At 63.1% G+C, this 52,961-nt stretch carries 62 protein-coding genes (1 of these 62 running past the window's edge); 33 read left to right on the top strand and 29 right to left on the bottom strand.

What is annotated here, in order from left to right; genetic code table 11:
* Window positions 1-342, top strand: the 3' portion of a protein-coding gene (locus tag AC2FM5_RS05515) for a hypothetical protein (RefSeq protein WP_480728405.1). Its footprint begins 291 nt before the window's first position; only the last 342 of its 633 coding nucleotides appear in the window; its start codon lies beyond the left edge, outside the window; the stop codon is at window positions 340-342.
* Here the strand turns inward: AC2FM5_RS05515 and AC2FM5_RS05510 are convergent.
* Both AC2FM5_RS05510 and AC2FM5_RS05505 read right to left on the bottom strand, forming a co-directional pair.
* On the bottom strand, window positions 331-663 hold the full coding sequence (locus AC2FM5_RS05510; RefSeq protein ID WP_170342269.1) for an AzlD domain-containing protein: 333 nt from the start codon (window positions 661-663) through the stop codon (window positions 331-333). The two genes, AC2FM5_RS05515 and AC2FM5_RS05510, sit on opposite strands and share 12 nt — an antisense overlap.
* Window positions 660-1,376 (bottom strand): AzlC family ABC transporter permease, encoded by a 717-nt coding sequence (locus AC2FM5_RS05505; protein WP_496734306.1) that lies wholly within the window; start codon window positions 1,374-1,376, stop codon window positions 660-662. The genes AC2FM5_RS05510 and AC2FM5_RS05505 overlap by 4 nt, the downstream gene beginning before the upstream one ends.
* Between AC2FM5_RS05505 and AC2FM5_RS05500 the strand changes: the two genes are divergently transcribed.
* From AC2FM5_RS05500 to AC2FM5_RS05480, 5 genes are read left to right on the top strand one after another with little or no spacing between them, the layout of a single operon-like run.
* Window positions 1,375-2,319 (top strand): formate dehydrogenase accessory sulfurtransferase FdhD, encoded by a 945-nt coding sequence (locus AC2FM5_RS05500; RefSeq protein WP_480632381.1) that lies wholly within the window; start codon window positions 1,375-1,377, stop codon window positions 2,317-2,319. The two genes, AC2FM5_RS05505 and AC2FM5_RS05500, sit on opposite strands and share 2 nt — an antisense overlap.
* Window positions 2,309-2,965 carry a molybdenum cofactor guanylyltransferase MobA gene (mobA, locus tag AC2FM5_RS05495; RefSeq protein WP_496734303.1) on the top strand — a complete coding sequence of 219 codons (657 nt, stop codon included), beginning with the start codon at window positions 2,309-2,311 and terminating at the stop codon, window positions 2,963-2,965. Before AC2FM5_RS05500 ends, mobA begins: the two co-directional genes overlap by 11 nt.
* Window positions 2,962-3,471, top strand: coding sequence for a molybdopterin-guanine dinucleotide biosynthesis protein B (gene mobB / locus AC2FM5_RS05490; RefSeq protein WP_170461030.1), 510 nt, complete (start codon window positions 2,962-2,964; stop codon window positions 3,469-3,471). The genes mobA and mobB overlap by 4 nt, the downstream gene beginning before the upstream one ends.
* 20 nt (window positions 3,472-3,491) lie before the next feature.
* Window positions 3,492-4,751 carry a molybdopterin-binding protein gene (locus AC2FM5_RS05485; RefSeq protein ID WP_496734300.1) on the top strand — a complete coding sequence of 420 codons (1,260 nt, stop codon included), beginning with the start codon at window positions 3,492-3,494 and terminating at the stop codon, window positions 4,749-4,751.
* Window positions 4,748-5,344: a GNAT family N-acetyltransferase gene (locus AC2FM5_RS05480; RefSeq protein WP_496734298.1), complete on the top strand. Its 597-nt coding sequence runs from the start codon at window positions 4,748-4,750 to the stop codon at window positions 5,342-5,344. The genes AC2FM5_RS05485 and AC2FM5_RS05480 overlap by 4 nt, the downstream gene beginning before the upstream one ends.
* Here AC2FM5_RS05480 and AC2FM5_RS05475 read toward each other — a convergent pair.
* From AC2FM5_RS05475 to AC2FM5_RS05465, 3 genes are all read right to left on the bottom strand, one after another.
* Entirely contained in the window at window positions 5,341-6,333 is a 993-nt protein-coding gene (locus AC2FM5_RS05475) for a hypothetical protein (protein ID WP_170438503.1), read from the bottom strand. The genes AC2FM5_RS05480 and AC2FM5_RS05475 overlap by 4 nt on opposite strands.
* 12 nt (window positions 6,334-6,345) lie before the next feature.
* Window positions 6,346-6,816 (bottom strand): transcription elongation factor GreA, encoded by a 471-nt coding sequence (gene greA, locus AC2FM5_RS05470; RefSeq protein WP_005978981.1) that lies wholly within the window; start codon window positions 6,814-6,816, stop codon window positions 6,346-6,348.
* A 238-nt stretch (window positions 6,817-7,054) separates the two neighbouring features.
* On the bottom strand, window positions 7,055-7,435 hold the full coding sequence (locus tag AC2FM5_RS05465; protein ID WP_005978983.1) for a VOC family protein: 381 nt from the start codon (window positions 7,433-7,435) through the stop codon (window positions 7,055-7,057).
* Window positions 7,436-7,524: 89 nt separating this feature from the next.
* On the opposite strand from AC2FM5_RS05465, the gene soxR reads away from it, so the two are divergent.
* The 4 genes from soxR (at window position 7,525) to AC2FM5_RS05445 (ending at window position 12,392) form a co-directional block, all read left to right on the top strand.
* The gene (soxR, locus tag AC2FM5_RS05460) at window positions 7,525-7,980 is read left to right on the top strand and encodes a redox-sensitive transcriptional activator SoxR (protein WP_170342262.1); all 456 of its coding nucleotides are present in this window, start codon (window positions 7,525-7,527) and stop codon (window positions 7,978-7,980) included.
* Between the two features lie 136 nt (window positions 7,981-8,116).
* Window positions 8,117-9,763, top strand: a complete 1,647-nt coding sequence (locus AC2FM5_RS05455; RefSeq protein ID WP_496734294.1) for an electron transfer flavoprotein-ubiquinone oxidoreductase — start codon at window positions 8,117-8,119, stop codon at window positions 9,761-9,763.
* Between the two features lie 105 nt (window positions 9,764-9,868).
* Entirely contained in the window at window positions 9,869-11,581 is a 1,713-nt protein-coding gene (locus AC2FM5_RS05450) for a tetratricopeptide repeat protein (RefSeq protein ID WP_496734292.1), read from the top strand.
* Window positions 11,571-12,392, top strand: a complete 822-nt coding sequence (locus AC2FM5_RS05445) for a 4-(cytidine 5'-diphospho)-2-C-methyl-D-erythritol kinase (RefSeq protein ID WP_170406812.1) — start codon at window positions 11,571-11,573, stop codon at window positions 12,390-12,392. Before AC2FM5_RS05450 ends, AC2FM5_RS05445 begins: the two co-directional genes overlap by 11 nt.
* Here the strand turns inward: AC2FM5_RS05445 and AC2FM5_RS05440 are convergent.
* Window positions 12,385-13,383, bottom strand: a complete 999-nt coding sequence (locus AC2FM5_RS05440) for a polyprenyl synthetase family protein (RefSeq protein WP_170461019.1) — start codon at window positions 13,381-13,383, stop codon at window positions 12,385-12,387. The genes AC2FM5_RS05445 and AC2FM5_RS05440 overlap by 8 nt on opposite strands.
* A gap of 56 nt (window positions 13,384-13,439) precedes the next feature.
* Between AC2FM5_RS05440 and AC2FM5_RS05435 the strand changes: the two genes are divergently transcribed.
* From AC2FM5_RS05435 to AC2FM5_RS05425, 3 genes are all read left to right on the top strand, one after another.
* The gene (locus tag AC2FM5_RS05435) at window positions 13,440-13,655 is read left to right on the top strand and encodes a putative signal transducing protein (RefSeq protein WP_093963516.1); all 216 of its coding nucleotides are present in this window, start codon (window positions 13,440-13,442) and stop codon (window positions 13,653-13,655) included.
* The gene (locus AC2FM5_RS05430) at window positions 13,652-14,425 is read left to right on the top strand and encodes a tRNA1(Val) (adenine(37)-N6)-methyltransferase (protein WP_170367608.1); all 774 of its coding nucleotides are present in this window, start codon (window positions 13,652-13,654) and stop codon (window positions 14,423-14,425) included. The genes AC2FM5_RS05435 and AC2FM5_RS05430 overlap by 4 nt, the downstream gene beginning before the upstream one ends.
* A 120-nt stretch (window positions 14,426-14,545) precedes the next feature.
* A complete protein-coding gene (locus AC2FM5_RS05425) occupies window positions 14,546-14,710 on the top strand; it encodes a YdcH family protein (RefSeq protein WP_093963770.1) in 165 nt (54 codons plus the stop codon).
* Here the strand turns inward: AC2FM5_RS05425 and yddG are convergent.
* From yddG to AC2FM5_RS05375, 10 genes are all read right to left on the bottom strand, one after another.
* The gene (yddG, locus tag AC2FM5_RS05420) at window positions 14,707-15,573 is read right to left on the bottom strand and encodes an aromatic amino acid exporter YddG (protein ID WP_496734288.1); all 867 of its coding nucleotides are present in this window, start codon (window positions 15,571-15,573) and stop codon (window positions 14,707-14,709) included. The genes AC2FM5_RS05425 and yddG overlap by 4 nt on opposite strands.
* Window positions 15,570-16,517 carry a transcriptional regulator GcvA gene (locus AC2FM5_RS05415; RefSeq protein WP_496734286.1) on the bottom strand — a complete coding sequence of 316 codons (948 nt, stop codon included), beginning with the start codon at window positions 16,515-16,517 and terminating at the stop codon, window positions 15,570-15,572. The genes yddG and AC2FM5_RS05415 overlap by 4 nt, the downstream gene beginning before the upstream one ends.
* A gap of 298 nt (window positions 16,518-16,815) precedes the next feature.
* The gene (phbB, locus tag AC2FM5_RS05410; protein ID WP_496734284.1) at window positions 16,816-17,538 is read right to left on the bottom strand and encodes an acetoacetyl-CoA reductase; all 723 of its coding nucleotides are present in this window, start codon (window positions 17,536-17,538) and stop codon (window positions 16,816-16,818) included.
* A 186-nt stretch (window positions 17,539-17,724) separates the two neighbouring features.
* Window positions 17,725-18,900: an acetyl-CoA C-acetyltransferase gene (locus tag AC2FM5_RS05405; protein WP_093963511.1), complete on the bottom strand. Its 1,176-nt coding sequence runs from the start codon at window positions 18,898-18,900 to the stop codon at window positions 17,725-17,727.
* Window positions 18,901-19,096: 196 nt separating this feature from the next.
* Window positions 19,097-19,930, bottom strand: a complete 834-nt coding sequence (locus tag AC2FM5_RS05400; RefSeq protein ID WP_170360083.1) for an EAL domain-containing protein — start codon at window positions 19,928-19,930, stop codon at window positions 19,097-19,099.
* A 101-nt stretch (window positions 19,931-20,031) separates the two neighbouring features.
* Window positions 20,032-20,223 (bottom strand): hypothetical protein, encoded by a 192-nt coding sequence (locus AC2FM5_RS05395; protein WP_093963509.1) that lies wholly within the window; start codon window positions 20,221-20,223, stop codon window positions 20,032-20,034.
* A gap of 92 nt (window positions 20,224-20,315) precedes the next feature.
* Window positions 20,316-21,287 (bottom strand): sterol desaturase family protein, encoded by a 972-nt coding sequence (locus tag AC2FM5_RS05390; RefSeq protein ID WP_170360087.1) that lies wholly within the window; start codon window positions 21,285-21,287, stop codon window positions 20,316-20,318.
* A complete protein-coding gene (locus AC2FM5_RS05385) occupies window positions 21,284-21,670 on the bottom strand; it encodes a hypothetical protein (RefSeq protein ID WP_170391838.1) in 387 nt (128 codons plus the stop codon). Before AC2FM5_RS05385 ends, AC2FM5_RS05390 begins: the two co-directional genes overlap by 4 nt.
* A gap of 59 nt (window positions 21,671-21,729) precedes the next feature.
* Window positions 21,730-22,059 (bottom strand): hypothetical protein, encoded by a 330-nt coding sequence (locus AC2FM5_RS05380; RefSeq protein ID WP_170360091.1) that lies wholly within the window; start codon window positions 22,057-22,059, stop codon window positions 21,730-21,732.
* 80 nt (window positions 22,060-22,139) lie between these two features.
* On the bottom strand, window positions 22,140-22,706 hold the full coding sequence (locus AC2FM5_RS05375; protein ID WP_170360092.1) for a TlpA disulfide reductase family protein: 567 nt from the start codon (window positions 22,704-22,706) through the stop codon (window positions 22,140-22,142).
* A gap of 21 nt (window positions 22,707-22,727) precedes the next feature.
* Here AC2FM5_RS05375 and argH point away from each other — a divergent pair, with 21 nt between their 5' ends.
* Window positions 22,728-24,119, top strand: coding sequence for an argininosuccinate lyase (gene argH / locus AC2FM5_RS05370; RefSeq protein ID WP_496734279.1), 1,392 nt, complete (start codon window positions 22,728-22,730; stop codon window positions 24,117-24,119).
* Complete coding sequence (locus tag AC2FM5_RS05365; RefSeq protein ID WP_496734277.1) at window positions 24,116-24,298, top strand: hypothetical protein; 183 nt, start codon at window positions 24,116-24,118, stop codon at window positions 24,296-24,298. The genes argH and AC2FM5_RS05365 overlap by 4 nt, the downstream gene beginning before the upstream one ends.
* 242 nt (window positions 24,299-24,540) lie before the next feature.
* On the opposite strand, the gene AC2FM5_RS05360 is transcribed toward AC2FM5_RS05365, so the two are convergent.
* Together AC2FM5_RS05360 and AC2FM5_RS05355 are read right to left on the bottom strand one after the other, a co-directional pair.
* Window positions 24,541-24,927, bottom strand: coding sequence for a glycine zipper family protein (locus AC2FM5_RS05360; RefSeq protein ID WP_170360098.1), 387 nt, complete (start codon window positions 24,925-24,927; stop codon window positions 24,541-24,543).
* A 93-nt stretch (window positions 24,928-25,020) separates the two neighbouring features.
* The gene (locus AC2FM5_RS05355) at window positions 25,021-25,374 is read right to left on the bottom strand and encodes a DUF8051 family protein (protein WP_496734274.1); all 354 of its coding nucleotides are present in this window, start codon (window positions 25,372-25,374) and stop codon (window positions 25,021-25,023) included.
* 218 nt (window positions 25,375-25,592) lie between these two features.
* On the opposite strand from AC2FM5_RS05355, the gene AC2FM5_RS05350 reads away from it, so the two are divergent.
* The 3 genes from AC2FM5_RS05350 to AC2FM5_RS05340 all read left to right on the top strand — a co-directional run bounded on the left by AC2FM5_RS05350 (window position 25,593) and on the right by AC2FM5_RS05340 (window position 30,124).
* Window positions 25,593-26,180: a TetR/AcrR family transcriptional regulator gene (locus tag AC2FM5_RS05350; protein WP_496734272.1), complete on the top strand. Its 588-nt coding sequence runs from the start codon at window positions 25,593-25,595 to the stop codon at window positions 26,178-26,180.
* Window positions 26,181-26,278: 98 nt separating this feature from the next.
* Entirely contained in the window at window positions 26,279-27,544 is a 1,266-nt protein-coding gene (gene lysA / locus AC2FM5_RS05345) for a diaminopimelate decarboxylase (RefSeq protein ID WP_496734270.1), read from the top strand.
* Between the two features lie 36 nt (window positions 27,545-27,580).
* Complete coding sequence (locus AC2FM5_RS05340; protein WP_496734269.1) at window positions 27,581-30,124, top strand: TIGR02302 family protein; 2,544 nt, start codon at window positions 27,581-27,583, stop codon at window positions 30,122-30,124.
* Between the two features lie 9 nt (window positions 30,125-30,133).
* Here AC2FM5_RS05340 and AC2FM5_RS05335 read toward each other — a convergent pair whose 3' ends face one another.
* Window positions 30,134-30,907 carry a zinc-ribbon domain-containing protein gene (locus AC2FM5_RS05335; RefSeq protein ID WP_496734267.1) on the bottom strand — a complete coding sequence of 258 codons (774 nt, stop codon included), beginning with the start codon at window positions 30,905-30,907 and terminating at the stop codon, window positions 30,134-30,136.
* A 181-nt stretch (window positions 30,908-31,088) separates the two neighbouring features.
* Between AC2FM5_RS05335 and AC2FM5_RS05330 the strand changes: the two genes are divergently transcribed.
* From AC2FM5_RS05330 to AC2FM5_RS05315, 4 genes are read left to right on the top strand one after another with little or no spacing between them, the layout of a single operon-like run.
* Window positions 31,089-31,766: a cell division ATP-binding protein FtsE gene (locus AC2FM5_RS05330; protein ID WP_170342228.1), complete on the top strand. Its 678-nt coding sequence runs from the start codon at window positions 31,089-31,091 to the stop codon at window positions 31,764-31,766.
* Window positions 31,763-32,662, top strand: a complete 900-nt coding sequence (locus AC2FM5_RS05325; RefSeq protein WP_496734264.1) for a cell division protein FtsX — start codon at window positions 31,763-31,765, stop codon at window positions 32,660-32,662. Before AC2FM5_RS05330 ends, AC2FM5_RS05325 begins: the two co-directional genes overlap by 4 nt.
* A complete protein-coding gene (locus AC2FM5_RS05320; RefSeq protein ID WP_170360110.1) occupies window positions 32,662-33,405 on the top strand; it encodes a lysophospholipid acyltransferase family protein in 744 nt (247 codons plus the stop codon). Before AC2FM5_RS05325 ends, AC2FM5_RS05320 begins: the two co-directional genes overlap by 1 nt.
* Window positions 33,389-33,994 carry a pyridoxamine 5'-phosphate oxidase family protein gene (locus AC2FM5_RS05315; protein ID WP_170438486.1) on the top strand — a complete coding sequence of 202 codons (606 nt, stop codon included), beginning with the start codon at window positions 33,389-33,391 and terminating at the stop codon, window positions 33,992-33,994. Before AC2FM5_RS05320 ends, AC2FM5_RS05315 begins: the two co-directional genes overlap by 17 nt.
* On the opposite strand, the gene AC2FM5_RS05310 is transcribed toward AC2FM5_RS05315, so the two are convergent.
* On the bottom strand, window positions 33,995-34,588 hold the full coding sequence (locus AC2FM5_RS05310) for an NAD(P)H-dependent oxidoreductase (RefSeq protein ID WP_170445556.1): 594 nt from the start codon (window positions 34,586-34,588) through the stop codon (window positions 33,995-33,997).
* Between the two features lie 102 nt (window positions 34,589-34,690).
* On the opposite strand from AC2FM5_RS05310, the gene AC2FM5_RS05305 reads away from it, so the two are divergent.
* A complete protein-coding gene (locus tag AC2FM5_RS05305; protein ID WP_170342920.1) occupies window positions 34,691-35,269 on the top strand; it encodes a TetR/AcrR family transcriptional regulator in 579 nt (192 codons plus the stop codon).
* 18 nt (window positions 35,270-35,287) lie between these two features.
* On the opposite strand, the gene lpdA is transcribed toward AC2FM5_RS05305, so the two are convergent.
* The 7 genes from lpdA to sucC all read right to left on the bottom strand — a co-directional run bounded on the left by lpdA (window position 35,288) and on the right by sucC (window position 44,230).
* Window positions 35,288-36,676, bottom strand: a complete 1,389-nt coding sequence (gene lpdA, locus AC2FM5_RS05300; protein WP_170436055.1) for a dihydrolipoyl dehydrogenase — start codon at window positions 36,674-36,676, stop codon at window positions 35,288-35,290.
* A gap of 72 nt (window positions 36,677-36,748) precedes the next feature.
* Window positions 36,749-37,018 (bottom strand): hypothetical protein, encoded by a 270-nt coding sequence (locus tag AC2FM5_RS05295; RefSeq protein ID WP_170342212.1) that lies wholly within the window; start codon window positions 37,016-37,018, stop codon window positions 36,749-36,751.
* A gap of 2 nt (window positions 37,019-37,020) precedes the next feature.
* Complete coding sequence (odhB, locus tag AC2FM5_RS05290) at window positions 37,021-38,523, bottom strand: 2-oxoglutarate dehydrogenase complex dihydrolipoyllysine-residue succinyltransferase (protein WP_496734260.1); 1,503 nt, start codon at window positions 38,521-38,523, stop codon at window positions 37,021-37,023.
* Between the two features lie 6 nt (window positions 38,524-38,529).
* On the bottom strand, window positions 38,530-41,484 hold the full coding sequence (locus AC2FM5_RS05285) for a 2-oxoglutarate dehydrogenase E1 component (protein WP_496734258.1): 2,955 nt from the start codon (window positions 41,482-41,484) through the stop codon (window positions 38,530-38,532).
* Complete coding sequence (locus AC2FM5_RS05280) at window positions 41,481-42,023, bottom strand: DUF805 domain-containing protein (protein ID WP_170360119.1); 543 nt, start codon at window positions 42,021-42,023, stop codon at window positions 41,481-41,483. Before AC2FM5_RS05280 ends, AC2FM5_RS05285 begins: the two co-directional genes overlap by 4 nt.
* Before the next feature lie 44 nt (window positions 42,024-42,067).
* Window positions 42,068-42,952 carry a succinate--CoA ligase subunit alpha gene (sucD, locus tag AC2FM5_RS05275; RefSeq protein ID WP_170360120.1) on the bottom strand — a complete coding sequence of 295 codons (885 nt, stop codon included), beginning with the start codon at window positions 42,950-42,952 and terminating at the stop codon, window positions 42,068-42,070.
* A gap of 84 nt (window positions 42,953-43,036) precedes the next feature.
* A complete protein-coding gene (sucC, locus tag AC2FM5_RS05270) occupies window positions 43,037-44,230 on the bottom strand; it encodes an ADP-forming succinate--CoA ligase subunit beta (protein WP_093963486.1) in 1,194 nt (397 codons plus the stop codon).
* 405 nt (window positions 44,231-44,635) lie between these two features.
* On the opposite strand from sucC, the gene AC2FM5_RS05265 reads away from it, so the two are divergent.
* Complete coding sequence (locus tag AC2FM5_RS05265) at window positions 44,636-45,595, top strand: zinc transporter ZntB (RefSeq protein WP_496734255.1); 960 nt, start codon at window positions 44,636-44,638, stop codon at window positions 45,593-45,595.
* Window positions 45,596-45,699: 104 nt separating this feature from the next.
* Here AC2FM5_RS05265 and mdh read toward each other — a convergent pair whose 3' ends face one another.
* Window positions 45,700-46,662 (bottom strand): malate dehydrogenase, encoded by a 963-nt coding sequence (mdh, locus tag AC2FM5_RS05260; protein WP_170342201.1) that lies wholly within the window; start codon window positions 46,660-46,662, stop codon window positions 45,700-45,702.
* Window positions 46,663-46,822: 160 nt separating this feature from the next.
* Between mdh and AC2FM5_RS05255 the strand changes: the two genes are divergently transcribed.
* Window positions 46,823-47,578 (top strand): sulfite exporter TauE/SafE family protein, encoded by a 756-nt coding sequence (locus AC2FM5_RS05255; RefSeq protein WP_170342199.1) that lies wholly within the window; start codon window positions 46,823-46,825, stop codon window positions 47,576-47,578.
* A gap of 3 nt (window positions 47,579-47,581) precedes the next feature.
* Here the strand turns inward: AC2FM5_RS05255 and AC2FM5_RS05250 are convergent, their stop codons facing one another.
* Window positions 47,582-47,887: a hypothetical protein gene (locus AC2FM5_RS05250; protein WP_170420753.1), complete on the bottom strand. Its 306-nt coding sequence runs from the start codon at window positions 47,885-47,887 to the stop codon at window positions 47,582-47,584.
* Window positions 47,888-48,055: 168 nt separating this feature from the next.
* Here AC2FM5_RS05250 and AC2FM5_RS05245 point away from each other — a divergent pair, with 168 nt between their 5' ends.
* The 8 genes from AC2FM5_RS05245 to AC2FM5_RS05210 all read left to right on the top strand — a co-directional run.
* The gene (locus tag AC2FM5_RS05245) at window positions 48,056-48,904 is read left to right on the top strand and encodes an HpcH/HpaI aldolase/citrate lyase family protein (protein WP_170360125.1); all 849 of its coding nucleotides are present in this window, start codon (window positions 48,056-48,058) and stop codon (window positions 48,902-48,904) included.
* A gap of 15 nt (window positions 48,905-48,919) precedes the next feature.
* A complete protein-coding gene (locus tag AC2FM5_RS05240; protein WP_170343328.1) occupies window positions 48,920-49,474 on the top strand; it encodes an NnrU family protein in 555 nt (184 codons plus the stop codon).
* Window positions 49,475-49,486: 12 nt separating this feature from the next.
* Complete coding sequence (locus AC2FM5_RS05235; RefSeq protein WP_170343327.1) at window positions 49,487-49,693, top strand: DUF1737 domain-containing protein; 207 nt, start codon at window positions 49,487-49,489, stop codon at window positions 49,691-49,693.
* Window positions 49,693-50,721: a MaoC family dehydratase gene (locus AC2FM5_RS05230; protein WP_496734251.1), complete on the top strand. Its 1,029-nt coding sequence runs from the start codon at window positions 49,693-49,695 to the stop codon at window positions 50,719-50,721. Before AC2FM5_RS05235 ends, AC2FM5_RS05230 begins: the two co-directional genes overlap by 1 nt.
* Before the next feature lie 60 nt (window positions 50,722-50,781).
* A complete protein-coding gene (locus AC2FM5_RS05225) occupies window positions 50,782-51,444 on the top strand; it encodes a DUF1194 domain-containing protein (RefSeq protein ID WP_496734249.1) in 663 nt (220 codons plus the stop codon).
* 215 nt (window positions 51,445-51,659) lie between these two features.
* On the top strand, window positions 51,660-52,046 hold the full coding sequence (gene sdhC, locus AC2FM5_RS05220; protein ID WP_170343324.1) for a succinate dehydrogenase, cytochrome b556 subunit: 387 nt from the start codon (window positions 51,660-51,662) through the stop codon (window positions 52,044-52,046).
* Window positions 52,047-52,057: 11 nt separating this feature from the next.
* The gene (gene sdhD, locus AC2FM5_RS05215) at window positions 52,058-52,429 is read left to right on the top strand and encodes a succinate dehydrogenase, hydrophobic membrane anchor protein (protein ID WP_170406739.1); all 372 of its coding nucleotides are present in this window, start codon (window positions 52,058-52,060) and stop codon (window positions 52,427-52,429) included.
* A gap of 19 nt (window positions 52,430-52,448) precedes the next feature.
* Window positions 52,449-52,961: FAD-binding protein (locus AC2FM5_RS05210; RefSeq protein ID WP_496734246.1), on the top strand; the 513-nt coding region annotated here is incomplete at its 3' end.

Genomic DNA, 52,961 nt, shown 5'->3' with positions numbered 1-52,961 from the left:
CGTGCCTATCGCAGCTCGCACGCACGCGAAACGCATTATGCGCGCATCCAGACCGTCCAGGTGACCCCCCAGCAGGCCGAGATCGCCTATCAGCTGGCCAAACAGTCCGGACCGGTTCCGGGCGCCTACTGCGCCAACTCGACGGCTCGGCTGCTGCAGCAGGTTCCCGGGTTCGAGCAGATCCAGACCACCTTCTACCCGGTCAAGTTGTCCGATCAGTTCGGGCAGATTCCGGGGGTCGTCACGACCGAATATCGTGAAAACGACAGCGCCGATCTGCAGGCGGGGCTGGCGGCCAACAACGCCGCGCTCAACCAGCTGGAAGCGGCTTCAACCAACTAGGTACAGCAGACCATACAGCGTGCCGGCCCCGGCAAAGATGGCGGCCAGCACGTTCTTGGTGATCAACCCGACGCTCAGGGCAACCACGGCCGAGGCCATGCGCGGCAGGTCCGGCTGGCCCTCGGTGGCCGTGGGCCACATGACCAGAGGGGCAATCAGGGCCGGCAGGATGGCCACCGCCGTATAGCGTAGATGCCGCAGCAACCATGGCGGCAACGGACGGTCTCCGACAAAGCCGATGAACACGAAGCGCAGGGCATAGCTGCCGATCGCCAGCCCGACGATGATCGTCCAGACCGTTGTCTGATCGGGGGTGGTCATAACGCTACCTTTCTGCGTTCCAGCATCACTTCGGCCTGCGCACCGGCCATCATGCCTGCGCAGCCTGCGATCAGCAGGCCAAGATTGTAGGGGATTGCCACGCATAGCAGCGACACGACGATAGCGACCAGAGCCGCGACCACATGGGCCGGAGTGCGCATCATCGGGCCGATCATGGCCAGAAAGGTGATCGGCAGCGCGAAATCCAGTGCCCAGCTATCCGGGATCTGCGTTCCCAGGTAGGCCCCAATAAAGGTGGCCAGTACCCACATGGGCACCAGAGGCGAAACCGACCCCATGAAATAGGTCATGCGCTGCGGAACCGACATGTCCGGTTCCTTTTCGAACTGGACGATCGAGCAGGCATAGGACTGGTCGACCGTAAGATAGGCGGCAAAAGCCCGTTGCCACAGGGGCGCCGCGCCCAGATAAGGCGTCAAAGACGCTGAATACATGGCCATCCGCAGGTTCACGGCCAGTGCCGAAACCAGAATGATGGCCGTGGGTGTGCCGTCCTGCAGCAGCTGCAGCGATGCAAACTGCGCGGCGCCTGCAAATACGGCTGCGGTGAACACCATGGTCTGCAGAATGCTCAGGCCCGCCTCGGTCGCGAAGACGCCGAACAGGGTGCCGAAAGGCACCGCCACGAAGATGAACGGGGTCCCGTCGCGAAAACCCTTCCAATAGTATGACTTGGATGTGGAGGTTGCCATGGCTAGATCCTATGGTGGTCTGCGCAGCAGTAGCGGGTCAGCGAGAGGGTTGCAATTGGCCACCGAAACCGATCTGTCGGAATACATCATCGCCCCCGATCCCGGCGCGGCGCGGTTGACCCGCGCGGTCGAGGGGGTGGACCAGAACGGCGAGGTCAGCCGCATCTCGGTTGTCGAGGAGCGCCCGCTGACGATCTTCCTCAATTCGCAAGAGATCGTGACGGCCATGACTATCGGCGATTACCCGGAATATCTGGCGCTGGGCTTTTTGCGCAACCAGGGCATGTTGCGCCCCGATGACGAGATCACGCGGGTCGATTACGATGACGATCTGGAAACCGTCGTGGTGCGCACGACCCGCGAAACCTCGTACGAGGACAAGCTGAAGAAAAAGACCCGCACCAGCGGCTGCGCGGTGGGCACGGTGTTCGGCGACATGATGGAGGGGCTGGAGGGCGTGCGCCTGCCGCAGGTTCAGGTGCGCACCTCGTGGCTGTATGATGTGGCGGCCAAGATCAACCGCACGCCGTCGCTGTACCTGCAGGCCGGGGCGATCCATGGCACGGTTCTGTGCCGTGAGAGTCGCCCGCTGGTCTATATGGAGGACGTGGGCCGCCACAACGCGGTGGACAAGATCGCGGGCTGGATGTTGTCCGAAGGCGAGGCGTCCGGCGACAAGATCCTGTACACCACCGGGCGGCTGACCTCGGAAATGGTGATCAAGACGGCGATGATGGGCATCCCGGTTCTGGCCTCGCGGTCCGGCTTTACCGCGTGGGGCGTCGAAATCGCGCGCGAGGTCGGCCTGACCCTGATCGGCCGGATGCGCGGCCAACGTTTCGTCTGCCTGTCGGGCGAAGACCGGCTGCTGCGCGACGCGGACCCGGCCACCGTCCCGGTCGAGGACAGGAAGCATCGAAGGAAAAGCGCCGATGGAAGTTGAAGCATCACGCCCCCTCGGCGTCATACTGGCCGGAGGTCTGGCCACGCGGATGGGCGGCGGAGACAAAGGGTTTCTGCAACTGGGGGGGCAAAGCCTGTTGGCGCATGTGATCGACCGGTTGGCGCCGCAGGTGGCCGGGCTGGCGCTGAACGCCAATGGCGACCCTGCGCGCTTTGCCGATCTTGGCCTGCCGGTCCTGCCGGACAGCATCGCGGGTTACGCCGGGCCGTTAGCGGGCGTTCTGGCCGGGTTGGATTGGGCGGCGGGGCAGGGCGCTGATTGCATCGTCACCGCTGCCGCCGACACGCCGTTCTTTCCGCGCGATCTGGTCGAGCGGCTGACGCGGGCGGCGCAGGGGCAGGCTCATCCGCTGGCTCTGGCCACCACGCCGCGCACCGGTAACGAGGCGCTGAAATCGGGCGGTGGCCGCCGGGTGAACCGGCACCCGACCTTCGGCCTGTGGCCCGTCGCTCTGCGCGACGATCTGCGCGCGGCCCTGACGGACGGGTTGCGCAAGGTGGTCCTGTGGACCGACCGCCATGACGGGCGCGAGGCGCTGTTTCCGGCCGACCCGTTCGATCCGTTCTTCAACGTCAACACGCCCGAAGATCTGATCCGGGCGCAGCACCTGTTGGAGCGGGCATGAGGGTCTACGGCGTCACCGGCTGGAAGAATGCGGGAAAGACCGGACTGGTCGAGCGGCTGGTGGCCGAGATCACCGGGCGCGGGTTCAGTGTCTCGACCGTCAAACACGCTCACCACGCGGTTGACGTGGACCAGCCGGGCACCGACAGCCACCGCCACCGAACAGCCGGGGCGTCCGAGGTTCTGCTTGCATCCAGCCGCCGCATCGCCGTGATGCAAGAGCTGCGCGGCGCGCCCGAGCCGCTGTTGGACGACCTTCTGGCGCGTCTGTCCCCGGTCGATCTGGTGCTGGTCGAGGGATACAAGCGCGCGCCGCACCCCAAGGTCGAAGCCTTTCGCGCCCAGCCCAGAAACCCGCTGATCGCCGCCGACGATCCGACGATCCGCGCGGTGGCCAGCGACACGCCGCTGGATCTGGACCGTCCGGTTTTTGACTTGAACGACACGCCTGCAATTGCCGATTTCATCCTGGCCGAGGTCGGCTTGGGGCCGCGGCCCAGCCCCTGACCATGCCCGAGGACCGGACCATGCCAAAGATTGCGCCTCCACCGCTGAAAAACGACTGTTTCGCCCTGCCGCCGGGGGTCGAATGGACCCCGGTCGATGACGCGCTGGCCCTGCTGCGCGACCGGTTGCACCCGGTTGCCGGCGTCGAGACCCTGCCCGTTGGTCAAGCCTGCGGGCGCGTTCTGGCGCAGGACGTGATCGCGCAACGGTCGAATCCGCCGCTGCCCAACACGGCAGTGGACGGGTACGGTTTTGCCGGTGGTCGGCCCGAGGGCCCGCATGTTCTGCCGCTGGCCGAGGGACGCGCGGCGGCGGGCGTGCCGTTTGCGGGGGCCGTGCCGGAGGGGCAGGCGCTGCGCGTTCTGACCGGCGCGCCGCTGCCCGAGGGGGTGGATACCGTCATTCTGGAAGAGGACGTGACCTTGCAGGACGGCCACATCGCCTTCAACGGGCCTTTGAAGGCCGGCGCCAACACGCGCAAGGCGGGCGAAGACGTGCAGGCCGGGGCCTTGGCTCTGCCTGGCGGGCGACGCCTGACGCCTGCCGATCTGGCGCTGCTGTCGGCGGTGGGCGTGGCCGAGGTCCCGGTCCGCGCCCCCTTGCGCGTGGGGGTTCTGTCCACCGGCGATGAATTGCGTGATCCGGGTCAGGCCGCGGGGCCGGGTCAGATCTATGATGCGAACCGCCCGATGCTGTTGGCGATGCTGCAACGGATGGGTTTTGTGCCGGTCGATCTGGGCCGCGTGGGCGACGACCGGGCCGCGCTGCGGGACCGGTTGGACCAAGCTGCGCAACAGACCGACGCGATCCTGACCAGCGGCGGCGCTTCGGCGGGGGACGAGGATCATGTCTCGGCCCTGCTGCGCGCGGCGGGGGCCTTGCAAGAATGGCGCATCGCGCTGAAGCCGGGCCGCCCGCTGGCGCTGGGCCTGTGGCAGGGCACGCCGGTGTTCGGCCTGCCGGGCAACCCGGTTGCGGCGATGGTCTGCACGCTGATCTTTGCCCGGCCCGCGCTGGGCCTGATGGCGGGCGCGGGGTGGCGGCAACCGCAGGGCTTTGACCTGCCCGCCGGGTTCGCCAAGCGCAAGAAACCGGGCCGCCACGAATACCTGCGCGCCCGGGTCCGCGAAGGCCGGGTCGAGGTGTTTCATTCGGAAGGGTCGGGTCGCATCAGCGGGCTCAGCTGGGCCGAAGGGCTGGTCGAGCTGCCGGACGGCGCACAAGACATCCAGCCCGGAGACCCTGTGCGTTTCATACCCTATGGCAGTTTCGGCCTGTGACGGTTTCGGTCTCGTGCGGGTTTTCCCCTGATGAGCGGACCCGGGCGGCCGCGCTGTTCTGGCAGGCGTTCTCGGGCAAACTGTCGCGCGTGATGGGTCCGGACGCGCGCGGGTTGGCCTTTTTTGAACGGGTGCTGAACCCCGATTTCGCCCTGGTGGCGCGGGATGCGGATGGGCGGATGCTGGGGCTGGCCGGGTACAAGACCCGCGACGGCGGGCTGACGCAGGGCGGGCTGGCGGATCTGGCCCGGGTCTATGGCTGGTTCGGCGCCCTGTGGCGGGGCCTTGTCCTGAGCGTTCTGGAGCGCGACCTGAAGCCGGGCGTGTTCCAGATGGATGGCATATGCGTGGCGACCGAGGCGCGCGGGCAAGGTGTCGGGACCCTGCTGCTGCGGGCGATCAAGGACGAGGCCCGGAGGTTGGGCATGCACGAGGTGCAACTGGACGTGATCGACACCAACTCGCGCGCGCGGACCCTGTACGAGCGCGAAGGGTTTCAGGCGATCGGGCAGGACTATACCGGCCCGTTCAAGCATCTTTTCGGATTCAGTTCGGCCACGAAAATGCGGTGGGTCGTGCCCAACGGTGGCTAGTCGAACGTTCCGGCTACTCGGCCCAGCAGCATGAAGGCGCGCGCCGTGCGCGTGTCGCCCAAAGCGGTCAGGTCGGCGTCGCTGGCCTGAGGTTCGAACTCGGCGATCATGGTGTCGAAGCGGCGCAGGAAATGGTGCACCGCATCGCGAAAGATCGGGTCCTGTTTCAACCGCGCCGAGGTCAGCGCCAGGCACGACCGGTCGCGGATACCGCCCAACGCGGCGACCGCACGCCCGCGTTCGCCCTTGGCGAACTGGCGCCAGACCTCGGGGCGGGCCATGTCCGGACGCAGGTCGTCCATGTAGATGCCTTCCTGGCTGAGCAGAGTCAGCACGTCCTCGGCGGCCTGCACCAGTTGCGCGGTCTTGCGGTCCTTCATCGCGCGGCGCAGGGCGTTGAAGCCTTCGGTATCCTCGGCGGTTTCGGGAAAGTTCAGCGCGCGGATGAAAATGTCGGTGGGCAGAGGAGTCGTTATCTCTTCGGCCGGGGTGCCCAGTTCCAACGAGGTCTGGCCCGAGGGTGCCGCAGGTCTTGCCAGCGGCGCAAGATCCCGCCGCTTGCTGGAGAACGTGGCCAGCGTGCTTTGGGTGTGCCGGGCGGCCGCGGCGATTTCATCCAGTTTCCGGGCCACCGCGGGTTCGTAGGTGCTGGCCGAGCGCTGTTGCTGCGATACATAGGCCTGCCGGATCGCGTCGATCGCGGTCTGCAGCCGGGCGCTTTCTTCGCGCATGATGCGGCTGGCGCGCATGGCCAGCGCCGCGACCCAGATCATCGCCACCGGCATGAACACCGCCAGCAGCATCACGATGAAACTGCCGGCCTGCGTCTGTTCCGGCAGCACCAGAAAGACCACGGCCACCACCAGCCAGATCAGGCTGAGGGCCGCGGCCGCAATCTCGATCCCGGTGACGCTCGGTCGGCCTGGACGGTCATAGATGCCCAGCCAGGTGGGGCGTTTGCTGTCCTGATCAGGGTCTTGGCCCGACATGGCGCGCTCCGATCAGGCGTAGTGGATGCTCAGCACTTCGTACGAGCGCACGCCGCCGGGGGTGCGCACCTCGACGCTGTCGCCTTCTTCCTTGCCGATCAGGGCGCGGGCGATGGGCGATTTGATGTTCAGCAGGCCCTTTTCGATATTGGCCTCATGCTCGCCCACGATCTGCCAGGTCTTTTCCTCGTCGGTGTCCTCGTCCACCAAGGTGACCTTGGCGCCGAACTTGATCGCACCCGACAGTTTGGTCGGGTCGATCACCTCGGCCAGCGACAGAACGCCTTCCAGTTCCTTGATGCGGCCTTCGATGAAGCCCTGCTTTTCGCGGGCCGAGTGGTATTCGGCGTTTTCCTTCAGGTCGCCCAGTTCGCGCGCCGAGGCGATGGCCTCGATGATGGCGGGGCGTTCAACGGACTTGAGTTGCTTGAGCTCTGCCTCGAGCGCGGCAAAGCCCGCAGGCGTCATGGGGATCTTTTCCATATCTTCTTTTTTCCACGCACAAATTGAGTCGCCCCGCCGCATGAGACCAGCGTCGGGGCGAAAGATGGGTCGGCAATTACCTGACCCAAATATGGCGTGAAATGCAAGAGGCCAAGGGGTTTGGCCCCTGCAATCCGCAACTTAACGCCGTCGGGGCGGTGGGGGTTTCCGATTGTGACGATGCCCCAGCAGATCACCGCGTTTCCAGCGATGCGCCTCGGCGCCGAACCAGAGCATCTCAATCATATTGAACGACCTCGAATTCGATGCCGTTGTCATCGTCGAAATAGAACCGGCGGCCGGGTTCATAGTCGGCGTGGTTGTGCGGCTCGAAGCCCGCGGCGCGAACCTTGGCCTCGGTCGCGTCGATGTCCTCGACAAGCACGCCCACATGGTTCAGCCCGCCGACGATGTCATAGCTGCTTTCACCCGACGGTTTCGGGTCGGCCGGGGCGTAAAGCGCCAGATAGGTATGCGCGCTGCCCACATGCACGGTATAGCCGCCAGCGATGGCCGGGCCTTCCCAGCGGGTTTTCCATCCGAATACGTCCTGCATCCAGGCGGCAGTTGCCTGCGGGTTGCGGACGGTGAAGTTCGTGTGTTCCAGCGTCGCCATCATGGGGTCTCCTTTTCATGTTCAGGCTTGTTTCGACTCACCGTACTTCCTAAACCTAACTTTAGCTCAAGAGATTCTTCCAGGAGGAGATCATGCCCGCATCCGAAGGCCTTTCCATCGGCGCATTGGCACGCCGCACGGGGTTGGCGGTATCCGCCATCCGCTATTACGAGGCGCAGGGGCTGATTTCCCCCTGGCGCAATCCGGGCGGTCAGCGGCGGTATCAGCGCGCCGACATCCGTCGGCTGAGTTTCGTGATGATCGCCCAGCAGTTCGGTCTGACCCTGCCCGAAATCCGCGAGGTTCTGGCCGGGCTGCCCGACAACCGCACGCCCACGCCGGCGGATTGGAAAAAGATCAGCGTCGGCCTGCGCGCGCATCTGGACCAGCGAATCGATACTCTGCTGCGTCTGCGCGACAATCTGGACGGCTGCATCGGCTGTGGCTGTCTGAGCCTTCCGAAATGCGCGCTCTACAACCCCGACGACCGGGCCAAGGCGCATGGTAGCGGTCCCAGGTACCTGATGGGTGACGCACCCGAGGGCTGATCTGCCGCATTGCAGCAATGTTACGCCGTGTTTTGATTGACCAAGGTCTTTTCCAGCAGGTAATCAGCCGGGAAACAAAATTTCGCCGAGCCCGCGCCCCAGGCGCCAATTCGGATAGTTAGCGGAGGAGCCCACGATGGCCGAAATTGAACGCGAAGCGATGGAATACGACGTGGTGATCGTGGGCGCAGGCCCGGCGGGCCTGTCGGCGGCCATTCGTCTGAAACAGCTGGACGCCGACCTGAACGTGGTCGTGCTGGAAAAGGGCTCGGAAGTGGGCGCGCATATCCTGTCGGGTGCGGTGCTGGACCCGTGCGGTCTGGATGCGCTGATCCCCGACTGGAAGGAAAAGGGCGCGCCGCTGAACGTGCCGGTGCGCGAAGACAACTTCTATATGCTGGGCGAGGCCGGCAAGCTGCGCATCCCCAACTGGCCGATGCCGCCGCTGATGAACAACCATGGCAACTACATCGTCTCGATGGGCAATGTCTGCCGCTGGATGGCCGAACAGGCCGAGGAACTGGGCGTCGAGATCTTCCCGGGTATGGCCTGTTCCGAACTGGTCTATGGCGACAATGGCGAGGTCAAGGGTGTCGTGGCAGGTGTCTTCGGGCTGGAACCCGACGGGTCTTATGGCCCCAACACCGAGCCGGGGATGGAACTGCACGGCAAATACGTCTTCCTGTCGGAAGGGGTGCGCGGGTCGCTGTCCAAGGAAGTGATCGCGAAATACGACCTGTCCGCAGGGAAAGAGCCGCAGAAATACGGCATCGGCATGAAGGAAATCTGGGAGATCGATCCCGCCAAGCACAAGGAAGGCAGCGTCACCCACACGATGGGCTGGCCGCTGGGCGGCAATGCCGGGGGCGGATCCTTCATCTATCACCTGGAAAACAACCAGGTCTATGTGGGCTTCGTGGTTCACCTGAACTACAAAAACCCGCACCTGTTCCCCTACATGGAATTCCAGCGGTTCAAGCACCACCCGGTGGTGGCCGACCTGCTGAAAGGCGGCAAGCGCGTGGCCTATGGCGCCCGCGCGATCACCGAGGGCGGATACCAGTCGATGCCCAAGCTGGTGGCGCCGGGTGTTGCGCTGCTGGGCTGTTCGGCGGGCATGGTCAACGTGCCGCGCATCAAGGGTAACCACAACGCGATGCTTTCGGGCAAGGCGGCGGCCGAGGCCGCGTTCGAGGCCCTCAAGGCCGACCGCTCGGGCGACGAACTGTCCGCCTATGAAGACGAGGTGCGCAACGGTGCGATCGGCCGCGACCTCAAGAAGGTTCGCAACGTCAAGCCGCTGTGGTCGAAATACGGCCTGACCGCTTCGCTGGCGCTGGGTGGCATGGACATGTGGACCAACACGCTGGGCTTCTCGCTGCTGGGGACGCTGGGCCATGGCAAGAACGACGCCGAGGCGACCGAGGATGCCAGCAAGCACACCCCCATCGACTATCCGAAGCCCGATGGCACGCTGTCTTTCGATCGTCTGACCAACGTGGCGTTTTCGTTCACCAACCACGAAGAAAGCCAACCCTGTCACCTGAAGCTGACCGACCCCGAGATTCCGGTGAAGGTCAACCTGCCCAAGTTTGATGAACCGGCGCAGCGGTATTGCCCGGCGGGCGTGTACGAAGTGGTGAAGGATGAGGCCGAGCCGCGATTCGTGATCAACTTCCAGAACTGCGTCCACTGCAAGACCTGTGACATCAAGGATCCCAGCCAGAACATCACGTGGACCACGCCGCAGGGTGGGGACGGACCGAACTACCCCAACATGTAGGCAAAAACCCGGGCAATGGCGGGGCCGTGAACGCTCGGCCATTGCCTCTGGCGGGCCAAGGCCCTAGCTTGTTCTGCAATCATAGGCAGACAAGGCAGGTATTAGGTGGTTTCACTGGTTCGTCGCACGGCGCTGGCCGTGTTTCTTGCGACAGCGGCTGTCGTTCCGGTTCACGCGGATTCCGGCGCGGGATCCTATCTGGCTGGACGCCAGGCCATCTATGAAAGCGACTACAAGGCTGCCGAGGAGTACTACTCCAAGGCCCTGATTTTCGATCCGGGCAACACCAAGCTCAAGGAAAGCGTGCTACTGGCGCGCGTGGCGCTTGGCGATGTGGAACGTGCATTGCCGATCGCCGAGGACATGGAGGCGAACGGGCAGCCCAACCAGGCCGCACGTATGGTTGTTTCCGCCAAACTGGTATCTGACGGAAAGTTCGACGAATTGCTGGCCCGTGACCCGGAAAATCAGGGCGTTGGCCCGCTGGTCGATGGGCTGATGACGGCCTGGGCGCATCTGGGCAAGGGCGAAATGACCAAGGCGATGGCGCAGTTCGATGAGGTCGCCCAGCAGGACGGTCTGCGGGAATTCGCGCTGTATCACAAGGCGTTGGCGCTGGCGTCGGTTGGCGATTTCGAGGGGGCCGAGGCGATCTTTGCGGCCGACGACAGTATCGTTGCGCGATTCTCGCGACGTGCAGCGCTGGCGCGGGTCGAAGTCTTGTCGCAGCTCAACCGCAACGACGAAGCCCTGCAATTCCTGGAAAACGTCTTTGCGGCGGGCAGCGACCCGTCGATCGAGTCCTACGTGGACACGCTCAGCGCCGGTGGCACCTTGCCATTCACCCATGTCGGATCGGCCACCGAAGGCGTGGCCGAGGTCTTTTTCTCGGTCGGGGCGGCGTTGAACACCGAGGCTGCACATGACTATGTGCTGCTATACGCTCGGATCGCGACTTACCTCCGGCCCGATCACATAGATGCGATCCTGCTGAGCGCGGAACTGCTTGAGCAGTTGAGCCAGTACGACCTGGCCGCCGAAGCCTATCGAAAGGTTCCCACGGATAGCAGCGATTTCCACGCAGCCGAGCTGGGGCGTGCCGAAATCCTGGCTCAGTCGGGGAAACCGGATGCGGCGATCGAAGTGCTGGAAAATCTGGCGGCCCGGCAGCCCAATCTGCCCAGTGTCCATGTCGCCTTGGCCGACCTGCAGCGGCGTCAGGAAAACTACGCCGCAGCTGTCACCTCGTATGACCGAGCCATCGAACTGACCGAAACCGGTTCGGGTGGCAACTGGTTCCTGCACTACGCCCGCGGCATCTGCCACGAACGGCTCAAGGCCTGGGACAAGGCCGAGGCGGATTTCAGGCGTGCCCTGGAGTTGAATCCGGATCAGCCGCAGGTTTTGAACTATCTCGGTTACTCGCTGGTCGAGCGGCAGGAAAAACTGGAAGAGGCGCTGGACATGATCGAGCGCGCCGTCGCGATCCAGCCTGACAGCGGCTATATCGTCGACAGCTTGGGCTGGGTTCTGTTTCGCTTGGGCCGGTACGACGAGGCGGTCGAACATATGGAGCGCGCCGTTGAACTGATGGCCGTGGACCCGGTGGTCAACGACCACTTGGGCGACGTCTACTGGGCCGTCGGGCGCACCCGTGAGGCCGATTTCCAATGGCGGCGCGCGTTGTCCTTCATCGATCCCGAAGATACCGATGGCGAGGCCGACCCCGACCGGATCCGTCGCAAACTCGAGGTCGGGCTGGACGCGGTGCTGGCCGAGGAAGGCGCGGCCCCCCTCAAGGTCGCCAATGGCGATTGAGGCCTTTGCGCCCGCGAAGATCAACCTTTCCCTGCATGTGACCGGACGGCGGGCCGACGGATACCATCTGCTGGATTCGCTGGTCGCCTTTGCCGATGTGGGAGACACGTTGATCCTGTCACCCGGGCCCGAGAATCGCCTGACCGTGACCGGCCCCCATTCCGCCGGGGTGCCGACCGACGACCGCAACCTCGTCTGGCGGGCCGCTCGGGCGATGGGATGGATCGGGCAAATCCAGTTGGACAAGGTTCTGCCGCATGGCGGGGGAATCGGCGGCGGCTCATCGGATGCGGCTGCGACTTTGCGGGCCATCGCAGGGGAAGACGCGGAAGTTCCGCTGGAAACGGCTTTGGCCCTGGGCGCGGATGTTCCTGTTTGTGTACTGGGCAGAGCAGCACGAATGCAGGGCATTGGTGACCGTGTCGCCCCGGTTGCATTGCCCGCTTTGCCCGCGCTGCTGGTCAATCCGGGTGTGCCGGTTCCGACGGGGCCGGTGTTCAATGCGCTGGATTCGCGCGACAATCCGGGTATGCCGGATGAGATCCCGGCATTCGAAACGCCCGAGGCGTGTGCTGATTGGCTGGCCGGGCAACGGAATGATTTGCAGGAAGCGGCAATAGGCTTGGCGCCCCAGATTTCAGACGTGTTGCAGGCGCTGGGTGAAACGCGGGACGTTCTGCTGGTGCGCATGTCGGGGTCGGGTTCGACCTGCTTTGCGCTGTACCCGTCCATGAAGGCCGCACATTTTGCGGCCTACGAGATTGGTGTTTCCCAGCCGGACTGGTGGTGTCGCGCAAGCGTCCTCAGTTGAGGCGGGATACGACGTAATCGGCCAGATCACCGAGCAGGTCGCGCAACTCGTGATCGGGCAGCGCGGTCAGAGCGGTTTTGGCCTTTGCTGCCCATGCCAGAGCGTCTGTCCGGGTCTCCTCCAGGGTGCCGTATTTGCGCATGAGGTTCAGGGCCAGGTCCAGGTCTCCATCCTGTTGCCGACCCTTCTCGATCGTGCGCTCCCAGAACGCACGCTCGTCGGGTGTGGCCCGGGCTACGGCCTTGATCACCGGGAGGGTCAGCTTGCGCTCGCGGAAGTCGTCGCCCACGTTCTTGCCGGTGGCCTTGCTGTCGCCCTGATAGTCCAGCAGGTCGTCGGCGATCTGGAAGGCGATGCCCAACGCGTCACCATAGGCGAACAGTGCGCGGACCTGTTCCTCGGACGCACCGGCGATCACGCCGCCCACCTCGGTTGCCGCGGAAAACAGCGCGGCGGTCTTGCCGCGCACCACCTGCAGGTAGACGGCCTCATCCGTGCGCAGGTCGGTGGCTGCGGTCATCTGCAGCACCTCGCCTTCGGCGATGGTGGCCGAGGCATTGGCCAAGATGTCCAGAACCCGCAGAGACCCGGTTTCCACCATCAACTGGAAGCTGCGCGAAAATAGATAGTCGCCGACCAGCACGCTGGACTTGTTGTCCCACAGCAGGTTGGCGGTGGGCCGGCCGCGCCGCTGGGCGCTTTCATCCACGACGTCGTCGTGCAACAGCGTGGCGGTGTGGATGAACTCGACCGTGGCGGCCAGGCGGATGTGATGGTCACCGCCATAGCCGAACAGGCGCGCGGCGGCCAGTGTCAGCATCGGGCGCAGGCGCTTGCCGCCCGCTTCGACCAGATGCGCGGTGACTTCGGGGATGCGGGGCGCGTGTTCCGAGGCCATGCGGGTGCGGATCAGAGTGTTTACCGCCTCCATTTCCCCGGCCAAAATCTCGGCCAGTCGCTCATGCGGTTTCGAGATCGTGCTGATCGTCATCACACTCCTGATACAAGGCTCGACTTTCGTCCTGCCTTGCCCTTACATCCATCCCCATGAAAGAACTTCTGCGCAGCACCGATCCGACCATCATCGCCTTTGCATCCGCTCTTCTTGAGGGCGAGGATATAGACTGCTTTGAGATGGACGTAAATATGAGCGTCCTCGAGGGAGGCATCGGAATATTTCCGCGCCGCCTCATGGTTCGGACCGATGACCTCGAGCGGGCGGAGCGGGTGATGCGTGACAATGACATTCCGCTGGGAAGATGACCGGGTTTCCTGACAGCGCGCTGACTTGCAACGACTTTCTGGGTGGCCGACTAAAGCTGTGGCAGCCGCGAGACGGTTATCGCGCCGGTGTCGATCCGGTGCTGCTTGCTGCCGCGGTTCCGGCCAAAGCCGGGCAGTCGGTGCTGGAGCTGGGCTGCGGGGCGGGCGCTGCGGTTCTTTGTCTCGTGACCCGCGTTCCCGGTCTGCGGCCGACGGGGGTCGAGCTTCAGGCCGACTATGCCGCTCTGGCCGCAAGAAACGCGCAATGCAACGAGATCGATTTGTCCGTCCACGTGGCCGACCTGTCCAATATGCCGACTGATCTGCGTCAGCAGCACTTCGACCACGTGATCGCAAACCCGCCCTATTATCGGCCCGGTGCACATAGCGCGGCCGTCGATGCTGGTCGGCGAACGGCGCTGAGCGAGCAGACGCCGCTGTCCGACTGGTTTGATGCGGCGGCGCGCAGGCTGACACCGCGCGGGTACCTGCACATGATCCAGCGCGTGGAACGCTTGCCGGACATGCTGTCGGCCTGCGCGGGTCGGTTGGGCTCGGTAGAAGTTCTGCCCATCGCGCCGCGCATGGGGCGCGGGGCCGAGTTGCTGATCCTGCGGGCGCGCAAAGGGGGACGCGCGGATTTTCGGTTGCATGCGCCGCTGATTCTCCACAGCGGTGACCGCCATGAAAGGGACGGCGACAGCTATACCGACACGGTATCCGGCATCCTGCGCGAGGGCCGACCAATGCCCTGGCCGGACGCCCGATAGGCAATGACCAGCCGAAATTGTCGGATTTGAACAAGAATCCGAGCGTCTGCGGCGTGACAGGCTGGAAATGATGTGATCAACTTCCCATGTGATATTCAGAAACAGAGAAGGAGGATCGCCATGAGCGTAAGCGCACATCTGACGGAACTGAAGAAGAAGCACGAAACCCTCAGTCTCGAAGTGGAACAAGCCCAGCGCTCGCCCGGTATCGACGATCTCCACATTGCTCAACTCAAAAAGAAGAAGCTGAAGCTGAAGGAAGAGATTGAACGCCTGTCGGCTTAATGTCGTAGGCTGGCGCGTGCCGCGACTGCAGCGCCGCCGGTAACAAGCAATGCCGCGATCGCCAGCGTCCAGGACGGCGTGGCGATCCCGGCGACCACAAGCACCAGAGTTGACAGCAGGGGTGCCGCGTACGAGCTGGTGCCCAGCATCTGGATGTCACCGTGCTTGACCCCGATATCCCAGACATAGAACGCCAGCCCAACGGGCCCCAACCCCAAGGCAACGGTCGACATCCAGGCCAGTGCGTCGGGCGGCCAGACTGTCTGCTCAAGGCTGAAATGCAGGATCCACGAGGCGATGGCGGTCAGCACGCAGAACACTGCTACCGAGCTGGTCGGCGTTTGACCCAGCCTGCGCGACAATACGGAATACCCCGACCACGTAAGGGCACACAGAAGCGCCAGCGCATAGCCCGGCAGATGTTCGGCCTGAAACCCTGCGGTTCCGCCACCGGTGATGATCAGCGCGGCCCCGGAGAAGCCCAGACATGCCCCGAGCAGATGGCCCAGACGCAGGGTTTCACCAGGAAGCAACCCTGAGAAAAGAACGATCAGCAAGGGCCAGAGGTAGGCGATCAATCCGGCCTCGGCCGCAGGTGCCATGCGCAGGGCCGAGAAATACAGGGCGTGGTATCCGAACAAGCCAACCGTTCCGAAGGCGAATACCTTCCAACTGACCTGTTTCAGTTGCGCAAGCCCACCGCTGTGCCATGTCCAGATCAAGCCAAGGGTTCCGCCGATCGTGAAGCAGATGGCGTTCAGCAAAAGCGGCGGGGTCGGCGCCGAGCCAACCGTGAACAGCGCCAGCAGTGCCCACAAAAGGACGGCGACAAAACCGATGGCGGTGGCGCGGTTCTTTGTCATGCGGGGGGGATATCCTCGACGGGTATGATTTCAAGACCGTCGGATATGTGCGCGGTTTTTTCGATCTCTGCAAGGAACCAATCCCGGAAGGCGGCAATCTGAGAGCGCGTCTCTTCTCCCGAACGGCACAGGAACCGGAAGCGGGCCTTGGTTTCGATGGCGGTTTTGAAGGGCATGACCAGTCGGCCTTCGATCACATCCTTGATGATCATCGGGCGCCGTCCCAACGCGACGCCGACACCCGCCACCGCGGCATCAATGGCGTGATCCGCGTTCGAGAAATGCGCGCCATGAGTCGGCGTGAAGTCCACCCCGACCGCACGAAACCAGGCGGGCCAGTCACAGGGCGGATTCAGGAAGTTGATCGAGTCATCGTAGATCAGGGGCGCTTCGGTCAGGTCCCGTGGCGTCGGAAACCGGGCCGCAAGCTCGGGCGTCATGACAGGCGTCAGCCACTCTTGCCGCACGGGAACTGAATACAGCCCGTCATCCTGCCCGTACCCGAACCGGATCGCGACATCCACGTCGTCGCGCTCGAAATCGAGATTGCGCAGCGTGGCTGAGAATCTCAGGTCGATCTCGGGATGGGCGCGGGCGAACTCGTAAAGGCGGGGGGCCAGCCATTTGGCTGTCAGGGCCGGCCCAGCGGTCACTGTCAGTGTTGTGTTGTCCTGCAGGCGGCGGGTGGCCGACCAAGCCGCCTGCAGCGCAGCAAACCCTTTTTCCGTGCCCGGGGCCAGGGTTCGTCCGGCCTCGGTCAGCTCGACTGCACGGTTCAATCGGCGGAACAGCGGCTCACCCAGATGCTCTTCCAGAGACTTGATCTGAAACGACAGCGCGGCTGGTGTCACGTTCAACTCGTCTGCGGCCTTGGCAAAGGACATATGGCGGGCGGCGGCGTCAAAGGCCCTGAGGGCGGTGAGTGGGGGAAGTCGGTCGCTCATCATCACATAAGATTTTCTAAACTGAAGGCGGAAAAACTCTCGTTTGTACCTATTAAAAACAATAGGCATGTTGAATGCAAGTCAAGTTCACCTTTAGTAGAAGGGAAAAGCCATGATCGAGATGACGACCAATCCTGCCGCACAAAAGGCAATTCTGCGCGCTCATCAAGAGCGCGGCAAGGCGATCCGGAGTTTCTGGAAGTGGGTTCTGGGTTCCCGCTGAACGCTGCGCGCGCGTTCTTACGGGATCAAAGGAGGGCCGACCCGTTGGGTCGGCCCGTTTTCAAATAAGCCGCGATCAGACGAAAAACTGCGCGCCGTTGGCCGAAATCGTCGACCCGTTGATGAACTGCGAATCTTCCGAGGCCAGGAATGCGACGCAGCGGGCAATTTCCTCGGGTTCGCCCAAACGGCCTGCGGGGATCTGACCGATGATGGCTTCACGCACCTTTTCCGGAACGGCCATGACCATCTCGGTCGCGATGTATCCGGGGCAGATAGCATTTGCGGTGATGCCGGCGCGCGCGCCTTCCTGCGCCAGGGATTTGACGATGCCCAGATCACCGGCTTTGGTGGCGGCATAGTTCACCTGAGCGAACTGGCCCTTTTGCCCGTTGATCGAACTGATCACGATCACCCGACCGAACTTGCGCTCGCGCATACCGGGCCAGACGGGGTGTACGGTGTTGAACACCCCGGTCAGGTTGGTGTCGATCACCTGGTGCCACTGTTCCGGTGTCATCTTGTGGAACGGCGCGTCGCGGGTGATGCCGGCATTGGCGACAACGATGTCGATCGGGCCGAGCTCGGCTTCGACCTTTTCGATGCCCGCCTTGGACTCGTCATAGTCGGCCACGTTCCATTTATAGGTCGCAATGCCGGTTTCCTCGGTGAACTTGGCCGCGGCTTCGTCATTCCCCGCATACGAGGCGGCTACTTTGTATCCTTCGGCCTTGAGCGCTTTGGAAATTGCTGCGCCGATGCCGCGGGTGCCGCCGGTTACGAGTGCTGTACGTGCCATTTAGGACTCCTCCAAATTTAATCGTGTTGGTAATTCTGTTACTCTGAGAGATTGAGTTGCGCAATATCGTTTCGTCGCGAGATGGCTCTTTCCGTTTGGTGATATTGTCGCATCCTAGGGATATTCCCGGAGTGTAACAAAAAAGGGCGCCCATTGGACGCCCTTATTCGTGACTTGTCAAAGCACTTAGACGCGCTCCACGCACAGGGCGACGCCCATGCCGCCTCCGATGCAGAGGGTTGCCAGGCCCTTTTTCGCGTTCCGGCGCTTCATTTCGAACAGCAGCGTGTTCAGAACCCGGCAGCCGGATGCTCCGATCGGGTGGCCGATGGCGATCGCGCCGCCGTTCACGTTCACGATCGAGGGATCCCAACCCATGTCCTTGTTCACGGCGCAAGCCTGTGCCGCGAAGGCCTCGTTGGCTTCGACCAGATCCAGATCGTCAACCGACCAGCCGGCCTTTTCCAGCGCCTTGCGCGAGGCATAGATCGGTCCGACACCCATGATCGACGGGTCCAGCCCGGCGGTCGCATAAGACGCGATGCGGGCCAGCGGTTCGATCCCGCGCTTTTCGGCGTTGTCGGCTGACATCAGCAGGGTTGCCGCCGCGCCGTCATTCAGACCCGAGGCGTTGGCCGCAGTCACCGAGCCATCCTTCGTAAAGGCTGGACGCAGCTTGGCCATCGCCTCCATGGTCGCGCCGTGACGGATGTACTCGTCACTATCCATCACGATGTCGCCCTTGCGAGTCTTGATGGTGAAGGGGACGATCTCGTCCTTGAACTTGCCGGCCTTCTGCGCGGCCTCAGCCTTGTTCTGGCTGGCCACCGCGAACTCATCCTGCATATCGCGGCTGATCTGCCACTTCTCGGCCACGTTCTCGGCGGTCTGGCCCATGTGGTAGCCGTTGAACGCATCCCACAGGCCGTCGCGGATCATGGTGTCGATGTATTTCATGTCGCCCATCTTGTGGCCCGCGCGCAGCGATGCGGCGTGGGGCGACAGGGTCATGTTTTCCTGACCGCCTGCGCAGACGATCTCGGCATCGCCCAGCTGGATATGCTGAGCGCCCAGTGCGACGGCACGCAGGCCCGAACCACAGACCTGGTTGATGCCCCAGGCCGCGCTTTCCTGCGGCAGGCCGGCGTTGATGTGCGCCTGGCGTGCGGGGTTCTGGCCTTGGGCGGCCGTCAGAACCTGACCCATGATGGTTTCGCTCACCTCGGACTTGTCGATCCCGGCGCGTTCCACGACGGCTTCGAGGACGGCAGCGCCCAGATCATGTGCGGGGGTGTTCGCAAAGGAACCGCCAAAGCTGCCGACGCCCGTGCGTGCGGCGGATGCGATTACTACGTTGGTCATACAGTCAATCCTTTACCGTCAAGGTCCTGTGGGAAATCTGACGGCGCAGGTCGCACAGAGCCTCTCTGGCGATGCAAGAGCGCCTCGTGATCCCCCGCTCCAGCACTTTCTGCCATAGCGCAATGCTGCACGTGCAGCAACGGACAGCTTGTCTCATGAGAAAGCCTCGGCTGGATAGCGCCCAAGGGAATTGGGTTCAACTTCCTGTTTTGGCTTCTTTTTCCGGTTGCCACGGGGCTTTCACCGTCGGAGCGCCGAATAGGTAGCCCTGCAGACAGTCCACACCGCTGGCCACCAGAAACTCGGCATCTTCACGCGTTTCGACCGATTCGGCGATGACCAGAATCTCGAATTCACGGGCGACGGCGATCAGCGCGCGCACCAGCGCCTGATTGTCCGGGTTGGTGCTGACACCCCGTACGAACTGCCCGTCGATCTTCGCCGCGTCAAAGAAGAACTCGCGAAAATACCTGAAGCTGAAGTTGCTGGCGCCGAAGTCATCCAGCGCAAAAGCGATCCCGCGATCCTGAAGCCGGTCCATGAAATCGATCACCAGTTCGGGAACCTGCATTGCCGAGCTTTCGGAGATTTCGAGGATAAGCCGCTCGCCCAGCGTTTTGTCCCGCTTGAGAAACCGGTCCAGGATCCGCGACCAGCGCGCGTATCCGATCGAGCGTGCGGACATGTTGACCGAAAGCCGGATTTCCGGATTGCGAGACAGGGCGCGCAATCCTTTTTCCAATGCTATGCAGTCCAATTCCCGGCCGATTGGTGTGTTTTCCACCTGCGGCATGAACTCCCGCGCGGGGATCACACGGCCGGTTTCGTCCAGCACGCGGATGAATGCCTCATAGAAGGCAACGCCGTGCGGGTCTCGTGCTTGCATGACGGGCTGGAACGCCAGGCGGCATTGCTGATGCTTGACAGCCTCGGTCGCCATTTGAACGGTCGAAGTATCTCGCGCGGCGACGGCCGAATTCAACGGGCTGTCCCCACCCTCTGGCAGATCTGCAAAGTCCTTTTTCCGCATCGACGCCGAATCCCCGTACGTGTCCGAAACCGGTCAGCACGTAGTTTCGGGTCGTACCGGTGAATTTGCGGTTAATGCGCGTCGGGAATCAGTCGGCGGGATCAGCGGGTCGTCTGGGCTGCGTGGCGCAATTCGACTACGGCGCCAATCACGGCGCCCAGGAAGCCTGTGCCCACCATAGCAACTCCAAGCATCATCACCGCCGGCGCAGGCTGCTGGCCAAGGGCGCTGAGCATCGCGATTACCAGGCCCAACAGACCGGTTGCGGTGAAGATGGCTGTAACGCGGGACATGGTGGAACTCCGACCGAACAAACTTGTCACTTGTCCGGATATGGAGCACGCGCGCCGGAATTCAAGCGCCCGCCCGGCAGACGCCGCCAGTCTCAGGCCTGTTTTGCCTGTTGGTTGGGCAGGTTTTCGTCAAATTGCTCGAAACCGGGCGTTCCGCGATCTTCGGGGTGGCGGGCCAGGTGCTTGGACTTGATCTGCTCGGAGCTGTCGCGGCTGCCGTCATGGCTGTAGCCCGGCGGGGCAAAGCAATAGGCCAGCCGCTGTTTCAGGGTCAGGCCCGGCTGGGTCGCGTCGCGCCAGATGGCCACCCATTCGTGAAAGGCCACCCGCAGCGGGTTGAAGGTGCCGATATTGTGCACCAGGCCATAGTCGACCCGGTCGTGCTCCTGCTCGGGGACGAAGGTGCCGAACAGCTTGTCCCAGATGATGAACACCCCGGCATAGTTGCAATCCAGATAGCGCGCGTTGCGGCCGTGGTGGGCGCGGTGATGGCTGGGGGTGTTCATGACCGCCTCGAACCAGCGGGGCATCTTGCCGATGGCTTCGGTGTGGATCCAGAACTGGTAGATCAGGTTCAAGCCGCCGCAGAACAGCACCATCGCCGGGTGGAAGCCCAGCAGGATCAACGGCGCGCGCACAACCATCATGAAGGTGAAGGTATAGGTCCAGGTTTGCCGCAGGGCGGTTGTCAGGTTGTAGTGCTGCGAGCTGTGGTGGTTTACATGGCTGGCCCAGACCCAGCGGATGCGATGCCCGAACCGGTGCACCCAGTAGTATCGCAGGTCATCCAGCACAAAGCACAGGATGATCACCGGGATCGATGTGCCCAGATCCAATGGCGTAATCTTCCACAGCCACATGAAGAACCCATAGGCGATGAAGCCCAGCAGGAATCCGGACGCGATGTTGCCCGCTCCCATGATCAGCGAGGTCACGGCGTCGCGGGTTTCATACCGCCCGCCACGGCCCTTCATGGCGATCCACAGAAATTCGGCCAGGATTGCGGCGATAAAGAACGGCACGGCCCATTGGACGACATCGGGAAAGCTGATCTGGTCGGTCATGCGGGCTCCAGCAGGTGGCGCCAGTGGCGGCGCTCGGTTTCATCAAGGCGGACGGTGACGCCGGGGGTGGCGAAGTCGTGGAACTGGACCTCGATGCCCTCGGGGTGGTCGATCCAGTCGAAATCGCGCAGGTGGCGGGCCACTGTATCGGCGCCAAAGGACCACAACAGGCCCGGCCCGGTCTCGGTGCGCAGCAATGCGGCGTGTCCGTCATGGGCCAGGGTGACGTCGATGATGGTGTCGTCGGGGAAATGGCGCAGCCATTCGGCGCGCGCGACATCGGCGCTCAGCACGCGCTGGCGCGATTTGCCCGTCAGATGCAGCAGTGCGGTGATGCCGGCAATGCCACCGACCACCAGAACCAGCAGGATTTCCAGCGGCATGATGTCCTCCCGCGGACAGAGTGCAAGCGGGGTCAGGCCCTGTCAAAGGTGGCGTTGCGTCAGGGGGTGTTGTGCGGCTCAAGCACTTCGTGCCGGACAACGCGCTCGACGAAGGGCACCAGCCCTTCGGGTCCCGAGGCGCGATCCTTGAGGTGAATGCAGATATCCGGCCGCCGCGCCGCGATGATGCCCACCAGTTCGCCGCGCACCTTGTCATCGAGGCCCGCGCCCATAATCGCGCAGGCGATGCGCGGTTCGGCGTCCAGTTGCCGCCGCACCTCGTCGGGATCATGCGCGCCCAGCCACCGGATCGGAAGATGCTCCAGTTGCCGCGCCACGTCGCCGATCACGTTGGGCAGCCGGCCGATCAGTAAAACCACCGGTTTCATCTCAGCCTCCTGTCTGTTGCCAATGAAAAACCGGCCCTGTCAGGCCGGTTCCAGTCTAGCACAAAAGGCCCGTCAGGTGGTCAGCTTTCGGGGTTCAGCAGGGCCGCGATGATCGCCTTGGCACTGTCCGAGTTCCATTCGGCATCGCCGATCAGCCGCGCGATTTCCTGGCCGTCGGGGTCGATGATTATGGTGATCGGAAGGCCGACGATGCCCATCTCGCGGGCGACGGCCTGCTTCGGGTCTTGGTGGCGGGGCAGGTTGGTGATGCCGTTTTCATCAAAGAACTTCTTGATCCCCGCGGGCGAGTTGCGCCCGGTGGCCAGCGTCAGAACCTCGAACTGGTCTCCGCCGAATTCCTCCTGCAACTCGGCGATCTGGGGCATCTCTTTTCGGCAGGGCGCGCACCAGGTGGCCCAAAAGTTCAGCAGAACGTATTTGCCGCGATAATCTGCCAGCGTGGCGGTGCCGCCGTCATCTTCCAGCAGGAATTCCGCGTCCGAGACCGGTTTCGGCTCGGAATGCAGGATCAGGCGTTTCAGGCTGCCGTCGCGCAGGTCGGCCAGGGCCTGCGTGTCGGCGGCCAAAGCGGCATTTGCACCCAGCGCAAGGGCCATATAAAGGGGGATCAGACGAAACAGGCGCATATCAACTCCGGGTTTTCCAGCATGACCGAACAATCCTCGAACCAGATGTGGGGCGGCCGCTTTGCCGCGGGACCAGACGCGATCATGGAGGCGATCAATGCCTCGATCGGGTTCGACCGACGGATGGCGGCCCAGGACATCGCGGGCTCGCGTGCCCATGCCGCCATGCTGGCCGCCACGGGCGTGATTAGTGATAGTGATGCCGAGGCCATTCGGGAAGGGCTGCTCACCGTTTTGTCAGAGATTGAACGTGGCGAGTTCCAGTTCTCGACCGCGCTGGAAGACATCCACATGAATGTCGAGGCGCGGCTGAAAGAGATCATCGGCGCGCCCGCAGGCCGCCTGCACACGGGCCGCAGCCGCAATGACCAGGTGGCGACCGATTTCAAACTGTGGGTCCGCGATCAGCTGGATGCCGCCGAATCCGGCCTGCTGGCCCTGATCCGCGCGCTTTTGGCGCAGGCCGAGGCCGGGGCCGATTGGGTCATGCCCGGATTCACCCACCTGCAGACCGCGCAGCCGGTGACCTGGGGCCACCACATGATGGCCTATGTCGAGATGTTCGGCCGCGACCTCAGCCGCGTGCGCGACGCGCGGGCGCGGATGAACGAATGCCCGCTGGGTGCTGCGGCGCTGGCCGGCACGTCCTTCCCGATCGACCGCCACATGACGGCGCGGGCGCTGGGCTTTGACCGGCCCGCCGCCAACTCGCTGGATGCGGTCAGCGACCGGGACTTCGCGCTGGAATTTTTGTCGGTGGCCTCGATCTGCGCGGTGCACCTGTCGCGCTTTGCCGAAGAACTGGTGATCTGGTCCTCGGCCCAGTTCCGCTTCGTCACCCTGTCCGACCGGTTCTCGACCGGCTCGTCGATCATGCCGCAGAAAAAGAACCCCGACGCAGCCGAACTGATCCGCGCCAAGGTGGGTCGGATCTTTGGCGCCAACACGGCGCTGATGATGGTGATGAAGGGCCTGCCGCTGGCCTATTCCAAGGACATGCAGGAAGACAAGGAACAGGTCTTTGACGCCGCCGACAACTGGATGCTGGCGCTGGCCGCGATGGAGGGCATGGTCAAGGACATGACCGCCAACCGCGACAGCCTGGCCGCTGCCGCCGGCTCGGGCTTTTCCACCGCGACCGATCTGGCCGACTGGTTGGTACGGGTGCTGGGCCTGCCCTTCCGTGATGCGCACCACGTCACCGGATCGCTGGTCGCCATGGCCGAAAAGAAGGGCTGCGACCTGCCCGATCTGACGCTCGAGGACATGCAATCGGTCCACGCGGGCATCACGCAGGATGTCCATTCTGTCCTTGGCGTGGATAATTCGGTAAACTCGCGCCAGTCCTATGGCGGTACGGCCCCGGACCAGGTCCGGGCGCAGATCGCCCGCTGGAAGGAGATGCTGGAATGACAATCTTGCGTGTGATTGCCCTGATCGGGGCCGCCTTCACCTTGGCGGCCTGCGGCGCTGACGGAGAGCCCGTCCAGCCGACCCTGAACGCCAATGTGGGCGTTTCGACCAGTGGCTCATATGTGAGCGGGGGCGTCGGCCTGCACCGAGGCCCCCTCAGCGTGTTTCTGGGGATCTGAACGCTCTGCGGTTGAAAGCGACGTGCCAGTCGCCATTTAGCAAGTGATCCAACAAATGAAGGCAGCGAAATGAAACCACTCGGCCTTATCCTGTCGCTTGCCTTACTGGCGGCGTGTGAGACCACGAATCCGCCGCGTTCGCAGCCAGTAGAAGAGCCCGCGCGCTCGGGGGCTGGAGTGTCCGTATCCGGATACGCGCGGGCCGGGGTGTCGACGAATTTCTGAATGAGCCGTTGATGCGTTCAGCCGGCCACTGGGTGCCCGCGCTGCCGCAGACACTCGATCAGAATGTCACGCCGGGTGTTGCGCATCTCGGCGGCTCCGGCGACGGCACCTGCCGCTGATCCCACTGCTGCGCCGGCTATGGCGCCTTCTGTGTTTCCGACCGTGTCGTCCGAAATGCCTGCCAGCGCGCCGATCCCGGCGCCTATCAAGGCCTGTGTCCGGGTTTCCGGGTTCCACAGGTCCTGGGACTTGGCCAATGCGCGGCACTGATCCAGATCAGCGGCGTAAGCCGGGCCCGGCTCGGCAGACAGGACGGGTTGGTGTTGGGCCCCGGTGCCGCTGCATGCGGCTGTGACCAGGGCCAGCGGCAAGACGGTCAATGTGAATCGTTCCTTGAACAGCATGAGTTGTCTTTCCTTGTCGGTATTCCGGCGGGACCCGGAGCCACTTCCTTTTGCTGTGGCTTCGGCCCCTATACGAGGGCGTGCCGGGCGGGTTCAGATGTGGCCCAGGCCACGATGAGCCAAGGCCACGATGTAGAAAGCCAGGATGAAATCCAGAATCTCGATCAGTCCCAGCATCAGCGGAATTGAGTCGGGTGATGTGGGGAAGACGTGACCCAGGTCCAACAGGACCACGAAGATGTATCCCCAGGCCGCCACGATGGCGCCCCAGCTTGCCGTTGCCGAACCGCGCAGCATGGCCACCGCCGACCCCACGGCCAGCAGGGCAAGCGCGATCAGAAAGGCGTTGAAACCCCAGAACACCGCTCCACCCAGTCCGGAAAAGTCGCGGGTCTCGATCGGGCCGCCGGGGACCAGCGTGACAAAGCTGGCAACGAGGACAAGCATCAGTTTGGCGGCTGTCGCCGTGGGTTGGGACGCCATAGGCCGCGTTGGGCCGGTGTTGATTTGTGACGAATGCACTATGACAGAATCCTTTTAATGACTTTCCGGTCATAAATGGAGATGGCGTTACTGACCGTCAAGTCATTAAAAGATTGAATTTGCGTGACGCCGCGTCCAATCTGCGTCAAGAGAGGCGCGCCGGAAGAAAATCGGGGGGCAAGATGCCGAAGATCGTCGATCGCGAAGAGATGCAGGGGCGGATATTGGATGCCGCCATGGCCTGCTTTCTGGGTCAGGGCTATCACGCCACCAAGATGCAGGACGTGGCCCATCAGGCCGGGATGGCCAAGGGCACGTTGTATCTGTATTTCCAAAGCAAGGAGGCTTTGCTTCTGGCGTTGCTGCAGCGGTATTTCGAGGATATCCGCGCTCGCATCAACGACATCCCGGCCCCGCAGACGCTGGACCAGTTCATGACCGGGCTACGTCTGTCCATGCCCGCTGACCGTCTGGCGGCGACGCGGCTGTTCTTTGACGTGCTGGGCCCCGGATTTCAGGACCCGCGCGCGGCCGAGATCATCGGCGGGTTCTTCGCCTGGCTTGCCGATCATTATGCTGCTCAGTTCGCCCCATTGATCCGCGCGGGTGAAATCCGCGGCGATCTCAGTGCGCAGGCCGCCGCGCAGGCGGTGACGGCGATGCTGGATGGATTGGTTATCCATCTGGCGATCTTCGGGGGCGATGAAAGCGACTTTGAGGCGCGGCGCGACGCGACCCTTTCGTTGCTTGAGGCCGGCTTGCGCGGATAAGCCGTTGTGCCCGACTTCTGTGCGGTTCGCACCGGATTGCATGCCCGCGATGCAAATCCCGTTGATCCACAGGCCTGTTTTGGTCTAAGCGCGCAGATATGGATCACTTTCTCTACCGCGATGGCGTGTTGTGCGCCGAGGACGTCCCGGTCGCCGAGATCGCGGCTGCGGTCGGCACGCCGTTCTATGTCTATTCCACGGCGACGCTGCTGCGGCACTACAACCTGTTCGACGAGGCGTTGGCAGGTACCGACCACGTGGTCTGTTATGCAATGAAGGCCGCCAGCAACCAGGCTATTCTGAAAACGCTGGCGCAGGCGGGCGCGGGGATGGACGTGGTTTCGGGCGGCGAGTACCTGCGGGCCAGGGCAGCGGGTGTGCCGGGCGAAAAGATCGTGTTCTCGGGCGTCGGCAAAACCGCTGAGGAAATCCGCATCGCACTGACGGGTGGGATTCGCCAGTTCAACGTCGAATCCGAGCCCGAGATGGAGGTGATAAACGCCGTCGCGCAGGAACTGGGCGTGATCGCGCCGATCACCGTTCGCGTGAATCCGGACGTCGACGCCAAGACGCACGCCAAGATCGCAACGGGCAAATCCGAAAACAAATTCGGCATCCCGATCGCCCGCGCACCCGAGGTCTATGCCCATGCGGCCAGCCTGCCCGGCCTGAAAGTGGTGGGCATCGACGTGCATATCGGCTCGCAACTGACCGATCTGGAGCCGTTCCGCCTGGCCTACTCCAAAGTCGCCGAGCTGACCGAACAGCTGCGCGCACAGGGCCACGACATTCACCGTCTGGACCTGGGCGGTGGGCTGGGCATCCCCTATGCCCGCTCGAACGAAGCACCGCCGCTGCCGTTGGAATACGGTGCAATGATCAAGGAAACACTGGGCCATCTGGGCTGCGAGATCGAGATCGAGCCGGGCCGTCTGATCGCGGGCAACGCGGGGCTGATGGTGTCAAAGGTGATCTATGTGAAGTCGGGCGAAGGGCGCGATTTCCTGATCCTCGACGGGGCGATGAACGATCTGATCCGCCCGGCCATGTACGACGCCTATCATGACATCGTTCCCGTCATCGAGCCCGCGCCGGGGGTCGAACAACGCCCCTATGACATTGTCGGGCCGGTCTGCGAGACCGGGGATACTTTTGCGAAACAAAGGGCGATGCCACCGCTGAACCCGGGGGATCTGGTCGCATTTCGCAGCGCCGGCGCCTATGGCGCGGTTATGTCCAGTGAATACAACACCCGGCCCCTGATCCCCGAAGTTCTGGTTCATGGCGATCAATTCGCGGTTATTCGTGAACGGCCAACCTTTGACGAAATCATAAACCGCGATACCATACCTGAGTGGCTGTGACGCGATAACCGCGCGGGCCCGACCCGGAGGCCTGACGTGACCGACACTCGCAACCTGCCGATCCCCAGACTGTCCCTGTTGCTGACGCGCACGGGGATGCTGGCCGAGCAGGTGATGCGCGCTTTTTGGCCGTTCCTGTCGATTGCGGCCCTGATCATGGCGGCCTTGCTGCTGGGCCTCCACGACCTCGTCGGCGTTGAAACAGTCTGGATCATCGGAGCCGCATCCATTCTGGCGTTTACGGTTGCATTGGTCTGGGGCGCGCGGAGGTTTCGGTTCCCTACCCGCACGCAGGCGCTTGTCCGGCTGGACGAGACACTGCCGGGCCGTCCCATTCAGGCGTTGCTGGACGATCAGGCCATCGGGGCGATGGACGAAGATTCGCGCGCTTTGTGGCAGGCCCATCAGGCGCGCATGGCCGCCCGCGCCGCGCAGGCAGGACCGGTCAAGCCTGACCTGAACCTTGCCGCTCGTGACCCCTACGCGCTGCGCTATGCGGCGCTTTTGGCGCTGGTGGTCGGATTGCTGTTCGGATCGTTCTGGAAAGTTGGATCGGTCGCCCAGATGACACCCGGCACGGCCGTAGCCGGCCAAGGCCCCAGCTGGGAAGGCTGGGTCGAGCCACCTCGCTATACCGGCCTGCCGACGCTGTATCTGGCCGATCAATCCGGTCCGACGCTGACAGTGCCACAAGGCAGCCGCGTCACTTTGCGCTTCTATGGCGAGGTCGGCGCGCACAGCTTGACCGAAACCAGTTCCTCCGCTTCCACCACGACAGCAACCGATCCGGATCAGGAGTTTGTCGTCGAGCGTTCGGGCCGATTGTCGATCGAGGGCCCTGCAGGACGTGACTGGGGTGTCGAGGTCATTGTGGACGCGCCGCCGGTAATCGCCGTGGCCGAACCCGCCACCGCCGAGGCTGGTGGCCAGATGAAACTGCCGTTCTCGGCGCGTGACGATTATGGCATCCTGTCAGGCACCGCGTTGATCGAGTTGGACCTGTCTGCGGTCGATCGTCGCCATGGTCTGGCCGTTGAGCCCGAACCTCGCGACGCGGTCACCGTCGACCTGCCCATGCCGATCGCTGGTGACCGGAGCGATTTCACGGAAGATCTGATCGAGGACTTTTCGGAACACCCTTGGGCGCACCTGCCGGTCAAGATTACCCTTTCGGCCGTCGATGCCGCTGATCAGGTGTCGGAGTCGGATGTCTACCGAACCGACCTTCCTGCCCGCCGGTTCTTTGATCCGCTGGCTGCGGCGGTGATTGAACAGCGCCGCGATCTGCTGTGGTCGCGCGACAATGCCAAAAGGGTGGCTCAGCTATTGCGGGCTGTTTCGCACCGGCCCGAGGATGTCTTCCGTTCGGAAACCGCATATCTGCGACTGCGCTACATTCTACGCCGGTTGGAAACCTTTACGGAATTCGGCCTGGGCCCCGAACAGCAGACCGAGATCGCGCAAGCCTTGTGGGATCTGGCCATCCTGATCGAAGAAGGCACGCTCGCCGATGCGCTGGAGCGGATGCGTCGCGCTCAAGAACGTCTGACCGAAGCGATGCAGAACGGTGCCAGCGATGAGGAGATCGCCGAGTTGATGCAGGAACTGCGTGAAGCGACCGACGAGTATCTTCGTCAGCTGCAGCGGCTGGCGCAGGAAAACCCGGACGGCCAGCAGGGCCAGCAGAACCAATCCGGTGAATCCATGCAGATGACGCAGGATGACCTTCAGCGGATGATGGACCGGATCCAGGAACTGATGGAGCAGGGCCGCATGGCCGAGGCCCAGCAGGCGCTGGAGGAGTTCCAGCAGATGATGGAAAACATGCGGGTGACCCAGGGCCAGGGACAGGGGCAACAATCCGAAGGCCAGCAGGCCATGGAAGGATTGGCCGAAACCCTGCGTGAGCAGCAGGGCCTGAGCGACGAGGCCTTCCGTGACTTGCAGGAGCAATTCAATCCCGGCGCGCAGGCCGGTGAAAGCCAGGGCAATGAAGGCCGCTCGGGCGGTCAGGGGCGCGGCCAGAGCCATGAGGGTCAGGGCGGCCAGGGCCAAGGATCGGATCAGGCGGGCGAAGGCCAGCAAGGGCAAGGGACTCTGGCTGACCGCCAACAGGCGCTGCGCGATGAACTGAATCGCCAGCAGCAGAACCTGCCGGGCGCCGGAACACCCGAAGGCGACGCCGCACGCGAGTCGCTGGGGCGTGCAGGTCGTGCCATGGATGAGGCCGAAGATGCCCTGCGGAGCGACGACCTTGCCGAAGCGATCGACCGCCAGTCCGAAGCAATGGAAGCGTTGCGCGAAGGGATGCGCGAGCTGGGTGAGGCCATGGCCCAGAACCAGCAGAACCAGCCCGGTCAGGGTACGCAGGAAGGCGACATGCAGGCCAACAACCGCGATCCGCTGGGTCGGAATCCGGGCGCTGCGGGCTCGATCTCGACCGAGGAGAACCTGCTGCAGGGGGATGATGTGTACCGCCGTGCCCGCGAGTTGCTGGATGAAATCCGTCGCCGCACGGGCGAAACCGACAGGCCCAGGATCGAACTGGAATACCTCAAAAGGTTGCTCGAGCGGTTCTGACCGGCAGAGTTACTCGGTCGCGGAGCCAGCCTGCGATTCCAGCCAGATCCGGGCCTGATCGACCATCGAGACATACGACTGCAACACAGGCTCGGCCTGGGGAACTGCCTCGCTGATCTGGCGGGCGTTGCCGTAGATCAGGAATAGGATGACCCCGGTGATCAGGATCAGCGCAAAGCCCCGCAGGAACCCGCCCGATTTCCGCGGTGGGGCTTCGGCGGGCTCTGCCGCGGTCGGGGCGTCGTCGCTGCGCAAAGTCGAATTGATGCTGTCCACATCCGGCAGCGCCTCTTTCTGACCGGTTCCCGAGGCGGTTTCGGTCGCCGCAGGAGGTTTGGGCTTGGGGGCCGGTTCCGGCTGCTGATCCAGGCCCAGATCCGGCTGGCTTTCCAGGCCGGACCCTTCCTTGGCGCGCAGTTCGGCCTCACGCGCGGCTTCCTCTCGCAGGATTGTCGCAACGGCCGGATCGACGTTGCCGGTCGGAGCGGCTGGCCGGGCTTCGTCCGTGGGTTCGGGATCGGGCTGTTCGGCTTCGACCTGTTCGTCTTCTGCCTGCTCCGGTTCCGGCGCAGCAGCTTCGGCGGCCGGCGGCTCAGACGTATCCGAGGGCGCGCTTTCGGCCGGCCCATCATCGGTTTCGGCCGCGACAGGCTCAGCCTCCGGGTGTTTGGGTTGGAACCAGGTCTGCTCGCAGCTCGAGCATTGCACGTCTCGGCCTTCTTCCGGAATGACCTCATCCGGAACCTCGTACTGGGCATTACAGTTCGGGCATGTTAGTCGCATACTGCCTCCCCGGCCGCCAGCGGCCTGTCGTCGTTTTTCCAAGAATGATAATCCGTTAAGGCGAAACAGCAAAGCGCGTTTTCGGTCCGGTGGATCAGGTGTCGCCAATTGGACTCGGTGCAGGCATTGAAACCGTGGTCGTGCTCGGGCAAGAAGGGCGCAAGCAATATTGAGGGCAGGCGTGATCGAGCTTGAAAATGTCAGCTACAGCTATGGCGGCGGTGAACTTCTGAGCAATGTCTCGGTCCAGTTGCAGCCGGGGTCGTTCCATTTTCTGACCGGCCCGTCCGGAGCGGGCAAAACGACCCTGTTGAAACTCTGCTATGGCGCGTTGCTGGCCAGTTCGGGGCGGATCAGCGCCTTTGACCAGGACATTGCCCGACTGGACCGGGACCAGATGGCCCTGCTGCGCCGCCGCATCGGTGTCGTTCATCAGGACTGCCGGTTTCTGGACCACATGACTCTGGCTGAGAATGTCGCCCTGCCACTGATGGTGTCGGGACGCTCTGTCGAGTCCGAGCAGGAAGATCTGACCGAACTCCTGTCCTGGGTCGGTCTTGGTGGCCGCCTGGACGCACTTCCGCCGGAGCTTTCGGGCGGCGAGCGGCAACGGGCTGCACTGGCGCGGGCGGTCATCCTGTCACCGGACGTGGTGTTGGCCGACGAACCCACCGGCAACGTCGACTGGGAGATGTCCCAGCGTCTGCTGCGTCTGCTGATCGAGCTGAACCACATGGGAAAGACCGTTGTGATCGCCACCCACGATCTGAGCTTGATCCGGGCGGCCAAAAGCCAGGTGCAGGCCCGGGTTCTTCGGATCTCACAGCGGCGGCTACAACTGGCGGGGGCGGATCTATGATTGCCGATGACATTCGCGCCCTGCTGCGCCGGGACGCCCGGGCCGACCGCGTGGTGCCGCCAACCGGATTTACGGCGCACCTGACCCTTTTCGTGTCAGGTGCGATGGCCTTTCTGACAGTATTCGCGCTGGCTCTGTCGCTGGCCTCGGGCCGGTTGGCCGATCGCTGGGCCTCGGAATTGGCCGGAGCAGCCACTCTGCGGATCAATGCGCCTGCTGAACAGCGTGCCGCGCAGACCGAGGCCGCTCTGGAGGTTCTGAAACAGACCTCAGGCGTGGCCTCGGCCCGCGCGCTCAGTGCCGAAGAACAGGCCGCGCTGCTGGCCCCCTGGTTCGGGCCCGATCTGCCGCTGGACACGCTGCCGGTGCCGCAGCTCATCGAAATCATCGAGGGCGAACCGGGGTTGGACACGATGGGCCTGCGCCTTCGGCTGGCGGCCGAGGTGCCAGGCGCGGTTCTGGATGACCATTCCCGCTGGCGCGAGCCGCTGGTCGATGCAGCCACCTCGTTGCGGCGGTTGGGCTGGATCTCGATCCTGCTGATCGGCGGGGCCACGGCGGCGATGATCACGCTTGCGGCCAATGCCTCGCTTGCGGCCAACGCCCAGATCATCGAGGTGCTGCGTCAGGTCGGTGCACGCGACCGTTTCATCGCCGGTGCTTTCGTGCGGCGCTTCACCTGGCGCGCGTTTTTCGGTGCCGTGGTGGGGACGGTTCTGGGCCTGACCGGGGTGCTGCTGCTGCCCGAGGCATCGGATGCGGGTGGTTTCCTGACGGGCCTTGGATTCCAGAGCGCCGACTGGTTGTTGCCCGCTGTGATCCCCGTTTTGGGCGCAGCCGTGGCCTTTGCCGCCACATGGTTGGCGGCCCGTCGCAAATTGAAGGAGCTTTCGTGATGGCAATGGCGGTCCAATGGGTGCGCTCGCTGATCTTCATGGTCACGATCTACGCATGGATGGCGGTTCTGGGCCTGGTGTTCGCGCCCTATGCGCTGTTCTCCAAGCGCGGGGCGCTGCGCGCCTGCAAGACCTATGCGCGCACGACCATATGGCTGGCGCGCTGGATGGTGGGCATTCGCGGCGAGGTGCGCGGCAACGTGCCCACGGGTGAGGTGGTCATCGCCGCCAAGCACCAATCCTTCTTCGACATCATTCTGATCTTTGACGCGATCCCCCATGGCAAGTTCATCATGAAGCGCGAACTGCTGTGGACCCCGATCATCGGCATGTATGCCCGTCGTCTGGGCTGTATCCCGGTCAATCGCGGCAAGCGAGGCGCGGCGGTGGCCAAGATGGTCAAGGACGTTTCCAAAGAGTTTACCGAGCCCGGGCAACTGGTGATCTATCCGCAGGGCACCCGCGTGGCGCCGGGGGTCTACAAGCCCTACAAGGTCGGCACCGCCGTACTGTACGAGGGGCTGGGCTTCCCCTGCGTGCCGGCGGCCACCAATGTCGGTGTCTTCTGGCCCCGGTCGGGGATTCTGCGCAAACCGGGCCATGCGATCGTCGAATTCCTTGATCCGATTGAACCGGGCGTTGATCGCGACTCGTTCCTGGCCCGGCTGGAAGAGGTGATCGAGACGCGTTCGAACGCGCTTATGCGCGAAGTGGGGTTTGATCCGGATGCAGTACATCAATGACATCACCGCGCTCGAGGCGCTGTACGGCACGCCCGGCGCGGCCTCGATGCGGAAGGTTGCGCGGCGACTGACGCCGCTCTACCGCAAATGGATCATGGCGTCGCGGCTGTGCGTGCTGTCCACGGTAGGGCCCGAAGGGGTGGATGGCAGCCCCCGGGGCGATGACGGCCCGGTGGTCATGGAACTGGACCCCGGTACCCTGGCCTTGCCCGACTGGCGCGGCAACAACCGCCTGGACAGCCTGCGCAACATCGTGCGCGATCCGCGTGTGGCGCTGATGTTCATGGTGCCCGGCTCGAACAACGTGGTGCGGGTGAACGGTACCGCCCGGTTGACGGCCGACGCCGACCTGCGCGCCCGGTTCGAGAAAAAGGGCAAGCAACCGGCCACGGTGATCGTTATCGAAATCGGGGAAATCTACACGCAATGCGCCCGCGCGCTGATGCGGGCCGAAACCTGGACCGGCGGCGATCTCAGCGCCGGGTTGCCGACGGTGGGCGAGATTCTGGCCGAGGTGTCGCAGGGCGAAGAAGGCGGCGCACGCTATGATCGCGAATGGCGCGCGCGCGCCGCAAAGACGATGTGGTGATCACGCTGCCGCCGCGCCCAGCCGGGTGACCCGCGCGATCCATTTCTGAACGCTGTCCTGCTTGGGGTAGCTGGCACCGGAAAACCAGGTGAACCGCGTCGGCTTGAACCCGACGAACCCCAGAACCTGCCCGCGCATCTGGTGAATCAATGCCCTGCGGTAAACCAACCGCATGAACCAGCCCGGCGTGTCCGAGGTGATGATGACGCGCGCCGTTCGGCCGTCGAGCATCGGTGCCGGGAATCCCAGTTTGTTGGGATTGCGGGTGTCGAACGTGCGGCCCGGGATGAACATCCGATCGATCAGCCCCTTGAGCTTGGCGGGCAGGCCGCCCCACCACATGGGCGTCGTCAGAACCAGGTGATCGCTCCATTCGAAATCCTGCAGAACCTGTTCCAGAACCGGCTCCAGCGGTTTGAAATCATGATAGTTGCCCTGTCCGAAATCGAAATCGAACTCCAGCTCGCTGAGGTGGACGATCTTTACGTCATGGCCCTTGGCGCGGGCGGCTTCGGCATAGGTGTCGGCAAAGGTGCGCGACAGGCTGCTTTCGGCGGGGTGACCGTCGAGGATGAGGATTTTCTTGGGCTGCATCGGGGTTCTCCTAAAATTGACCACGGTCAGTTTATAGAATCAAAAATTGACCACGGTCAATATTAAATTTGACCACGGTCAAAAAACATGCGAACAAGCCTCATGCAGAAGACGATTCAGAAACGAACCCTGAAGACCCGCGCCAAGCTGCTGCAGGCGGCGGCGGACGTGGTGCAGAAGAACGGATACCAGGCGTTGCGCGTGGAAGAGGTGGTACAGGCCGCCGGCGTGGCCAAGGGCACCTTCTTTGCCCATTTCCACGACAAGGACGCGCTGATGGAGATATTGATCGGCGAAAAACTGGACGCCTGTCTGGATCAGGCGCAGGCGGCGGAACCGCCGAAAACCGTGCCCCAGATCATCGAGGCTCTGGCCCCGGTGCATGATTTCATGATGTCGGAACGCTACGTGTTCGACCTGCTGATCCGCTATTCCGGTGCCGCCGCGATCTCTGAAATCGGGCCGATCGCCTATTGCTTCGAGAAATACTTCCGGATCGTGATGATGTGGCTGGATCAGGCCGAGGTTAGACAGGACGTGTCGACTGACCTGCTGGCCGAGGGCGTGCAGGCCTTTGCCATCCAGGCCATGTCACTGAAATTCTGCGCCCTGCATTCGGCGACCACATTCACCGACCGGCTGGAAACCTATCTGCGGGCGTGGCTGACTCCGGCGGCCTGACCGCCGGAGCCGAACTCATCAGGCGTGGATCGGACCATCGCCGCAGGCCAGCGCCGCTTCGCGCACGGCCTCGGAATAGGTCGGGTGCGCGTGGCAGGTCAGCGCCAGATCCTCGGCCGAGGCGCCGAACTCCATCGCAACGCAGACCTCGTGGATCAGGTCGCCCGCGCCGGGGCCGATGATGTGGCAGCCCAGGATGCGGTCGGTCTCCTTGTCGGCCAGGATCTTTACGAACCCGTCGGCAGCAAAGTTCGCCTTGGCGCGGCCATTGCCCATGAAGCTGAACTTGCCCACCTTGTAGGCGCGGCCCTGCTCCTTGAGGGTGGCTTCGGTCTCGCCGACATTGGCGACCTCGGGCCAGGTGTAGATCACGCCCGGAATGACGCCATAGTTCACGTGCCCATGCTTGCCCGCGACCACTTCGGCGGCGGCCATGCCTTCGTCCTCGGCCTTGTGGGCCAGCATCGGGCCTTCGATCACGTCGCCGATGGCGTAGATGCCCGGCACGTTGGTCTGCCAGTCCTTGCCGACCTTGATCTGGCCGCGCGGAGTCAGCTCGACCCCCAGCGCCTCCAGACCCAGCCCGTCATGGAACGGCTTGCGCCCGGTGGCGACCAGAACGGTGTCGGCCTCGATCATGTGCTCGCTGTCATCCTTGCGCAGCTTGTAGGTCACCTTGGCCTTGGTCTTGGTGGCCTCGGTCTTTTGCACGGCGGCGCCCATGACGAAGTTCAGGCCCTGTTTTTTCAGGATGCGCTGGAAGGTCTTCTGCACCTCGGGGTCCATGCCCGGGGTGATGACGTCCAGATATTCGATCACCGTCACCTCGGCGCCCAGACGCTGATAGACCGAGCCCAGTTCCAGCCCGATCACGCCTGCGCCGATCACCACCAGCTTTTTCGGGATCTTGCCCAGCTCCAGCGCGCCGGTCGAGGTCACGACGACCTTTTCGTCGACCTCGACGCCGGGCAGCGACGCCGCCTCGGAGCCGGAGGCGATGATGATGTTCTTGGCCTCATGCACCTCATCACCGACCTTGACCTTGCCCGCCGCCGGGATCGAGCCCCAGCCCTTGAGCCAGTCGATCTTGTTCTTCTTGAACAGGAACTCGACGCCTTTGGTGTTGGTGTCGATCACGTCTTGCTTGTAGGCCAGCATCTGTTTCCAGTCGACCGAGGGGCTTTTGCCCTTGAGGCCCATCTTGGCAAAATTGTGCTCGGCCTCGTGCAGCTGATGGCTGGCATGCAGCAGCGCCTTGGACGGAATGCAGCCCACGTTCAGACAGGTGCCGCCCAGCGTCTCGCGCCCTTCGACGACGGCGGTTTTCAGGCCCAGCTGCGCGCAGCGGATGGCGCAGACATAGCCGCCGGGACCGGCGCCGATTACGATGACGTCATAGTTAGCCATTTTGTTCTCCCAAATCCGCGGAGTGTTCCTTTTGAAAAGGCGACCCACGGGGTGGATCGCCTGGGTGCCTGTTCAGACGGGTGTCAGAACCTTCACCTGAATATGTGCGACGCCGCCACGTTCATGGTGCATGGCCAGCTCTTCCGATTCGATGAAGCTCTGGGCCCGGTCCAGATCGGTAATCTCGAACAGGGCAACCGCATGATCGCGCTGTTCGGGGTCTTTCCAGACGTGCAGATCGACAATCCCGGCCGCCTTGCGCATCGGCTTGTCCTCGCGGAACACCTTCAGCCAGGCGTCGAAATCGGCCACGTCTGCCTGCCAGAGTACGTGCGTCGCCATGATCACAGATCCATCAGCAGACGGCGCGGGTCTTCCAGCGCCTCTTTCACGCGCACCAGGAAGGTGACCGCGCCCTTGCCGTCGACGATGCGGTGGTCATAGGACAGCGCCAGATACATCATCGGACGGATCTTGATCTCGCCACTGATGACCATCGGACGTTCCTGAATCTTGTGCATGCCCAGAATGCCCGACTGCGGGGGATTCAGGATCGGAGAGGACATCAGCGAGCCATAGACGCCGCCATTCGAGATGGTGAAGGTGCCGCCCTGCATTTCGGCCATGCTCAGCTTGCCGTCACGGGCGCGTTTGCCCTTCTCGGCGATGGCTTTCTCGATCTCGGCGAACGACATGCGGTCCGCATCGCGGATCACCGGAACCACGAGGCCCTGCGGAGTGCCGGCGGCCACGCCCATGTGGACGTAGTTCTTGTAGACGATGTCATTGCCGTCGATCTCGGCATTGACCTCGGGCACCTCTTTCAGGGCGTGGCAGCAGGCCTTGGTGAAGAAGGACATAAAGCCCAGGCGCACCCCGTGCTTCTTCTCGAACTGTTCCTTGTACTGATTGCGGAGGGCCATCACCTCGGTCATGTCCACCTCGTTGTAGGTGGTCAGGATCGCGGCAGTGTTCTGCGCGTCCTTCAAACGCTTGGCGATGGTCTCGCGCAGGCGCGTCATGCGCACGCGTTCCTCGCGGGCGGCGTCCTCGGCGGCGACGGGCGCGCGCGGGGCTGCGGCCGGTGCCGGTGCCGCCGCGGCAGGGGCAGCGGCGGTTGCGACGGCGCGGGCCACGTCTTCCTTCATGATGCGACCATCGCGGCCGGTGCCGGTGACCTGATCGGCAGACAGGCCGGCTTCGGCCATGGCCTTTTCGGCCGACGGCGCATTGGCCACGTCCTTGCCGGTTGCGGCTGCTGCGGGGGCAGGGGCTGCCGCGGCTTGCGCAGCCGGTGCGGCACCTGCTTCAGCGCCCGAGATCACGGCAAGCTTGGCGGTCGCGTCGACCGTCGCGCCCTCGGGGGCCACGATCTCCGCGAGTACACCCGCAGCCGGAGCCGGGACCTCAACCGAGACCTTGTCGGTCTCCAACTCGCACAGCATTTCGTCCTGTGCGACGGTATCGCCGACCTTCTTGAACCAGGTCGATACTGTCGCTTCGGTGACGGACTCACCCAGTGTCGGAACCATCACGTCGACGCTGCCGCCCGAGGCCGCAGGTGCCGCTGCCGGCGCGGCTTCAGCTTTTGGAGCGGGGGCCGCACCCTCACCGGCCTGGATCGTTGCCAACAGCGCATCAACGCCGACCGTCTCACCTTCGGCGGCTACGATCTCGCCCATCACGCCGGTTGCGGGCGACGGAACCTCGACGGTGACCTTGTCCGTCTCAAGCTCGCACAGCATCTCATCCACGGCGACGGCATCGCCGGGTTTCTTGAACCAGGTTGCGACCGTGGCTTCGGTGACGGACTCGCCCAGCGTGGGAACACGAACTTCAATCGTCATCGTTAATTATCCTTCAATGGTCAGCGCTTCGTTCACCAGCGCTTCTTGTTGGGCTTTGTGTTGGCTGGCCAGACCCGTCGCGGGCGAGGCCGAGGTGGCGCGGCCGGCATAGATCGGCCGGGTATGCTTGGCGCCGATGCGGGACAGGACCCATTCGATATTGGGTTCAATGAATCCCCAGGCACCCTGGTTCTTGGGCTCTTCCTGGCACCAGACCATCTCGGCCTGTTTGAACCGCTCAAGCTCGTTGATCAGCGAATGGGCCGGGAACGGATAGTATTGCTCGATCCGCAGCAGATAGACGTCGTCGATCCCGCGCGCATCGCGTTCTTCAAGCAGGTCGTAGTAGACCTTGCCCGAACACATCACCACGCGCTTGATCTTGTCGTCGGGCACCAGCTGGGTGTCCGAGTTGCCTTTTTGCGCGTCGTCCCACAGCACCCGGTGGAAGCTGGACCCGGTGGTGAAGTCCTCGGCATTGCTGATCGCCAGCTTGTGGCGCAGCAATGATTTGGGCGTCATTAGGATCAGCGGCTTGCGGAAAGTGCGGTGCAGCTGACGGCGCAGGATGTGGAAATAGTTCGCAGGCGTGGTGCAGTTGGCGACGATCCAGTTGTCCTGGCCGCACATCTGCAGGAACCGCTCCAGTCGCGCCGACGAGTGCTCGGGGCCTTGCCCCTCGAACCCGTGCGGCAGCAGGCAGACCAGACCGGACATGCGCAACCATTTGCTTTCGCCCGAGCTAATGAACTGGTCGAACATGATCTGCGCGCCGTTGGCGAAATCGCCGAACTGGGCCTCCCACAGAACCAGCGCGTTGGGCTCGGCCAGCGAATAGCCGTATTCGAAGCCCAGCACCGCGTACTCCGACAGCATCGAGTCGATCACTTCGTACTGCGACTGTCCGGCGCGGATGTGGTTCAGGGGATAGTAGCGCTCCTCGGTCTCCTGGTTGATGAAGCCCGAGTGGCGTTGGCTGAAAGTGCCGCGGGTAGCGTCCTGCCCCGACAGGCGTACCGGATAGCCCTCGGTCAGCAAAGACCCGAAGGCCAGCGCCTCGCCGGTGGCCCAGTCAAATCCCTGACCGGTTTCGAACATCTGTTTCTTGTGTTCAAGAAGGCGGCCCACCGTCTTGTGCAGTGCAAAGCCATCGGGCACCGTCACCAGCGCCTTGCCGACCTCGGCCAGCGTATCCGGCGTGATTGCGGTGTCGCCGCGGACATATTCTTCCTTGTTCTTGTCCAGATGCGACCACCGGCCATCCAGCCAGTCGGCCTTGTTGGGTTTGTAGTCCTTACCGGCCTCGAACTCGTCGTTCAGATGCGCCTGGAAGGCGGCCTTCATGTCCTCGATCTCACCCTCAGGGATCAGACCGTCCTTGACCAGCCGCTCGGTGTACAGCGACAGCGTGGTTTTGTGGGTCTTGATCTTCTTGTACATGATCGGGTTGGTGAACATGGGCTCATCGCCCTCGTTGTGACCGAACCGGCGGTAGCAGAAGATGTCGATGACCACGTCCTTGTGGAACTTCTGGCGGAACTCGGTCGCGACCTTGGCCGCGTGTACCACCGCCTCGGGGTCGTCGCCGTTCACGTGGAAGATCGGCGCCTCGACCATCAGCGCGATATCGGTCGGGTACGGGCTCGACCGCGAGAAATGCGGCGCGGTGGTAAAGCCGATCTGATTGTTCACCACGATATGCATGGTGCCGCCGGTCTTGTGACCGCGCAGACCAGACAGGCCAAAGCCTTCGGCCACGACACCCTGGCCGGCAAAAGCCGCGTCGCCGTGGAGAAGAATGCCCATGACCTTGCTGCGATCGGTGTCGCCAAGCTGGTCCTGCTTGGCGCGGACCTTGCCAAGAACAACCGGGTTCACGGCTTCGAGGTGGGACGGGTTCGCCGTCAGCGACAGGTGCACGGTGTTGCCGTCGAACTCACGGTCGCTGGACGCACCGAGGTGATATTTCACGTCGCCCGACCCATCCACGTCCTCGGGCTTGAAGCTACCGCCCTGGAACTCGTTGAAGATGGCGCGGTAGGGTTTGCCCATCACGTTGGCCAGGATGTTCAGACGTCCGCGGTGCGGCATGCCGATCACGATATCGCTCAGGCCCAGGGCGCCGCCACGCTTGATGATCTGTTCCATCGCGGGGATCAGCGCCTCGCCCCCGTCCAGACCGAACCGCTTGGTGCCCATGTATTTCACATGCAGGAACTTCTCAAAGCCCTCGGCCTCGACCATCTTGTTCAGGATCGCCTTGCGGCCTTCCCGCGTGAACGAGATTTCCTTGCCATAACCTTCGATCCGCTCTTTCAGCCAGGCGGCCTCCTCGGGGTTCGAGATGTGCATGTACTGCAGCGCGAAAGTGCCGCAATAGGTGCGCTTCACGATCTCGACGATCTGGCGCATGCTGGCCATCTGCAGACCCAGCACGTTGTCGATAAAGATCGGCCGGTCCATGTCGGCATCGGTAAAGCCATAGGTCTTGGGGTCCAACTCGGGATGGTTGGTCGCGGCGCGCATGCCAAGCGGGTCCAGATCAGCGGCCAGGTGACCCCGGATCCGATAGGCCCGGATCAGCATCAGCGCGCGGATCGAATCCAGCACGGCGCGCTTGATCTGTTCGTCGCTGACATCAACCCCTGCCTTGGCGGCCTTTTCCTTGATCTTGTTGCCAGCTGCCTTGGCGTCGACCTCGATCCACTCGCCGGTCAGGGCGCCGGTCAGGTCATCATTCGGCATCGGTGGCCAGTCGGGGCGCGCCCACGACGGCCCTTCGGCCTCTTTCTGGACGTCCGGTGCCGCGTCTCCCATCTGCCGGAAAAACTCGGCCCAGGCCGCATCGATCGCGCCGGGATCCTTTGTGTACTGGGCGTATAGCTGCTCCAGGTACTCGGCATTGTGCCCCTGCATGAAGCTCGAGGCATGGAAGGCAGAATTGGGCGAGTGTTCGGTCATTGGGTTACCTCATATGGGTTGGGACCGTATTTGTTGGTGCCTGGCTGGCTGGGGCGGGACAGCCACCACAGAACCAGGAGGGGCGACACCAGAAGAACAAGCAGTGTCGGAATGACGATCAGCAGCGTGGCGCGCGTGAACAGGATGTCGAGGCTTCCGCCATGCTGGAAGCTTGAGGCGAGGCCGATGCCGAAGACCAGAACGGCAAAAGCCCCAAGGATCAAAAGGATCGGCAGCAGCGCGTAGAGACCGTTGCGCCCGGTGTCATGCATGCGCCGCCACGCCACGGCCAGATGCGGAAAGAACACGATCAGTGACACGATGCTCTGCACCGGCTGGCTGGATGTTGCGGTCACCTCGACCGAGCCTTCGGATTGCACGGTCGTGACCTGCCCGAAGAAATGCCAGTCGATCACCGTGGCGATTGCGCTCCAGACCAGAATGAACAGAAAAAAATACCAATACTCGGGGCGAGAGGCCCGCCCCGAGAATGTGAAGTATTTGGAGAAACACGTTTTGACGGCTTCGTTGAAGGTCATGTGTTTCGCTCCGCTGAGGCCAGCCCACGCAAGGGGCCGGCGGTTTACTTGCCGATTGCTTCCAGCACAGCCTCACCCAGCTGCGCCGGGCTTTCGGCCACGACGATGCCGGCGCTGCGCATGGCTTCGATCTTGTCCTCGGCACCTCCTTTGCCGCCGGCAACAATCGCGCCCGCGTGGCCCATGCGGCGGCCCGGAGGCGCCGTGCGGCCGGCGATGAAACCGGCAACGGGCTTCTTGCGGCCCCTCTTGGCCTCATCCGCCAGGAACTGCGCGGCTTCTTCCTCAGCCGAGCCGCCGATCTCGCCGATCATGATGATCGACTCGGTCTCGTCATCGGCCAGGAACCATTCCAGCACGTCGATATGCTCGGTGCCTTTGATCGGGTCGCCGCCTATGCCCACGCAGGTGGACTGGCCCAGACCCACATCGGTGGTCTGCTTGACCGCCTCATAGGTCAGGGTGCCGGAACGCGACACGACGCCGACCGAGCCACGCTTGTGGATGTGGCCGGGCATGATGCCGATTTTGCAGGCGTCGGGCGTGATGACGCCGGGACAGTTCGGGCCGATCAGGCGCGATTTGCTGCCTTCCAGCGCGCGCTTCACCTTCATCATGTCCAGAACCGGGATGCCTTCGGTGATGCAGACGATCACTTCCATCTCGGCGTCGATGGCTTCGAGGATCGAATCCGCGGCAAACGGAGGCGGCACATAGATCACGGTGGCGTTGGCTTCGGTCACGTGCTTGGCTTCGTGGACCGAGTTGAACACGGGCAGGCCCAGATGCTCCATCCCACCTTTGCCCGGGGTCACACCGCCGACCATCTTGGTGCCATAGGCGATGGCCTGTTCAGAGTGGAATGTGCCCTGCGAGCCGGTAAAGCCCTGACAGATCACTTTGGTATTTTCGTCGATGAGGACTGCCATTTGGCGTTCTCCTGTTTTCGGCGGGATCTGACCCGCCAGCATTCATCGGAATGGCGGGCCGCGACCCGCCCTGATTTATCGGGTTCAGCCTTTGACTGCCTTCACGATCTTCTCGGCACCGTCTTTCAGGTTGTCCGCCGCGATCACGTCCAGGCCAGAGGTGTTGATGATCTCTTTGCCTTTTTCGACATTCGTGCCTTCCAGACGCACGACCAGCGGAACCTGCAGGCCGACCTCTTTCACCGCGGCGACCACGCCCTCGGCGATGACGTCACAGCGCATGATGCCGCCGAAGATGTTGACGAGGATGCCTTTGACGTTGGGATCAGACGTGATGATCTTGAACGCCTCGGTCACTTTCTCTTTGGTGGCGCCGCCGCCGACGTCGAGGAAGTTGGCAGGCTCCGCACCGTAAAGCTTGATGATGTCCATCGTCGCCATCGCCAGACCCGCACCGTTGACCATGCAGCCGATCTCGCCGTCCAGCGCGATGTAGTTCAGGTCGTATTTGCTGGCTTCCAGTTCCTTGGGGTCTTCCTCGGTGGTGTCGCGCAGTTCGGCGATGTCGGGGTGGCGGTAGACCGCGTTGCCGTCAAAGCTCAGCTTGGCGTCCAGCACCTTGAGGTCGCCGCCTTCGGCCACGATCAGCGGGTTGATCTCCAGCATCTCCATGTCCTTCTCGACGAAGGCCTTGTACAGGATGCCCATCAGACGCACGCATTGCTTGACCTGCGCGCCTTCCAGACCCAGCGAGAAGGCGATGCGCCGGCCGTGATACGGCTGGTACCCAGTGGCCGGGTCAACCGAGAAGGACAGGATTTTCTCGGGTGTCGCTGCGGCTACTTCTTCGATGTCCATACCGCCTTCGGTCGAGCACACGAACGAGATGCGGCTGGTCTGGCGGTCCACCAGCAGGGCCAGGTACAGCTCGCGCTCGATGCCCGAACCGGCCTCGATGTAAACGCGGTTGACCTGCTTGCCTACGGGGCCGGTCTGGTGGGTGACCAGCGTGCGGCCCAGCATCTTCTTGGCTTCTTCGGCGGCTTCTTCCACCGATTTGGTCAGACGGACACCGCCTTTTTCACCGGCATCGGCCTCTTTGAAGTGACCTTTGCCGCGGCCGCCCGCGTGGATCTGTGCCTTGACCACCCAAAGGGGGCCGTCCAGTTCACCGGCGGCTGTTTTGGCTTCCTCGGCGCGCAGAACTGCACGTCCGTCGGAGACCGGAGCGCCATAGCTGCGAAGAAGAGCCTTGGCCTGATATTCGTGAATGTTCATCGAAACTGTCCCGTCTGACTGCGATTAGATCGTTATAGGGGTGTCTAGCGGTAAAAATTAAAGGGTTTTCTGTCTGGATCGGGTTATTTACCGAAGATTTTCAGCATTTGTGATCACACATTTTCGGGGTGTGATCACAAACAAACCGGTGCCAAAAAATGATTCGAGCGAGTCAGAATAGGCTTTGAAAACATATTCGAAGACCGTGTTCGCAACCCGTTTGCGCCAACATTTCCGGTAGCGTTCGAAGTGGCGGGACCGGACCTGCCAGGCTTTCGGGGCTTGGCGCATTCTCGCAGGCTGGCTAATCTGACCGGGCCTGTGCGGGTCCGGTTGGGTCGGGCCGGTCAAACATGAACAAGCTCCGAGCAGATGACAGTGCCGAACCCAGATTTCCCCGATGTCATGACCTGGATCTTCGATGGATCCGGCAAAGCCGTGTCACTGGACGCCGATGAATTTGCCAGCTGGATACCGGCCGGACCGGAGGGGCAGTTCGCTTGGCAACACCTGAGGCTGGAAGCGTCTGGCACGGTTCCGCTTCTGCGCGCCGGCGGGCTTGATGAGTTCGTGATCGACGCTCTGACGGCGGACGAGACCCGGCCCCGCTGTACCGTCCACGGCGATGGCGTAATCCTGAACCTGCGCGGAGTGAACCTGCAAGAAGGGCAACCGCCCGAAGACATGATCTCGGTCAGGCTGTGGTTGACGGAGAACAAGATCATCGGTGTCTGGCGCCGCCCCTTGGATGCGGTTGCGGACATGCTGGCGGCAATCGACCGCGGGCAGGCACCGAAATCGCCGGGTGACTTCGTCGCGCGCTTGGCCTTGCGGCTGGCAGATAGGGCCGAACCTGCGATCACTGATCTGAACGAACGTGTGGATGATCTAGAAGAGGCGCTTCTTGAGGCGAATGCCGAGATTTCCCGGTCTGAGCTGGCGGCGATCCGCAGGTCCTCCATCGTTCTGCGCCGGTATCTGGTACCCCAGCGCGACGCGCTGACGACGCTCGAGATTGAAGACGTGCCGTGGTTGCAGCCTCACGACCGGTCGCGGTTGCGCGAAGCCTCGGAGCGCATCTACCGGATCGGCGAGGATTTGGCGGCTGTACGGGAGCGGGTTCAGATCATACACGATCAGCTGATGGATGAACGGGCCGAACGTATGAACAACCGTATGCTCGTGCTGTCAGTGGTCAGCGCTGTCTTTCTGCCGCTGGGCCTGGTGGCGGGTGTTCTGGGGATCAATGTCGGTGGCATTCCCGGCGCCGAAAGTCCGCATGCGTTCTGGGTCGTTTGCGCCTTGCTGGTCGCACTTGGCGGGATGCTTCTGGGAGTAGCCAGGTGGCTTGGGATGTTCCGATAGAACTCGAGAGCTCAAAAGAAATGCCCCGCCGGTTGGAGCCAGCGGGGCAGGGTGTCATGCCTTTGGCCGGATCTTTGGTGGGGTCCAAAGATCCGATCAATGTATCAGGCCAATGAGCTGTCGATGCCCTTGCAGGCCTCGATCAGACCTTTCACGGCGTTGACCGAATTGTCGAAACCGGCCTGCTCTTCTTCATTGAGCTGGATGTTGACGACCTTTTCGATTCCGCCGGCGCCGATCACGGTCGGGACGCCCACATACATGCCCTTCACGCCCAACTCGCCATCGCAATAGGCGGCGCAGGGCAGAACGCGCTTCTGATCCTTCAGATAGGCTTCGGCCATCTCGATCGCCGAGGTCGCGGGGGCGTAATAGGCCGAGCCGGTCTTCAGCAGGCCGACGATCTCGGCGCCGCCGTCACGGGTGCGCTGTACGATGGCGTCCAGCTTCTCTTGCGTGGTCCAGCCCATCTTGACCAGATCGGGCAGCGGGATGCCCGCAACGGTCGAATAACGAACCGACGGTACCATCGTGTCGCCATGGCCGCCCAGAACGAAGGCGGTGACGTCTTTCATCGATACGTCGAACTCTTCGGCCAGGAAGTGGCGGAAACGGGCCGAGTCCAGCACGCCAGCCATGCCGCAGACCTTGTTGTGGGGCAGGCCCGAGAATTCGCGCAGCGCCCAGACCATCGCGTCCAGCGGGTTGGTGATGCAGATGACGAAGGCGTCGGGTGCATTGGCGGCGATGCCCTCACCGACCGACTTCATGACCTTCAGGTTGATGCCCAGCAGGTCATCGCGGCTCATGCCCGGCTTGCGCGGCACACCGGCGGTCACGATGCAGACATCGGCACCGGCGATGTCCTCGTAGGATTGGGTGCCTTTCAGCTTGGCGTCAAAGCCCTCGGACGGGCCGGATTCGGCGATGTCCAGCGCCTTGCCTTCCGGGATGCCCTCGGCGATGTCGAACAGAACGACATCCCCCAGTTCCTTCATTGCTGCGAGGTGGGCAAGCGTGCCCCCGATCTGACCTGCGCCGATCAGCGCGATCTTGGGTCTGGCCATTTGGATTGTCTCCGGTCGGTTTTGAAATCGCGGTTTTGCTAGTCGCTAAAACGCCGTTGCGCAAGGGTTCTGCGGCGCGGCATGCGACCGCATACCGTTTGCCTGCCCCCCGCCGGTTGCGCTAAACCACCCGCAGGACAAGCCGTTTCGGGGCCGCCGCATGGTTGAATTGAACCTGATGTTTTTTGCCGTGGCGATCCCGGCTGTGATCTTTGCGGGCATTTCCAAGGGCGGCTTCGGCTCGGGCGTGGCTTTTGCGTCGTCGTCGATTCTGGCGTTGATCCTTGATCCGGGGCAGGCGCTGGCGCTGATGTTGCCGATCCTGATGGTGATCGACCTGGCCACCCTGCGCCCCTACTGGAAACGGTGGAACTGGCCCGACGCGCGTCTGCTGATGCTGGGGGCAGTGCCGGGTGTGGCGCTGGGCGCGCTGCTGTACCGGGCGACCGACGAAGACCTGCTGCGCCTGCTGATCGGGGGCATCTCGGTGGGCTTCGTGGTCTGGCATGTGGCGCAATCCCGCGGCTGGGTGCGCGGTTTCGCCAACCGCCTGCCGCCTCCGGCCGGGCTGTTCGCCGGGCTGGTCGCTGGCTTCACCAGCTTTGTCAGCCACGCCGGCGGCCCGCCCGCCGCCGTCTACCTGCTGTCGCAACGCCTGACGAAAACCGAGTTCCAGGCCACCACCGTGCTGGTCTTCTGGGTCATCAACATCGCCAAGTTCGTCCCCTACGCCTATCTGGGCATGTTCACGCTGCAGACCGCCTGGGCCGACCTGCTGCTGACCCCCTTTGCCATCCTTGGCGCCTGGCTGGGCGTGCGTGCCCATTGGATGATGTCCGAGCGGCTGTTCTTCGGCATCGCCTATGTTCTGCTGACCCTGACCGGGTCAAAGCTGATCTGGGACGCGCTGACCTGATCCTCAGGTGTTCGGCGGCAGAGCTTCGGCCAGCACCTCATAGGCCTCGCCCGCGGCCACCAGGCAGGTCAGCCCGTTGGGCAGGGTCACCGTGATCGTCCAGGTGCCGGTGTCGTCCGAGGCAAAGACCTCCATCACCGCACCCTGCCGCGCCATGCCGATGCCGCGCCGGGTCTCGCCATAGGTCTCGGCCAGCCGCTGCAGCACGTCCGGCCGGGGCGCACAGTTCGGCGTTTGCGCCTGTACCTGCTGCGCCGCCAGCACCATGATGCCCAGCCCCATCGTCATCTGAAACAAACGCTTATTCATTTCCTGCCCCCTTTGCCTGTTGATCGGATCAAGGCTGCCGGAACCCTCTGCAATTGCTGTAAAACCACCGCGCGTTGCGTCACATGCTGCAATGCGGCGATTTGGGTCTTGAAGTTTCCGGCAAAAAATGCCCCATTCTGCGCAACTTTATTTCAAAGAGAGGTTCCCATGGACCCGCGCCAGCGCCCCTACCGCTCTGTTCTGTACATTCCCGGCTCCAAGGAACGGGCGCTCGACAAGGCGCGCACGCTGCCGGTCGATGCCATTATCTTCGATCTGGAAGACGCGGTTGCCGCCGATGAAAAAGAGAACGCACGCGAAACGCTAAAGGCCGCGCTGGCGACGGGCGGATACGGCCCACGCGTCAAGATCGTTCGAATCAACGGCCTCGACACCGACTGGGGCCGTGCCGATGCCGAGGCCGTGCGCGAGATGGATGCCGACGTGGTGCTGCTGCCCAAGGTGAACTCGGCCGCTGATGTCGATGCGCTGGCCGCGATCACCGGCGACCTGCCGATCTGGGCGATGATGGAAACCCCGCGCGGCATGCTGAACGCGGCCGAGATCGCGGCGCATCCGCTGATGGCAGGCTTTGTCATGGGCACCAACGATCTGGCGAAAGAGCTGCAGACCCGCTTCCGCCCCGACCGCCTGCCGCTGATGACCTCTCTGGGCCTGTGCCTGCTGGCCGCCAAGGCCGAGGGGCTGGCGATCATCGATGGCGTTTACAACGCCTTCAAGGATACCGAAGGTCTGGCTGTCGAATGTGCGCAGGGCCGCGACATGGGTTTTGACGGCAAGACCCTGATCCACCCCGCGCAGGTCGAGACCGCCAACACCGCCTTCGCCCCCTCCGAGGCCGAGATCGACCTCGCCCGCCGTCAGATCGCCGCTTTCGAAGAGGTCGAGGCCCAAGGGCAGGGCGTTGCCGTGGTCGATGGCAAGATCGTGGAAAACCTGCACGTTGTAACTGCCCGCGAAATTCTGGCAAAAGCAGAGGCGATATCAGCTTTGTAAGCGGGGTAAGCCAGCATGGGCTTCGTTCTTCTCATTCTCGGCGTGGCGCTTTGGTGGGCCGCGCATCTGTTCAAACGCCTGATGCCCGCGCGCCGCGCGGCCATGGGCGATGCCGGAAAGGGCGCCGTCGCGGGCGCGTTGGTCGTGTCGATCCTGCTGATGATCTTCGGCTATCGCATGACCGATTTCATCCATGTCTGGGCGCCGCCCAGCTTCATGATCCACATCAACAACCTGCTGGTGCTGATCGCCATCTGGATGATGAGCCCGGCCGGAACCAAGGGCCGACTGCTGAACAAGGTGCGTCACCCGATGCTGGGCGGGTTCAAGCTCTGGGCCTTTGCGCATCTGCTGGTCAATGGTGATCTGGCGTCGATCATCCTGTTCGGCGGCCTGTTGGCCTGGGCCGTGGTCGAAGTGATCGTCATCAACAAGTCCGAGCCCGATTGGACCCCGGGCGAGCCCGGAACGCTGGGCAAGGATGCGATGTTCTTCGTGGCCTCGATCGTGCTGCTGGGCATCATCGGCTACATTCATGGGCTGGTCGGCCCGTCTCCGTTCCCGGGCTAGGCAGGTGATGTGATGGCAAAACTTTATCGACTGCTGACTGAAGAGGACACCTCGGACTTCTGCCACAAGGTGTCCGAGGCGCTGGCCAAAGGGTGGGAGCTGCACGGCTCTCCGGCCTATGCGTTCGATCCGTCCACCAGCAAGATGCGCTGTGCGCAGGCCGTGACCAAGGAGGTCGCGGCCGACTATTCCCCCGACATGAAACTGGGACAGCAATAATGGCAAAGACCAATCCGGGCCGCTTTTTCGAGGATTACTCCATCGGGCAGGTGCTGCACCACGCGGTGCCGCGCACCGTGACGGTGGGCGAGCGCGCGCTCTATCATGCGCTCTATCCCGCGCGCCACGCGCTCTATTCCTCGGACGAGTTCGCCCGGAGCTGCGGCCTGCCGCAAAGCCCGATCGACGATCTGGCGGCGTTCCATGTGGTGTTCGGCAAAACGGTGCCGGATGTGTCGCTGAACGCGGTCGCGAACCTGGGCTATGCCGAGGGTCGCTGGCTGCAGCCGGTCTATCCCGGTGACACCTTGCGATCGGAAACCGAGGTGATCGGGCTGAAACAGAACTCGAACGGCAAGACCGGCGTGGTCTGGGTGCGCACGCGCGGCCTGAATCAGCGCGACGAAGTGGTGATCGAATATGTGCGCTGGGTGATGGTGCGGAAATCGAACCTGGATGCGCCGGCACCCGAAACCGTGGTGCCGGACCTGAAAAAGGCGCTGGCGCCCGGCGACCTCGTGGTGCCGAGCGGGCTGGATTTCAGCAAATACGACTTTGCTCTGGCCGGTGAACCGCACCGCTGGGGAGACTACCAGATCGGCGAAACCATCGACCATGTCGACGGCGTGACCGTGGAAGAGGCCGAGCACATGCTGGCCACCCGCTTGTGGCAGAACACTGCCAAGGTGCATTTCGACCTGACCTTCCGCCCCGATGGGCGGTTGATCTATGGCGGCCATGTGATCTCGATGGCGCGCGCGCTGTCGTTCAACGGGCTGGCCAATGCGCAGATGATCGTCGGTTTGAACGGCGGGGCCCATGCCAACCCCTGTTTCGCCGGAGACACCGTCAAGGCGTGGTCCGAGGTGCTGGACAAGGCCGAAACCGGCGTGCCCGGCGTGGGTGCGATCCGGTTGCGACTGGTGGCGACCAAGGGCGGCGAGGCCTTTGCGCTGCGCGGCCCGGATGGAAAATACAGCCCCGACGTCCTGCTGGATCTGGACTATTGGGCGCTGATGCCGATCTGAGCGGGCAGGCCCCCACAGTCTTGTGATCCCGACCGGGCCGAACCGTGCTAGGTTCGGCTCATGTCTTTTCTGCGTATCCTTGCTGCCGCGCTCTGCCTTGCCCGCCCGGCGTCGGCCTGCGAACTGGCGCTGGCGCTGGCCGTAGATGTGTCCGGCTCGGTCGACAGTTCGGAATACCGCATCCAGATGGATGGCCTGGCGGCCGGACTGCGCGATCCGGTCGTGTCCGAGGCGCTGGTGCGCGGCCAGGCCCGGTTGATGCTGGTGCAATGGACCGGGACCTCGCGGCAGCGGATCACCATCCCCTGGACCAAAATTGACGGGTTCGACGCACTGGATACGTTTGCAGCAAAAGTGTCGGCCGATCCGCGTGTCTGGCGCAATTTCTCGACCGCGATCGGTGAGGCGCTGGAAATGACCGTGAACAGCTTTCTCGAGGTGCCCGAGTGCAAGCGTCATCTGATCGACATCTCGGGAGACGGCGTCTCGAACGAAGGGGTTGAACCCACCGAGATCCGGGACCTTTTGCGCCGTCAGGGGATTACGGTGAACGCAATTGCTATCGAGGAGAGCGAACCAGACCTGACGGCCTATTTCTTTGAAAACGTCATAGTCGGCGAAGGGGCCTTCGTCGTATCGGCTGCCGGTTTCAAGGACTATCCCGAACGGATCCGGAAAAAACTTCTGCGTGAAGTCACGCGGCAGACTGCCGATCTGCGCTGAACGCAGAAAGATTCGTGATCACATTGCTTGACCCTTGAAAACGCTAACATTGGAGGGTTGGAATGCATTTTGTGATCACGAGAATATTTTGTGTGATCACGTTTCCGAATTATCGGCCGAATTGCGGGTGATTTGATCTTTTTTGCACGCGCAGCGCGTGACAGGGTCGCAAAATGGAGTAAAAACTTCGGTAGCCAACCTCAAAAGGAGCCGCCATGGCCGATGTCAATCGGGGGAACCGCCCGCTATCGCCGCATCTGTCGATCTATCGTCCGCAGTTGACCTCTGTCACTTCCATCCTGACCCGGATCACCGGCAACGCCATGTTGGTGGCCGCGCTGTTGATCGTCTGGTGGTTCCTGGCCGCAGCCACGTCGCCCGAAGCCTTTGATCGCGCCAATGGTGTGATCACGTCGCTCCTCGGGGACTTGGTCATGGCACTGTCGCTTTGGGGTCTTTGGTACCACACGCTTGCCGGCATCCGGCACCTGATCTGGGACAACGCGATCGGACTGGATATCCCGACAGCCTACAAGCTGGGCTGGGCGGTCGTGATCGGCTCTTTCGTGCTGACTTTTCTGACACTGTTGATCGTTGCCTGAGGGAGGCTGACATGCGTTATCTTACCGACCGCAAACGCGCCGTAGGCCTGGGATCGGCCAAGTCGGGTACCGAACACTTTTGGGCGATGAAGGTCAGCTCGGTTGCGCTGCTGATCCTTGTCCCGCTTTTCGTCTTCACATTCGGCCCCGCGCTGGGACAGCCCTTTGACGTGGTGCTGGACTATTACTCGCGGCCATTCCCGGCGATCGTGGCGGCCCTGACGCTGGCCGTCGGGTTCAAGCATTTCGCTGATGGTGCCCAGGTGATGATCGAGGACTATGTGCACGGCACAATGGAAAAGGTTCTGATCATTCTCGTGAAGTGTCTCTCATATGGCGCCGCGGCCGCAGGTATCTTCGCCGTCGCCCGAATTGCCCTCTAACACCCCGGAGCTGGATGAAATGGCTGCTTACGAATACGAAACGCACGAATATGACGTGGTCGTGGTCGGCGCCGGTGGGGCCGGTCTGCGTGCCACGCTCGGCATGGCCGAACAAGGTCTGCGCACCGCTTGTGTAACCAAGGTTTTTCCGACCCGTTCGCACACCGTTGCGGCGCAGGGTGGCATTGCGGCGTCGCTGTCGAACATGGGCCCCGACCATTGGCAGTGGCACATGTATGACACCGTCAAGGGCTCGGACTGGCTGGGTGACACCGACGCGATGGAATACCTGGCGCGCGAGGCACCCAAGGCCGTCTATGAGTTGGAGCATTACGGTGTGCCGTTCTCGCGCACCGAAGAAGGCAAGATCTATCAGCGTCCCTTTGGTGGCCACACGACCGAATTCGGTGAGGGCCCCGCAGTTCAGCGCACCTGTGCTGCTGCCGACCGGACCGGTCACGCGATTCTGCACACATTGTACGGGCAGTCACTGAAGAACAACGCGGAATTCTACATCGAATATTTCGCCATT

Source organism: Ruegeria sp. BHSA162, from assembly GCF_059613385.1.
This window is presented reverse-complemented; position numbering and strand designations above follow the sequence as displayed.

Excerpts from the sequence above, each read along its gene's own strand:
- AC2FM5_RS05235 (WP_170343327.1), top strand. The coding sequence starts at position 49,487 with ATGGCAAAACTTTATCGACTGCTGACTGAAGAGGACACCTCGGACTTC.
- AC2FM5_RS05400 (WP_170360083.1), bottom strand. The coding sequence starts at position 19,930 with ATGCGGAAAAAGGACTTTGCAGATCTGCCAGAGGGTGGGGACAGCCCG.
- phbB (WP_496734284.1), bottom strand. The coding sequence starts at position 17,538 with ATGGCACGTACAGCACTCGTAACCGGCGGCACCCGCGGCATCGGCGCA.
- AC2FM5_RS05295 (WP_170342212.1), bottom strand. The coding sequence starts at position 37,018 with ATGGCGACGCACGTACTCTGGCAGGCAGACGTGGCCGATTTCGACGCC.
- AC2FM5_RS05355 (WP_496734274.1), bottom strand. The coding sequence starts at position 25,374 with ATGCTTGTCCTCGTTGCCAGCTTTGTCACGCTGGTCCCCGGCGGCCCG.
- mobA (WP_496734303.1), top strand. The coding sequence starts at position 2,309 with ATGGAAGTTGAAGCATCACGCCCCCTCGGCGTCATACTGGCCGGAGGT.
- AC2FM5_RS05500 (WP_480632381.1), top strand. The coding sequence starts at position 1,375 with ATGGCTAGATCCTATGGTGGTCTGCGCAGCAGTAGCGGGTCAGCGAGA.
- AC2FM5_RS05375 (WP_170360092.1), bottom strand. The coding sequence starts at position 22,706 with ATGCGCCTGTTTCGTCTGATCCCCCTTTATATGGCCCTTGCGCTGGGT.
- AC2FM5_RS05430 (WP_170367608.1), top strand. The coding sequence starts at position 13,652 with ATGACCGGGTTTCCTGACAGCGCGCTGACTTGCAACGACTTTCTGGGT.
- AC2FM5_RS05285 (WP_496734258.1), bottom strand. The coding sequence starts at position 41,484 with ATGACCGAACACTCGCCCAATTCTGCCTTCCATGCCTCGAGCTTCATG.
- AC2FM5_RS05310 (WP_170445556.1), bottom strand. The coding sequence starts at position 34,588 with ATGCAGCCCAAGAAAATCCTCATCCTCGACGGTCACCCCGCCGAAAGC.
- soxR (WP_170342262.1), top strand. The coding sequence starts at position 7,525 with ATGCCCGCATCCGAAGGCCTTTCCATCGGCGCATTGGCACGCCGCACG.
- AC2FM5_RS05415 (WP_496734286.1), bottom strand. The coding sequence starts at position 16,517 with ATGAGCGACCGACTTCCCCCACTCACCGCCCTCAGGGCCTTTGACGCC.
- AC2FM5_RS05325 (WP_496734264.1), top strand. The coding sequence starts at position 31,763 with ATGATTGCCGATGACATTCGCGCCCTGCTGCGCCGGGACGCCCGGGCC.
- AC2FM5_RS05365 (WP_496734277.1), top strand. The coding sequence starts at position 24,116 with ATGACAATCTTGCGTGTGATTGCCCTGATCGGGGCCGCCTTCACCTTG.
- argH (WP_496734279.1), top strand. The coding sequence starts at position 22,728 with ATGACCGAACAATCCTCGAACCAGATGTGGGGCGGCCGCTTTGCCGCG.
- AC2FM5_RS05425 (WP_093963770.1), top strand. The coding sequence starts at position 14,546 with ATGAGCGTAAGCGCACATCTGACGGAACTGAAGAAGAAGCACGAAACC.
- AC2FM5_RS05240 (WP_170343328.1), top strand. The coding sequence starts at position 48,920 with ATGGGCTTCGTTCTTCTCATTCTCGGCGTGGCGCTTTGGTGGGCCGCG.
- AC2FM5_RS05230 (WP_496734251.1), top strand. The coding sequence starts at position 49,693 with ATGGCAAAGACCAATCCGGGCCGCTTTTTCGAGGATTACTCCATCGGG.
- sdhC (WP_170343324.1), top strand. The coding sequence starts at position 51,660 with ATGGCCGATGTCAATCGGGGGAACCGCCCGCTATCGCCGCATCTGTCG.
- sucC (WP_093963486.1), bottom strand. The coding sequence starts at position 44,230 with ATGAACATTCACGAATATCAGGCCAAGGCTCTTCTTCGCAGCTATGGC.
- AC2FM5_RS05440 (WP_170461019.1), bottom strand. The coding sequence starts at position 13,383 with ATGACGATCAGCACGATCTCGAAACCGCATGAGCGACTGGCCGAGATT.
- odhB (WP_496734260.1), bottom strand. The coding sequence starts at position 38,523 with ATGACGATTGAAGTTCGTGTTCCCACGCTGGGCGAGTCCGTCACCGAA.
- lysA (WP_496734270.1), top strand. The coding sequence starts at position 26,279 with ATGGATCACTTTCTCTACCGCGATGGCGTGTTGTGCGCCGAGGACGTC.
- AC2FM5_RS05395 (WP_093963509.1), bottom strand. The coding sequence starts at position 20,223 with ATGTCCCGCGTTACAGCCATCTTCACCGCAACCGGTCTGTTGGGCCTG.
- sdhD (WP_170406739.1), top strand. The coding sequence starts at position 52,058 with ATGCGTTATCTTACCGACCGCAAACGCGCCGTAGGCCTGGGATCGGCC.
- mdh (WP_170342201.1), bottom strand. The coding sequence starts at position 46,662 with ATGGCCAGACCCAAGATCGCGCTGATCGGCGCAGGTCAGATCGGGGGC.
- AC2FM5_RS05455 (WP_496734294.1), top strand. The coding sequence starts at position 8,117 with ATGGCCGAAATTGAACGCGAAGCGATGGAATACGACGTGGTGATCGTG.
- AC2FM5_RS05350 (WP_496734272.1), top strand. The coding sequence starts at position 25,593 with ATGCCGAAGATCGTCGATCGCGAAGAGATGCAGGGGCGGATATTGGAT.
- AC2FM5_RS05280 (WP_170360119.1), bottom strand. The coding sequence starts at position 42,023 with ATGACCTTCAACGAAGCCGTCAAAACGTGTTTCTCCAAATACTTCACA.
- AC2FM5_RS05225 (WP_496734249.1), top strand. The coding sequence starts at position 50,782 with ATGTCTTTTCTGCGTATCCTTGCTGCCGCGCTCTGCCTTGCCCGCCCG.
- AC2FM5_RS05405 (WP_093963511.1), bottom strand. The coding sequence starts at position 18,900 with ATGACCAACGTAGTAATCGCATCCGCCGCACGCACGGGCGTCGGCAGC.
- AC2FM5_RS05385 (WP_170391838.1), bottom strand. The coding sequence starts at position 21,670 with ATGCCGCTGGAAATCCTGCTGGTTCTGGTGGTCGGTGGCATTGCCGGC.
- AC2FM5_RS05360 (WP_170360098.1), bottom strand. The coding sequence starts at position 24,927 with ATGCTGTTCAAGGAACGATTCACATTGACCGTCTTGCCGCTGGCCCTG.
- AC2FM5_RS05250 (WP_170420753.1), bottom strand. The coding sequence starts at position 47,887 with ATGAATAAGCGTTTGTTTCAGATGACGATGGGGCTGGGCATCATGGTG.
- AC2FM5_RS05315 (WP_170438486.1), top strand. The coding sequence starts at position 33,389 with ATGCAGTACATCAATGACATCACCGCGCTCGAGGCGCTGTACGGCACG.
- AC2FM5_RS05475 (WP_170438503.1), bottom strand. The coding sequence starts at position 6,333 with ATGTCGGGCCAAGACCCTGATCAGGACAGCAAACGCCCCACCTGGCTG.
- mobB (WP_170461030.1), top strand. The coding sequence starts at position 2,962 with ATGAGGGTCTACGGCGTCACCGGCTGGAAGAATGCGGGAAAGACCGGA.
- AC2FM5_RS05305 (WP_170342920.1), top strand. The coding sequence starts at position 34,691 with ATGCAGAAGACGATTCAGAAACGAACCCTGAAGACCCGCGCCAAGCTG.
- greA (WP_005978981.1), bottom strand. The coding sequence starts at position 6,816 with ATGGAAAAGATCCCCATGACGCCTGCGGGCTTTGCCGCGCTCGAGGCA.
- AC2FM5_RS05445 (WP_170406812.1), top strand. The coding sequence starts at position 11,571 with ATGGCGATTGAGGCCTTTGCGCCCGCGAAGATCAACCTTTCCCTGCAT.
- AC2FM5_RS05465 (WP_005978983.1), bottom strand. The coding sequence starts at position 7,435 with ATGATGGCGACGCTGGAACACACGAACTTCACCGTCCGCAACCCGCAG.
- AC2FM5_RS05510 (WP_170342269.1), bottom strand. The coding sequence starts at position 663 with ATGACCACCCCCGATCAGACAACGGTCTGGACGATCATCGTCGGGCTG.
- yddG (WP_496734288.1), bottom strand. The coding sequence starts at position 15,573 with ATGACAAAGAACCGCGCCACCGCCATCGGTTTTGTCGCCGTCCTTTTG.
- AC2FM5_RS05265 (WP_496734255.1), top strand. The coding sequence starts at position 44,636 with ATGACCTGGATCTTCGATGGATCCGGCAAAGCCGTGTCACTGGACGCC.
- AC2FM5_RS05485 (WP_496734300.1), top strand. The coding sequence starts at position 3,492 with ATGCCAAAGATTGCGCCTCCACCGCTGAAAAACGACTGTTTCGCCCTG.
- AC2FM5_RS05335 (WP_496734267.1), bottom strand. The coding sequence starts at position 30,907 with ATGCGACTAACATGCCCGAACTGTAATGCCCAGTACGAGGTTCCGGAT.
- AC2FM5_RS05390 (WP_170360087.1), bottom strand. The coding sequence starts at position 21,287 with ATGACCGACCAGATCAGCTTTCCCGATGTCGTCCAATGGGCCGTGCCG.
- lpdA (WP_170436055.1), bottom strand. The coding sequence starts at position 36,676 with ATGGCTAACTATGACGTCATCGTAATCGGCGCCGGTCCCGGCGGCTAT.
- AC2FM5_RS05505 (WP_496734306.1), bottom strand. The coding sequence starts at position 1,376 with ATGGCAACCTCCACATCCAAGTCATACTATTGGAAGGGTTTTCGCGAC.
- sucD (WP_170360120.1), bottom strand. The coding sequence starts at position 42,952 with ATGGCAGTCCTCATCGACGAAAATACCAAAGTGATCTGTCAGGGCTTT.
- AC2FM5_RS05245 (WP_170360125.1), top strand. The coding sequence starts at position 48,056 with ATGGACCCGCGCCAGCGCCCCTACCGCTCTGTTCTGTACATTCCCGGC.
- AC2FM5_RS05255 (WP_170342199.1), top strand. The coding sequence starts at position 46,823 with ATGGTTGAATTGAACCTGATGTTTTTTGCCGTGGCGATCCCGGCTGTG.
- AC2FM5_RS05380 (WP_170360091.1), bottom strand. The coding sequence starts at position 22,059 with ATGAAACCGGTGGTTTTACTGATCGGCCGGCTGCCCAACGTGATCGGC.
- AC2FM5_RS05435 (WP_093963516.1), top strand. The coding sequence starts at position 13,440 with ATGAAAGAACTTCTGCGCAGCACCGATCCGACCATCATCGCCTTTGCA.
- AC2FM5_RS05320 (WP_170360110.1), top strand. The coding sequence starts at position 32,662 with ATGGCAATGGCGGTCCAATGGGTGCGCTCGCTGATCTTCATGGTCACG.